At 53.0% G+C, this 57671-nt stretch carries 41 protein-coding genes, 1 tRNA gene and 1 pseudogene (2 of these 43 running past the window's edge); 12 read left to right on the top strand and 31 right to left on the bottom strand.

Annotation, left to right across the window (positions count from 1 at the left end; translation table 11 throughout):
- The 3 genes from IEY39_RS05615 to IEY39_RS05625 form a co-directional block, all read right to left on the bottom strand.
- Positions 1-394: the beginning of a M1 family metallopeptidase gene (locus IEY39_RS05615; RefSeq protein WP_188929336.1), read on the bottom strand. Its footprint begins 2192 nt before the window's first position; 394 of the gene's 2586 nt are visible here — the first part of the coding sequence; it begins with the start codon at positions 392-394; its stop codon lies beyond the left edge, outside the window.
- Positions 395-460: 66 nt separating this feature from the next.
- Positions 461-889 carry a DUF4907 domain-containing protein gene (locus IEY39_RS05620; protein WP_188929338.1) on the bottom strand — a complete coding sequence of 143 codons (429 nt, stop codon included), beginning with the start codon at positions 887-889 and terminating at the stop codon, positions 461-463.
- Complete coding sequence (locus IEY39_RS05625; protein ID WP_188929340.1) at positions 889-2034, bottom strand: Kelch repeat-containing protein; 1146 nt, start codon at positions 2032-2034, stop codon at positions 889-891. The genes IEY39_RS05620 and IEY39_RS05625 overlap by 1 nt, the downstream gene beginning before the upstream one ends.
- A gap of 324 nt (positions 2035-2358) precedes the next feature.
- Between IEY39_RS05625 and IEY39_RS05630 the strand changes: the two genes are divergently transcribed.
- From IEY39_RS05630 to IEY39_RS05650, 5 genes are read left to right on the top strand one after another with little or no spacing between them, the layout of a single operon-like run.
- The gene (locus IEY39_RS05630; RefSeq protein ID WP_188929341.1) at positions 2359-3816 is read left to right on the top strand and encodes a DUF4270 family protein; all 1458 of its coding nucleotides are present in this window, start codon (positions 2359-2361) and stop codon (positions 3814-3816) included.
- Positions 3817-3835: 19 nt separating this feature from the next.
- Positions 3836-5101 carry a BamG family beta-barrel-assembly machinery protein gene (gene bamG / locus IEY39_RS05635; RefSeq protein ID WP_188929343.1) on the top strand — a complete coding sequence of 422 codons (1266 nt, stop codon included), beginning with the start codon at positions 3836-3838 and terminating at the stop codon, positions 5099-5101.
- Position 5102: 1 nt separating this feature from the next.
- Positions 5103-5849 (top strand): LytR/AlgR family response regulator transcription factor, encoded by a 747-nt coding sequence (locus IEY39_RS05640; RefSeq protein WP_188929345.1) that lies wholly within the window; start codon positions 5103-5105, stop codon positions 5847-5849.
- A gap of 10 nt (positions 5850-5859) precedes the next feature.
- Positions 5860-6702 carry a type 1 glutamine amidotransferase gene (locus IEY39_RS05645; RefSeq protein WP_188929347.1) on the top strand — a complete coding sequence of 281 codons (843 nt, stop codon included), beginning with the start codon at positions 5860-5862 and terminating at the stop codon, positions 6700-6702.
- Between the two features lie 20 nt (positions 6703-6722).
- Positions 6723-7922 (top strand): hypothetical protein, encoded by a 1200-nt coding sequence (locus IEY39_RS05650; protein ID WP_188929349.1) that lies wholly within the window; start codon positions 6723-6725, stop codon positions 7920-7922.
- On the opposite strand, the gene IEY39_RS05655 is transcribed toward IEY39_RS05650, so the two are convergent.
- On the bottom strand, positions 7923-8330 hold the full coding sequence (locus IEY39_RS05655; RefSeq protein WP_188929350.1) for a hypothetical protein: 408 nt from the start codon (positions 8328-8330) through the stop codon (positions 7923-7925).
- Positions 8331-8360: 30 nt separating this feature from the next.
- On the opposite strand from IEY39_RS05655, the gene IEY39_RS05660 reads away from it, so the two are divergent.
- Positions 8361-9149, top strand: a complete 789-nt coding sequence (locus IEY39_RS05660; protein WP_188929351.1) for an SDR family oxidoreductase — start codon at positions 8361-8363, stop codon at positions 9147-9149.
- On the opposite strand, the gene IEY39_RS05665 is transcribed toward IEY39_RS05660, so the two are convergent.
- Entirely contained in the window at positions 9146-9814 is a 669-nt protein-coding gene (locus tag IEY39_RS05665) for a hypothetical protein (protein ID WP_188929352.1), read from the bottom strand. The genes IEY39_RS05660 and IEY39_RS05665 overlap by 4 nt on opposite strands.
- 124 nt (positions 9815-9938) lie before the next feature.
- On the opposite strand from IEY39_RS05665, the gene IEY39_RS05670 reads away from it, so the two are divergent.
- On the top strand, positions 9939-10253 hold the full coding sequence (locus IEY39_RS05670) for a cupin domain-containing protein (RefSeq protein WP_188929353.1): 315 nt from the start codon (positions 9939-9941) through the stop codon (positions 10251-10253).
- An 11-nt stretch (positions 10254-10264) separates the two neighbouring features.
- Positions 10265-11233 carry a cation diffusion facilitator family transporter gene (locus IEY39_RS05675; RefSeq protein ID WP_188929354.1) on the top strand — a complete coding sequence of 323 codons (969 nt, stop codon included), beginning with the start codon at positions 10265-10267 and terminating at the stop codon, positions 11231-11233.
- An 8-nt stretch (positions 11234-11241) separates the two neighbouring features.
- Here IEY39_RS05675 and IEY39_RS05680 read toward each other — a convergent pair whose 3' ends face one another.
- The 14 genes from IEY39_RS05680 to IEY39_RS05745 all read right to left on the bottom strand — a co-directional run bounded on the left by IEY39_RS05680 (position 11242) and on the right by IEY39_RS05745 (position 35369).
- Positions 11242-13257, bottom strand: coding sequence for a putative porin (locus tag IEY39_RS05680; RefSeq protein WP_188929355.1), 2016 nt, complete (start codon positions 13255-13257; stop codon positions 11242-11244).
- 183 nt (positions 13258-13440) lie between these two features.
- Positions 13441-14265, bottom strand: a complete 825-nt coding sequence (locus tag IEY39_RS05685) for a purine-nucleoside phosphorylase (RefSeq protein ID WP_229688782.1) — start codon at positions 14263-14265, stop codon at positions 13441-13443.
- A 1-nt stretch (position 14266) separates the two neighbouring features.
- Entirely contained in the window at positions 14267-15478 is a 1212-nt protein-coding gene (sucC, locus tag IEY39_RS05690) for an ADP-forming succinate--CoA ligase subunit beta (protein WP_188929357.1), read from the bottom strand.
- A 66-nt stretch (positions 15479-15544) separates the two neighbouring features.
- Complete coding sequence (locus IEY39_RS05695) at positions 15545-17254, bottom strand: RagB/SusD family nutrient uptake outer membrane protein (protein ID WP_188929359.1); 1710 nt, start codon at positions 17252-17254, stop codon at positions 15545-15547.
- Between the two features lie 11 nt (positions 17255-17265).
- The gene (locus IEY39_RS05700) at positions 17266-20541 is read right to left on the bottom strand and encodes a TonB-dependent receptor (RefSeq protein ID WP_188929361.1); all 3276 of its coding nucleotides are present in this window, start codon (positions 20539-20541) and stop codon (positions 17266-17268) included.
- Positions 20542-20588: 47 nt separating this feature from the next.
- Entirely contained in the window at positions 20589-21707 is a 1119-nt protein-coding gene (locus IEY39_RS05705; protein ID WP_188929364.1) for a FecR family protein, read from the bottom strand.
- A 2-nt stretch (positions 21708-21709) separates the two neighbouring features.
- Positions 21710-22213: a sigma-70 family RNA polymerase sigma factor gene (locus tag IEY39_RS05710; protein ID WP_188929366.1), complete on the bottom strand. Its 504-nt coding sequence runs from the start codon at positions 22211-22213 to the stop codon at positions 21710-21712.
- Between the two features lie 51 nt (positions 22214-22264).
- Positions 22265-23617, bottom strand: a complete 1353-nt coding sequence (locus tag IEY39_RS05715) for a vanadium-dependent haloperoxidase (RefSeq protein ID WP_188929368.1) — start codon at positions 23615-23617, stop codon at positions 22265-22267.
- Positions 23618-23686: 69 nt separating this feature from the next.
- Positions 23687-27025, bottom strand: coding sequence for a VCBS repeat-containing protein (locus tag IEY39_RS05720; RefSeq protein ID WP_229688783.1), 3339 nt, complete (start codon positions 27023-27025; stop codon positions 23687-23689).
- Positions 27026-27113: 88 nt separating this feature from the next.
- The gene (locus tag IEY39_RS05725) at positions 27114-28730 is read right to left on the bottom strand and encodes a SusD/RagB family nutrient-binding outer membrane lipoprotein (RefSeq protein WP_188929372.1); all 1617 of its coding nucleotides are present in this window, start codon (positions 28728-28730) and stop codon (positions 27114-27116) included.
- A 4-nt stretch (positions 28731-28734) separates the two neighbouring features.
- Positions 28735-32133 carry a SusC/RagA family TonB-linked outer membrane protein gene (locus tag IEY39_RS05730; RefSeq protein ID WP_229688784.1) on the bottom strand — a complete coding sequence of 1133 codons (3399 nt, stop codon included), beginning with the start codon at positions 32131-32133 and terminating at the stop codon, positions 28735-28737.
- Between the two features lie 122 nt (positions 32134-32255).
- Positions 32256-33548 (bottom strand): FecR family protein, encoded by a 1293-nt coding sequence (locus tag IEY39_RS05735; protein WP_188929374.1) that lies wholly within the window; start codon positions 33546-33548, stop codon positions 32256-32258.
- Positions 33549-33661: 113 nt separating this feature from the next.
- A complete protein-coding gene (locus IEY39_RS05740) occupies positions 33662-34261 on the bottom strand; it encodes an RNA polymerase sigma-70 factor (RefSeq protein ID WP_188929376.1) in 600 nt (199 codons plus the stop codon).
- Between the two features lie 79 nt (positions 34262-34340).
- On the bottom strand, positions 34341-35369 hold the full coding sequence (locus tag IEY39_RS05745) for a LacI family DNA-binding transcriptional regulator (protein WP_188929378.1): 1029 nt from the start codon (positions 35367-35369) through the stop codon (positions 34341-34343).
- Positions 35370-35474: 105 nt separating this feature from the next.
- Between IEY39_RS05745 and IEY39_RS05750 the strand changes: the two genes are divergently transcribed.
- Both IEY39_RS05750 and IEY39_RS05755 read left to right on the top strand, forming a co-directional pair.
- A complete protein-coding gene (locus tag IEY39_RS05750; protein WP_188929380.1) occupies positions 35475-36638 on the top strand; it encodes a beta-galactosidase domain 4-containing protein in 1164 nt (387 codons plus the stop codon).
- A gap of 311 nt (positions 36639-36949) precedes the next feature.
- Entirely contained in the window at positions 36950-37165 is a 216-nt protein-coding gene (locus IEY39_RS05755; RefSeq protein ID WP_188929382.1) for a hypothetical protein, read from the top strand.
- Between the two features lie 87 nt (positions 37166-37252).
- Here IEY39_RS05755 and IEY39_RS05760 read toward each other — a convergent pair whose 3' ends face one another.
- From IEY39_RS05760 to IEY39_RS05795, 8 genes are all read right to left on the bottom strand, one after another.
- Positions 37253-39082, bottom strand: coding sequence for a hybrid sensor histidine kinase/response regulator (locus tag IEY39_RS05760; RefSeq protein ID WP_188929384.1), 1830 nt, complete (start codon positions 39080-39082; stop codon positions 37253-37255).
- A 466-nt stretch (positions 39083-39548) separates the two neighbouring features.
- Positions 39549-41246 carry a HAMP domain-containing sensor histidine kinase gene (locus tag IEY39_RS05765; protein WP_188929386.1) on the bottom strand — a complete coding sequence of 566 codons (1698 nt, stop codon included), beginning with the start codon at positions 41244-41246 and terminating at the stop codon, positions 39549-39551.
- Between the two features lie 9 nt (positions 41247-41255).
- Positions 41256-42404: a sensor protein KdpD gene (locus IEY39_RS05770; RefSeq protein WP_229688785.1), complete on the bottom strand. Its 1149-nt coding sequence runs from the start codon at positions 42402-42404 to the stop codon at positions 41256-41258.
- Between the two features lie 10 nt (positions 42405-42414).
- On the bottom strand, positions 42415-42999 hold the full coding sequence (locus IEY39_RS05775; protein WP_188929388.1) for a K(+)-transporting ATPase subunit C: 585 nt from the start codon (positions 42997-42999) through the stop codon (positions 42415-42417).
- 19 nt (positions 43000-43018) lie between these two features.
- A complete protein-coding gene (gene kdpB, locus IEY39_RS05780; protein WP_188929390.1) occupies positions 43019-45058 on the bottom strand; it encodes a potassium-transporting ATPase subunit KdpB in 2040 nt (679 codons plus the stop codon).
- Between the two features lie 31 nt (positions 45059-45089).
- Entirely contained in the window at positions 45090-46805 is a 1716-nt protein-coding gene (kdpA, locus tag IEY39_RS05785) for a potassium-transporting ATPase subunit KdpA (RefSeq protein ID WP_188929392.1), read from the bottom strand.
- A 17-nt stretch (positions 46806-46822) separates the two neighbouring features.
- Positions 46823-46903, bottom strand: a complete 81-nt coding sequence (gene kdpF, locus IEY39_RS05790; RefSeq protein ID WP_188930382.1) for a K(+)-transporting ATPase subunit F — start codon at positions 46901-46903, stop codon at positions 46823-46825.
- 415 nt (positions 46904-47318) lie between these two features.
- Complete coding sequence (locus IEY39_RS05795; RefSeq protein ID WP_188929394.1) at positions 47319-48683, bottom strand: sigma-54-dependent transcriptional regulator; 1365 nt, start codon at positions 48681-48683, stop codon at positions 47319-47321.
- 155 nt (positions 48684-48838) lie between these two features.
- Here IEY39_RS05795 and IEY39_RS05800 point away from each other — a divergent pair.
- Together IEY39_RS05800 and IEY39_RS05805 are read left to right on the top strand one after the other, a co-directional pair.
- Positions 48839-48925, top strand: a tRNA-Ser gene (locus tag IEY39_RS05800).
- A 160-nt stretch (positions 48926-49085) separates the two neighbouring features.
- Positions 49086-49604: a hypothetical protein gene (locus IEY39_RS05805; protein ID WP_188929396.1), complete on the top strand. Its 519-nt coding sequence runs from the start codon at positions 49086-49088 to the stop codon at positions 49602-49604.
- Positions 49605-49721: 117 nt separating this feature from the next.
- Here IEY39_RS05805 and IEY39_RS30195 read toward each other — a convergent pair.
- The 4 genes and pseudogenes from IEY39_RS30195 to IEY39_RS05830 form a co-directional block, all read right to left on the bottom strand.
- Positions 49722-50501: pseudogene (locus IEY39_RS30195) on the bottom strand (recombinase family protein); the annotation flags it as partial.
- Entirely contained in the window at positions 50498-50731 is a 234-nt protein-coding gene (locus IEY39_RS05820) for a hypothetical protein (protein ID WP_188929398.1), read from the bottom strand. The gene IEY39_RS05820 and the pseudogene IEY39_RS30195, both read right to left, overlap by 4 nt.
- A 12-nt stretch (positions 50732-50743) precedes the next feature.
- Positions 50744-52228 (bottom strand): P-loop NTPase family protein, encoded by a 1485-nt coding sequence (locus IEY39_RS05825; RefSeq protein ID WP_188929400.1) that lies wholly within the window; start codon positions 52226-52228, stop codon positions 50744-50746.
- A 15-nt stretch (positions 52229-52243) separates the two neighbouring features.
- On the bottom strand, positions 52244-57671 hold the 3' portion of the coding sequence (locus IEY39_RS05830) for a JAB domain-containing protein (RefSeq protein WP_188929402.1). The gene runs 74 nt beyond the window's last position; 5428 of the gene's 5502 nt are visible here — the last part of the coding sequence; its start codon lies beyond the right edge, outside the window — the gene reads right to left on this strand; its stop codon occupies positions 52244-52246.

Raw genomic sequence — 57671 nt, forward strand, 5'->3', positions numbered from 1 at the left:
CCACCTTGCGGATGACATCCCCTTCCGTGAATTTCCGGTTCGACCACCGGCCACCCGTCACCGGATTGACACTCTCCCCCCGGGAATCCTGCCGGTAGATATTCTGGTCCACCTGCAGCCAGAGATAGGACAATGCATCAGGACTGTTGTTCGTATAGGTAATGGTAACATCCCCCTTCAACGAATGACTGCCGGTATCCAGCACCGTATGGATCGAGTAATCCGCACGGTTGCTCCAGTACTTTTCACCCGGCGCACCACCGGCGCTTCTGTAGACCGTCCCATCGTTAGGATAGAAGAGCGGGTCGAATGCTTTGTGCTGATCGAACTTCGACTGCGCGAATAGCGCCGTTGCGGAAACGGCAAGCAATATGGTAAGTAGTGTGATTCTCATATACTAAAGATAAAAAAAACCCCGCGCGAATGCGCGGGGTTCGTATAAAATCATATCAAAAAAAATCTATTTCGCCCCGGTGCTGTCTTTGACCCTGACCGACCAGTCGGCCGGCGGTTTTATCGTCGAATCATACGGTGGGATATAGATGCCCTTATTCCGCATCTCCGCCTCCGTTATATCCGGCAGCTGCCCCGCAACCGCCTTGTCATACACGATCTTACCCGCTGCCAGCGCATCTTCCTTTGTGCGAAAGACCCGGAAACCACTCACCGCCGGAACATAATCCTGGTGGCACCAGGGATGTCCATCCTGCAGTATATCGTATCCCCAGCCGCTTCCCACTGGTATGGCCTTCAGCTCCAGGTAGACATGATCCTTGCGGAATTGACTGCGCTTGTAGAAGCCGTAGGTGAAGGTTCCAATGATCACCAACACCATCAGGATGGAAAGACCCCATTTACCCAGAAAAGTCTTTTGCGACGACAAAGCCATTAGTCGTACTGATTATAAACCTGGAGGGGGAAGAACTCACGCATATCCTGGAAGGCGCCCTGGTTGCCCTGGCTTACACCCGTGCCGACAAAACCCCGGCCATCGATGGTAAAACCAACAGCTCCGATGCGGGGTGCACCTTCATAAGGCGTTTTCTCCGTCCAGAGGTCGGTGGGAAAATCATACTCCCAGGTGTAGCCAATAGCCGTACCGTTCTGTCCGAGAGTAACATAGGCTTTGTCGGTTTGGTTATTGCCGCTGCTGGCAAGAACAGTGAACCCTACGCCATACTTGCGGACGATGTTGGTATAGCCGTCGTCATAGGTGGCAGGGCTGGTATTGAAAATATCCCGCAACTGGCTCCAGCAATGCAAAGTATCAGTTTCTGCTTTATGCGGGTCGAATACCCAGAAATCATAGGCGTAGTTATTGGAAGCGTGGGTGCTGCCGGGAGTATAACCGGCACAGATATAACCCTTGTTCTGGTAAACCCAGGTGGTCGCGCCGCTGCGGGGGTTACCTTGAAGGAAAGGTTTCTGACTCCAGTGGCCCGTGTTAGGACTGTATTTCCAAACATCGAGGAAGTAGTTGTAGTTGTCCGTCCCGGTAAGTACATAGCCCACCGAGTCGAAACCCCAGGCCGCAGCATCCAGGCGGGGATAGCTGCCGTAATGGTCATGGATGGAATCTATCTGGAGCCAGGCGTTGGTTGTCGGGTTGTACGAATAGAAGTCCGCCAGCGGGGTAAAGCCATCATTACCCACGCCCGTACCGACAAAAGCAATTCCGCTTATTACAAAAGCAACAGCGTTGCTGCGGGCAGGCCCGGTAAAATCCGCCGATTTAGACCATGTTCCATTCGTACTATCATAATAGGTAGGAGAAGGAAGCGGATTCGGCAGCGGCGTAGGATTATATTTAAAAAAGGTGGTAAGCCGTTGATTGGGGTATTGCGGATTGATCCCCGTTCCGACCCAGGCGGAATGGTTGATGACAAAAGAAACCCCAAACCCCATAACGCTTCCGGGGAAAGTGGCCCGGCCCACCCAGTTGCCATTTTGTGTATAGTTGATGCTAGCTTTGGTGCAGGAAAACAGGATACCTAGTAACATTAACGTGAACAAAGTAATGTTGATCCGCTTCATATTAATTTTGATATTTTGCGCTAAAGTATTGGAAGTCGACATAGCAAATTCGTTAAAATGTATTTTTGACTGAATTTAATAGACAAAACGGTCGATTTCATATACAAAGAAAGATGCCGGGATTGTTTTCCAAACTTTTATGGGCTATGGAGCGTTTTACATTGGTAGATAAAAAAGGCCGGTTGGTCGTTTTTTTAATATCTTTGATACATACTAACAAAATAGTAACAACTACCGCCCCTAATATTGCACAAATTCGCTAAAAAGACGCAACTTGCGCCCCTGTAACTCGTTTTGGCCTTTGGATCGATCAAGAAAACCAGCATGACTATACATAAATACCTGCGAAAAGAACTGCTTTTTCTTTTGTCCTCTTCCCTATTGGCCTTATTCCTCCTTTCCGGTTGCCAAAAACAACCCGATCTGCTGTTCGGCAACCAATATACCAATCTCAACAGCGGCGCCAACATCGTTCTCGTCGATACTTCCAGCGTCATAGTGTCAACGGTGCTGGTGGATTCCGCCGCCACTGCCTCCACCGGCTATCTCATGGTCGGCAATTATAATGACGCCTACCTGGGTAAGGTGATGACGCGTTCGTACCTGCAGGTGGCTCCGCCGTCCTCAACCGGCCTTCCGAGCCTCGATCCAAGGATCGACACCTACGACTCCATCGGTTTGGTCCTGTTCGCCAAAACGGGCAATCCTTATTATGGTGACACCACCCTTTTTCAGAAATATGCGGTCAGCCAGGTAGATACGCTCTGGCAGCTCGCCCCAAACCAAAACGGCTGGTACAGCAACGATAGCCTGCCCCTGGGACCCCAGCTCGGCTCCACAGTTGTTCGCATCTTCCCCAACCTGACCACCAGCAATGGCTATAGCTCCAATACCAGCCAATTCACAGGCGACACCGTCCGCATCCGCATGAATCAAAACCTGGGCCAGCAGATCTATAATATGGTCTATAATAAGTCGGATACAATAATCAATAATGCGAAATGGCTCCGATGGTTCCACGGCCTCTGCCTCTTCCCGGATTCAAATGTCAACTTCATTTATGGTTTTAAAGACAGCGCCGTCATGCGCGTCTACTACCGGGAAAATGGCGTTACCAGCACCGAAAAATCCATCGATTTTAACATCACCGATAAAAGTTTCCAGTTCAACAATATCCAAACCGCTTATAATTCCAAACAAACCACCCTCACCGGCAAGCCTATCGACAATCTGATCAAGCCGACCCAAAATCCGCAGGTTCCACCGGCCACCGTGTCAACCAAGGTCGGCAATGCCGGCTATGTACAAACCATCGGCGGGCTGAATGTCAAGCTCACCTTCCCCTACCTGAATGCGATAGCCTTACGCCCGGATTATCTCAGCACGCTAAGGGCTATCCTCACCGTAAGACCCATACCCGGCAGCTTTTCCACCATCTGGCGGTTGCCGCCACAGGTAGGTATCTACTATACCGATCAGACCAACCTGTTGGGTATCCCCCTGTCCGCCTCCGGTGTAGCGGGCTCCCAGACCGGCAACCTGGTGCTGGATTACTTCCACCCGCTGAACACGGTTTACACCTATGACGTCACCAATTTTGTCAAAGCGTATCTTCTCAATCCAAACCCCACCACCGCGTCTCAGATAGGGTTGATGCTCAGTGTACCGGCCCCGAACAATGTCTCCGCCTTCAACCGGCTGATCATTGCCGACCAAAGCTACCCCGTCGACCAGCGGATCACGCTGAACGTGTACTATATTTCGCTCTACAACCATCAATAAATACATGATACCTAATCGGATGAAAGTATTAGCTCTATTCTCGCTGCTCACAGTAACATCCCTTGGGGTGATGGCCCAGAATAACTTCTCGCCTTATTCCCAGATGGGTATCGGTGATGTAGAGGATGGTTTTTATAATCGCACCACCGGCCTCGGCAACACGGGTATTGCCTACCGGAACAACCGCTTCCTCATCAATAACAACCCCGCCTCCTTCTCGGGCCTGGCCAACCAGTATTTTACCATGGAGACCGGCATCCGCGGCACATTTGTCGATTATGCCGGCAGCCCCGTCGCCCCTTCCAGCACCCAGTCCGCCGATATCACCTTCCGCCGGCTGGCCATGGGGATCAAACTAACCAAGAACTGGGGTACCAGCATCGGCCTTGTGCCTTTCAGCACCCAAAACTTTGAATTCAACGTTCCTTATTATATCCAGGGTAGTAATTCAGAAGTGGCCAACCATTATTACCAGGGCCATGGCAGCGTCAACAAGGCCTACTGGGCCAACGCCTACGAGTTCTTCCACCACCTGTCCATCGGGGTCGAAGCCGGCTATATCTTCGGCCAGCTGAACCAGAAGGACATCCTCCAGAACACCCTCACCGGCGCCACGGAGACGTCTACGGAAAATGACATCAATCTGCAGAATCTTTACATGACCTATGGGATGCAGTTCTATGGAAAAGTGGGCAAACATTGGGGATACAGCATTGGCGGAACATATTCTCAGCGCGCCGACCTGCTCGCTTCCAATATCCAGGTTGTGCGGGCCAGCGATTCCAGCATTGTGAATTATGAAACGCTTCCCGATACATACCTGACCCTCCCCAACGCTTTTGGCGCCGGCATCTCCATCACCCACAACGATAAATATACCTGGCTCGCAGACTACCGCTACCAGGACTGGAACAGTGTAGCACGCAAGAACAGCTACCCCGGCCAGGGCTACAACATCGTCAGCAGCGAACGCGGTTCCCTCGGCTTCGAGATCTCGCAAAAAAAGAACTTCTATAATAATAAGGTAGAGCTTAATTACTTCCAGACCGGGCTTTATTATGGTAATTCTTACCTCCAGATCAATGGTAAACAGATCACGGACATGGGTGTCACCATGGGCGTCGGGATCAACTCCCTGAAATCGCCCCTCGCCTACTCCGTCGTGTTCCAATATGGGATAAAGGGGACCACCGACAACAACCTCATCCGTGAGAACTACGTCAATCTTACCTTTGTCATCAATTACGGCTCCATCTGGTATACAAAAGGAAAGAAATTTGACTAATATGCTTGATCTCCACCAGCAGATGAAAGGCTTCCCCCTGATGGGAGTACTCAACTGCGTCGTGGTGGAAGATAACAACAAGCAAAGCGCCCTGTTAAAGGATTACATCGCCAAGACACCCAAACTGTCCTTCTCCGGGAAATGCGGGTCGGCTGCCGATCTCTATCCCCTCGTCATCCAGCACCGCGCCGACATCATCTTCTGGGATATCCGGCTACTGGACAACCGCGTAATGCTCCGGCTAAAAGAATCGGGCTACTATCCTATCGTCATCTGCATCGCCGACAAACAGGAGCAGGAAGAAAAAGAGACGGAAATGGACGTCTTTAGCTATCTCATCAGACCACTCTCCTTCGAACGCTTCCTCTCCACCATCAACAAGATCAGGGACTACCTCTCCACCACCATCTATATCCATCACCGCAACAACCGCTTCGTCTTCATCAAATCGGAATACAAGATCATTAAGGTGAAATTCGAAGACATCCTTTTCTGCGAGGGGATGAAAGATTATACACAAATTTATGTCCGCGGCAGGGCCGAACCGATCCTCACCCTCAGCAACCTCAAGTCCTTTTCCTATAAGCTGCCACAGGAAGAGTTCATCCGTGTCCACCGGAGCTTCATCGTCTCGCTCACCCATATCGACTCCATCGCCCGAAACGAGATATACATCGGTAAAAAGATCATCCCCATCGGGGACAGCTTCAAGGACGACTTCTATCAGATAATCGAGTGGAATTCGTAACTTTGCACCCATGAAAAGGGTTAAGATCGCCATCCTCGATCTTTATGAAGGACAGGCTAATCAGGGCATGCGTTGTATCCGCGAATTGCTGACGGACTACGGCCGTACGCACGGCCTCGAACTTCAATTCGATGAATTTGAGGTCCGCATCAAGCAAGAAACACCCGATCTCTCCTACGATATCTATATCTCCAGTGGCGGCCCCGGCAGCCCCCTGGACAGCGAAGGCAGTGAATGGGAAGTCGCTTACTGGAGCTGGCTCCAAAAGATCGAAGACTTCAACGCCAATCCCGCCAACCTCCAGCCCAAACAGGTTCTCTTCATCTGCCACTCCTTTCAGCTGGTTTGCCGGCACTATGCCGTCGCCCATGTCACCGCCCGCAAATCCACCGCTTTTGGCGTTTTCCCGGTACATATGCTCGAAGGCGCAACCGAAGAACCGGTTTTCACCGGGCTTCGCGATCCCTTCTATGCCGTCGACAGCCGCAGCTACCAGGTGATCCAACCCGATCACCGGCGCATCAGCGCTTTGGGCGGACAACTGCTCGCCATCGAAAAAGAACGGCCCCATGTCCCCCTTGAACGGGCGATCATGGCCATTCGATTCAACGAATATATGATCGGCACCCAATTCCATCCCGAAGCCGATGCCGCCGGAATGAGCATGTATCTCCAGCGTGATGACCGCAAAGCCACCGTCATCGCCGAACACGGCGAAGAAAAATGGCGGAGCATGATCGACCAGTTGAACGACCCCGATAAGATCCGCTACACCTACTCCCATATCATCCCCAATTTCCTCGACTACGCCCTGCGGCCTGCCGGCAATCGCCAACTGAGGAAAACAGCGTAACTTTCAGGAAAACACGTTCCATGGTACCTGCACTGCGGAAAGCCTTCAACGAAGCCTTCACCCGGCAACGCTACGATGCATTCCTCACCGATCTGCGTAGCCGCTATCCCGGCGCCATCGAATTCCGCATTGCCGAAACACCCGTCTTCGTACCGGCGGATTTCTCCCAACTACTGCAGGAAGCCTGCGAACACATCATCGATGTCATCCTCGAACCCCGGTTCAAGGAGTGGACACAACGCGCGATACCCCCACAGGACGAAGTAGCCCGCGAAAATGATCACCCGCACTTCCTGGTCTTTGACTTCGGCGTATGCGAGGATGGCCAGGGCGGCTGGCAACCCCAGCTCATCGAAATGCAGGGCTTCGCCAGTCTCTATGGCTTCCAGGTCTATTATCCCGAGACCCTACGCCGGCACTTTTCCATCCCCGCCAACTACAGCCAGTTTCTCAACGGTCTCGACCACGACAGCTATCTCACCCTGCTTCGTGACACCATTCTGGGCGACTGCTCCCCCGAGAACGTTATCCTGCTCGAAATAAAACCACACGAACAAAAGACCCGCGTCGATTTCTATTGCACCCGCGATTACCTGGGCATCCAGCCCATATGCCTCACCGAATTGATACAAGAAGGGAAACAGCTTTTCTATAAACATCCGGCCACCGGCAAAAAGACCCTGATCCGCCGCATCTACAACCGGCTTATCTTCGACGAGCTGCACACCGCTGCAGCCACCCTTCCTCCGGGCTTCGCCGACATCCGCCAGGACCTCGACGTCGAATGGGTGGCCCATCCTAATTGGTTCTACCGCGTCAGCAAGTTCACCCTCCCCTTTCTCCGCCATCCCTTCGTCCCGTCCACCTGGTTCCTCAACGAGTTGAAACAGCCGCCGGCCGATCTCGAAAACTACGTCCTGAAACCCCTTTTCTCCTTTGCCGGCCAGGGGGTGATCATCGACGTCAGCCCTCAAGACCTGGATGTCTCCGACCCGGAGAACTGGATCCTGCAACGCAAAGTCAAATACGCCGGCCTCATCCCTACCCCCGACGTTCCCGCCAAGGCAGAGATCCGCATGATGTACCTGTGGCCGGACGGCGCCCCCCGCCCCACCCTGGCAATCAACCTGGCCCGGCTTAGTAAAGGGAAAATGATCGGTGTCAACTACAATAAGGACAGGGAATGGGTAGGCGGCAGCGTTGGCTTCTTCCAGCGCTGATCACATCCCATACACAAAAAGATATCCTCCCGCTTCGAGATACAATCTCCCATCCTCCGTATCCAGCGCCATGCCGGTACAGTCCAGCGGCGCGGCCAGGGCCTGCATCTCCCGGTATCCACCCTCCTCCTTCCGCCTGTAAATAGTAAGACTGCCCACGGCGCTATAACAAAAAAGCAATTGCCTCGCTTCATCGAGGAGATACGCGTCCACCTGACCCGCCACACCCGCTATCCCCACTCCGAACACCGCGGTGACGAGCCGCTGCCCCACTTCGGCAAGGAGGGGCGGCTTCAGCCGCGTAAGATAGTTATACGGCCGGTAGCGAGGCTCACGCCCCTTGATAAACCGGTTGATGATCAGCATCATCAAAGCAAAAACGGCGACTATCTGTAATACCTTCTCCATCGATGGCAATATACCCCGTATCTTTAGAATATGGACCTGCAACTCACCGGAAAAACCGCCCTTGTACTCGCCGCCAGCAAAGGCCTTGGCAAAGCCTGTGCCGCCACACTGGCAACAGAAGGCGCGGATGTGATCATCGGCGCGCGCGACCGCGCCACACTCGAAGCCACTGCAACAGAACTGCGTACCCTGGGCAAGGGCCGGATCATGCCGATACCCGTCGATGTTACAAAGACCCAACAGGTAACGGAAATGATCACCACCGCAGCCGAAACCTTTGGGAAGATCGATATCCTCGTCAATAACGCCGGTGGCCCACCCTTCGGCAAGTTCGAATCTTTTGACGACACCGCCTGGCAGTCGGCCTTCGAGCTCACCCTCCTCAGCGCCGTCCGTCTTAACCGCCTGGTCATCCCCCACATGCGCCCGACAGGCAGCGGCCGCATCATCAATATCGTCAGCCTATCCATAAAGACCTATCTGCCCGACTCCGTACTCTCGACAAGCCTTCGCCTCGGCGTGATAGGAATGGCAAAAATGCTGGCCAACGAGCTGGGCCCCGACAACATCACCGTTAACAATGTCGCACCCGGTATGATCCTCACCGACAGGCTCAAGCACACAATGGCCCCTGCCGGACCAGACGCCCCCTCTTTCGAAGAGCAGCTGGCCCAACGCACAAAGGATATCCCCCTCGGTCGAATCGGACGTCCCGAAGAGCTGGCAGCCCTCGTAGCCTTTCTCGCCAGCCCCCTGGCGGGTTACATCACCGGTGCCACTATCCCCGTGGACGGCGGCGCCATAAAGGGAACGATCTAGCGCTCCGCTTCATCGGTGCCCCCCACCTCGTCGTCCCGCTTCTTACTGACGATGTTGATATGCACCGCCCAGTCAGTCACAAGAAAGACGAGCTCCACTTCTACCTTTACTTCCTTATACCGTTCGTCGCCCGTCCGCAACCGCAGGGTCGATGTTGTGAAAGGGGCCTCCTCCTTTGCCGGCTCCCAGTCGCCTGCAAGATAGAACTTGCTGCCATCCACCAGTTTCAGATAACATCCCTGCAACTGGCGAAAAAGCGCATGGTACCGGCCGGACGCCTCGCTGAAATGCTCGCTTCTGAACATCTGCGCCTGCCAACTGGCGGTCGTGTCATCAAAGGAATGCCACCGGGTGATAATACAGCTCTCCGCCCCCGGCAGCTCAACTACCGATGCGTAATTCTCGAACTCCCCCTGTGCCAGCACCAGCTGCCCGGTGATGTTGCGGAGATTGTTGGGAAAATCTTTCAAAACGGAATCGATGACGGCTGGAAACGGTAACACCTGCGGAACCCGCGGCGTCTTTTGCCCGGTGTCGGCCGGTATCAACCCTCCCCTGGCCTCAGCCAGCACCAGGGAATCTTCATGCGAGAGATCACTCTTGTCTTGGGAATAAACGGGCACAGCAGCCAATACGGCCATTGCAAGGGGTACAATTGCTTTCATCAGATTGGATTTGCAACAAGGATACAGCAAATTCCGCGCGCCTCCCAGAACCCTTTATCCACTTATCCACACAAGAGCCGTCTCCGTTAGCCGCCGATTGCGTACCTTCGGGAAAACACAGGCAATGCAGAATCTTAGCGATATCCCTGTAAAACAGACACTTCCGGGTTTTTTCGGAAAAATGGTCCATGGCGACAAGGGTACCCTCGCCATCTGGGATATAAAGAAAGACTCCGTCCTCCCGGGACACCAGCATCCTCAGGAACAGATCACCTACATGGTGGAAGGCGAAATGGAAATGACCATCGGCGGCGAAAAATACCTGCTGACGGCCGGCTGCGTCCATGTCATTCCTTCGAATGTCCCGCATTCCGCCCATGCCCTCACCGACTGTACTGTCATTGACTCCTTTTCTCCCGCCCGCGACGATTATCGATAAAACCATACCCAATGGCTCACACCCACGATCACGCACACGCTCACGCTCACAGCCACGACCACGACCACGGACATGCCCACGGCCTTGGCCACCACCATCATCCCGTCAATCTGAAAGACGTAAACCAGGCCTTTGTCGTCGGCATCATCCTCAACTTCGCCTTTGTCGTCATCGAGGTCATCGTCGGGCTCGCCATCCATTCCCTCTCCCTGCTCTCTGACGCCGGTCATAATCTCGCCGACGTGGCCTCACTGGCTATGTCCCTCATCGCCATCCGGCTGCTAAAAGTAAAGCCGACGGAAAAGTATACCTACGGCTATAAAAAGACTACGATCCTGGTGGCCCTGCTCAACGCCGCCATCCTGCTCTTATCCATCGGCGCCATCGGGTACGAAGCCATACACCGGCTCATGGCGCCCGAACCGCTGCCGGGAAAGACTATCTCCATCGTCGCAGCCATCGGCATCGGCATCAACGCCCTTACGGCGCTGCTCTTCTTCCGCAGCAAGGATAGCGATCTGAATGTCCGAAGCGCCTTCCTCCACCTGCTTTCAGACGCCATCGTATCGGCAGCCCTGGTCGTCGGCGGCCTTATCATCTTCTACACCCACCTGTACTGGATCGATGCCGCGCTGAGCCTGCTGGTCGCCATCATCATCCTCTTCAGCACCTGGCAGCTGCTCCGCGACAGCCTGCGCCTTTCCCTCGATGGAGTACCGCAAGGCATCGAGATCAAAAAAGTAAAAGCCGCCATCGCAAAGATCAGCGGCGTAAAAGACGTTCATCACATCCATATCTGGGCCATCAGCACCACGGAGAATGCCCTGACGGCCCACCTGGTCGTCGACCGCAACACCAGCATGGAATCCGTAGATCAGCTGAAACATCACATAAAACACCAACTGCTGCATCAGAATATCCAGCACGCCACCCTCGAAGTAGAAATGGAAGACGCCCCCTGCGACGAGCCTGATTGCTAGCCCACAACCTAATTGATGAACCCCCAGTATAATCCAAAACGGATGATCAGCCCCGGCGAAGGATAATAGGGCGCTACGAAATTATTGTTGTAAAAGCCAAACCCATGCGGGCTAAAAGTCAGCGCATTGACATTCTCAGCCCGTAGATAGCCGGTAAAACTGCGTATCCGCAGATGCAGGTACAGGTTTACATCAGGCGCATGCTGGCTGACAGTGGAATTCTGGCTGAAGAACTGGCCAACCGCCGGCGAATACCCATCGGCTTTATAAGAACTGATATACCTGATCTCCGTCCCAAAGCTGAGATTGAGATTCCTGAACCCAAAATTCCCGTCATACCCCACCTGGTTGGCCGAAACGAGCAACGGAAGATGTACGGGAGAAGCCCCCGCCACCTGCTGCACCGTCGTCAGCATCCGCCACTTCCAATGGCGATATATCGTGAACTGTTTCCGCAGCGTCACCTGCAAAACGTTAAAAACACCCGACTGCGACTCCTGGTAATAATCATGAAAATAGGAATAGTTCGTCATCAGGTAATACGACGCAGTCAACAGCAGCTGATGCTGCGGCTGCTCCAGGGAAGCGAAAATGTGGGTCGTATTCTCCTTGCCAAACGCCTTATGCTGCGAAGCGGTATCCAGGTTGAAGCTGCTCGCCCCATCAAAGACAAACCCCGGCGTCCGGTTGGCATTCTCAAACCCGGCCTGGAAATAACCCACCTGTTGAGTGATAAGCCGCTTCAGGGAAATATAAGCATTATAATCCCCCGCATCCAGCCCGTTGAGATAAAGCCGGCCCGCCGCCTCGATGTCCCATTTCTGGTTCCTTGTCTTATTGCGATACTCCGCATGCGCATAAACATTCTGGTTATTCAGCTTATGAGCCGTATGGAGGACAGCCGATGTCGTCGTATCGAAATTGCCGGTCAGCAGTTCCAGCGTAGCCCCCAGCTTGAAAAACTGCTGTGGGTTCTTCGAATCCGGGAATTGGTAGAGGCTGAAATCATTGGAAAAATTCGTCCAGTTATCCTGCCGCCAGAAACTGTCCGTCGGATGGATATTGTACAAATGGAGATAGGTGGCATAATAGGCAGAATCCAGCGAATACGCGGGCGAAAAATATTGGTCGAAAAACCGGTAGTGATACACACTGTAATTCAGCGTATGCTCCAGCCGCACCCGCGGATAGAACAGGGGGATCACCGAGGAATCCGTCACGATGGAGTCCTTTTGCCCAAGATCGTACTGCTGTCGCATCAGGAAGGTGGTCGTCGTATATTTTGTTCCCGTTGTGATCGACGAGGAAAAAGGGTTACCCGTCGATTGCAGCAGATTGTTCCCAAGTTTCACCGGCAAGGTCGACTGGTTGCTATACGTGGAGGAATCTAGCTGCAGCGGGTTCACTATCCCGCCATTCTCCGAAGCCCCCAGTTTACTCGACACCAGGACAAAAAAATTCTGGTAGCGCTTGTTCCTCGACTGGTACCAGGACGTAACCCGGTAGGTGTTGTGATTGGTGTTCTGATTCTGGAAGGTTCCGGGCGCGTTGATCAGCCGGTATTGAAAAGAATAATTCCAATTAGGCTTGATATTCCGCGTATGAAAGATGTCGATATATTGCTCTGCCTTGCTCGCCAGGAAATACCCTAATTCGGTGTAGGGTTTCGTCGTATGAAAGAAGCGCGTTTCGTCGACGGTGAAGACATACTGATCGTAGGAATGCCAGCCCGGGTCCCAACCCGACTGCATCCGCGGCGTAAAGATCAGGCTGCGGGCCGCAGTACCTATATTGCCCAGGTTGATCCAGGTCGATCTCAACGGCAGCCTGCGACCCAGGTCGAGGATGGAAGAATCCAACCGGTATAGCTTGCTGGAATCGAGATAACGGAAATTAATGGTAATGGTGTCTTCGTGCCGATGCTGCAGGCTGTCATGCCCTCCCGCGCCCCCTCCACCGATATTGCCAAACCGGCCCAGCGGATTCTGTGCCAGGAGCCCTGATCCCGATAACAACACTACCATTCCCAAAAGGAAAATTCGGCGTAACGTCACTTGTGAAATAATTCCGGCCAATTTACTCATTAAGTGGCATAAGAAAAGTTAATTGTCGCCTCCGAAGGGCTCCTGCGGAATATAGCCCTTCTCCGGCGACAAGCTAATGATTGGCCTTCGGCCGATGGCCCTCCGGTCCATCCTGGCACCGGCTTACAGCTCGGCAATCAGGGCTTTAAACAGGGCTGTCAGCTTGGGTTCAGCCGCCGCGGCCGCCTGCAACACCTCCTCATGGGTGATGATATTGTCTTCGTCCCGGATACCCAGATCGGTGATCACGCTCATCGCAAATACGGCCATTCCAAGATGGCGCGCCGCTATCACCTCCTGCACCGTGCTCATCCCCACCGCATCGCCACCTGCTATATGCAATAACTTATATTCAGCACGGGTCTCAAAAGTGGGCCCCGTCACACCCGCATAAACACCTTCGTGAACAGGTATCCCCAATCCAACCGCTATGGACTTCGCCTTCCCGATCAGTGCCCGGTCATAAGGCTCGCTCATATCCGGGAATCGCGGACCAAGGGAAGATTCATTCTTTCCCAATAAAGGGTTCACAACAAAAAAGCTGATATGATCTTTAATGATCATCAGGTCGCCCACATGGAAGGCCTTGTTCATCCCACCGGCGGCATTGGACAAAAGCAGCGTCTCCACCCCCAGGAATTTCAACACCCGGATGGGATAGACCACCTGCTGCGGGGAATAACCTTCATAGTAATGGAAACGGCCGGAAAGCGTCACGACAGGCCGCCCGTTAAGCGTCCCAAAGATCAACTTCCCCTGATGACCTTCTACTGTAGAGACGGGAAAATGCGGGATGTCGGCATAAGAGATCTCCTGCTCGATACTGATCTCCGCCGAAAGATTACCAAGCCCGCTGCCCAGGACGATGCCCACCTTCGGCTTCGCATCAGTCCTCAGCCTGATGGCCCTCACGGTTTCTTCTATCTGCTGTAAAATGGTCCCGCCCATATCAGGAAACGGCTTTATTAACCAGTGCCGCTGCTTCACTCAGCAGGATGGCAGACTGAACTTTGAGGCCGCTTTGAGCGATGAGTTGCTGGGCTTCTTCGGCATTCGTGCCTTGCAGGCGTACGATGATAGGTACGCGGATATCGCCGATAGACTTGTAAGCATCGATAACCCCCTGGGCTACCCGGTCGCAACGGACGATACCGCCAAAGATGTTGATCAATATCGCCTTTACCTTCGGGTCCTTCAGGATGATGCGGAAACCGGCTTCCACCGTCGTGGCATTTGCCGTACCACCGACGTCCAGGAAGTTGGCAGGCTCTCCGCCGCTTAATTTGATCATATCCATGGTCGCCATGGCCAGTCCGGCGCCATTCACCATACAGCCTACATTACCGTCGAGCTTGACAAAGTTGAGGTTATATTTCCCGGCTTCGACTTCCGTAGGATCTTCCTCGCTGATATCACGCAGCGCCTCCAGCTCCGGATGCCGCATCAGGGCATTGTCATCCAGGTTCATCTTACAGTCGACGGCGATGATCTTCTCGTCGCTGGTCTTGAACAGGGGATTGATCTCAAGCATCGAACAATCGAGCCCGACATAGGCATTATAGAGATTCGTAACGAATTTGACACAATTCTTAAACGCCTCGCCGCTAAGCCCCAGATTAAAAGCGATCTTCCGGGCCTGGAAAGGCTGCAGACCACCACCGGGATGAACGTGCTCTTTGAATATCCGATCCGGCGTATTGTGCGCTACTTCTTCGATATCCATCCCACCCTCGGTGCTGTACATGATCACATTCTGACCCTTGGCCCGGTCGAGCAACACCGACAGGTAGAATTCCTTGACGGGATTGGCGCCCGAATAGTAGACATCCTGCGCGATCAGCACCTTGTTCACCTTCTTACCTGCGGGGCCCGTCTGGATCGTCACCAGAGTACCACCCAGGATATTGGACGCAATCTGCTTGATGTCCTCGGCGTTCTTGCCTACAGCCACCCCACGTTGTTCCGTCCCCTGTATCTTTCCTTTTCCCCGGCCACCCGCATGTATCTGGGCCTTCACTACTGCGAAATTGTTCCCAAACTGTACTTTAAGCTGTTTGTATGCTTCTTCGGCAGCCCCCGCATTGTCTACCGGGATGCCTTCCTGTACTGGTACACTATATTTTTTCAGTAGTTCTTTGGCTTGATATTCATGCAAGTTCATGGACTAAAAAATTTGCTGCAAGATACCCAAAAAAAAGACCCAAGCATCGCCTGGGTCTTTTTTTTATCAATTGTACCCTGGGTTCTGCCGCAGCGCCGGATCCAGTAATATCGCCGTACTCGGTATCGGGAAAATACGGTGATTCGGGTCAGCATCCGTCTTAAATCCCCACGCGCCCTCGAATTTGCCATATCTGATCATATCATTCCGATGCCAGGTCTCATAGCTCAGCTCCCGGCAACGCTCATTATATACGGAATCGAGCGTAATATTCGTCCATGCCGGAGAGGTAGTCCTTACCGACCTCAGCTTATTGACAAGCGACAACGGGGTCTGCCCCTGTGTAACTGCCGCCCCCCGCAAGATCGCCTCGGCTTTCTCCAACAGAATATCCGCGAGTCTAAAGACCGGCATATCATTATTCTGGTTGCGGGAAGAGGTATTCGTCGAATCAGGATAATATTTAATATTCCGGTAGCCCATATTCCAGGCAATCTCATCATTACCAAGATCAAAAAGCGAAGGATTGGCCCCGCTGGCGGCGTTGGTGCGGAAATACACCTGCGGAGTAAGATTCAGCTGGTAGACATAGGTAGCACCCTTATCCGAGCCCTGGTACGTAGCGTCGTACCCACCCTTCGTCGTCTTGACCATCAGCGGGGTACCGTCCGCATTGTATTGCAGGCCCGTCAGCCATTGCCCGTTGCGGATATCCCCCGCGTCGTTAAAATAGGCAGAATAATAGGAAAATAACGTGCTTTCCGGACCGCTGGGCTTGCTGTTCACCAAACCGCCACCCGTCGTCTGGTTGATCACCGGATCGATATTGCTGCCCGCCGTAGACCCCGCATAATGATACCGGATACCTAAATTCCGGTCCAGATCATAACGTGCCCGGTAATTATACCCATTCGTGCCGGGATAAGAGGTAGCATTGGGGTCATAGGGAATGGCAAAAATGAATTCCTTCATCGCCGGCCCATTGGTAGGATAGAACATCTGCAGATAGCTGCTCCTGGGCTGCAACGCATATTGCGCGCCGCCCCCGGCATTGATAATGCTGTCGCAGGCGGCCACACAGTCATCATAACGGGCCGTGCCGGTATAATACTCGGCATTGAGATACATTTTCGCCAGCAGCGCATATGCAGTATAGCGGTTGGCCCGGCCATACATCGTGGCGCTGCCATCCGTAGTCAGATAAGGCAGGGCCGCCTTCAAGTCACTCTCCAAAAAGCTGAACACCTGCGCCCGCGGCACATTGGTATGCTGGCTGAAATCCCCGTATAAGGTGTCCAACGGAACATTCCCATAGAGGTCCATCAACATAAAATAGGCCAGGTCACGCACCACCTTCAGCTCCGCCACACTGCTCTGCTTGAAAGCAGCCGGCTGGCTCGAGGCATTTATCGTGGCCGTAACGGAATTGCACACCCCCACCACCGTCGAAAGCCAGGTCCAGGTAGAGTTGGTCCAGCCGTTATCCCGCGTCCAGTTATGATAATGCAGGTTGTTATAGCCATTGGCCGGGTCATACCAGTTGCCGCCACGCGCGGGCAGGATGGCCTCATCCGTGGTCAGCGATTGCATAAAATAATAATCCAGTGCATAATTGCCCCTCAGCGCCGCATAGGAAGATCCAAGCACCGAAACAAGTTGGGACTGTGATTGTGGAAAGACAGCAGGCGACAATTCGGTCTTGATATTGACACCCACCTTCTGGCAGCCACAAAGCGAAGCAGCCGCCAAAACAATACAAACAATATATCTTTTCATCGTTCGGTTTTTTAGAATGATACATTTATTCCCACTAACGCCGTTCGTGTCTTCGGGTAAAAATTATTGTAATCCACACCCGGCGCTACCCCACCCTGGTTGATCTCCGGATCGATACCCTTATATCCCGTAATCGTAAACAGGTTGTTCACCGTAGCATAGACCCGGATATTCCGGATGTACGACCCGATAGCCTTGAAAGTATACGCCAGGGAAGCATGGTCCAGCCGCAAAAAGCTGCCGCTTTCGATAAACCGGCTGGAATACCGGAAGACATTGGCATCGCCGGGCAGTTCGTTCGCAGCATCCTTCAGAATATTGTTCACCGATGCCGTCGCCGGCCGGAAGAGGTCTGCCCGGGTGGCATTGAAGAGTTTGTCACCAAGAACACCCCGTACAAAAACGGTAAGGTCCCAACGCTTATACCGGAAAGTATTGTTCCAGCCATAGATCAGCTTTGGCTGTGCATCACCCAGATAATGGTAGTCCGTACCGATAACATAAGTGGTATCCGGCTTACCGGTATGATCAATGAATTGCGTAGTTCCATTCGCATTCTTCCCCGCGTATTGCAGTGTGAAATATTGCCCCAGCGGCCTGCCGGCCTTCAACACCTGTAGATGAACACCCGATTCGCCACCACCTTCCGGATCGGCCTCCGGAATGGAATCCACCCCGGCAAACAACGGATTGTTAAGGCTGGTGATCTTGTTGATATTATGCGCCATGTTCAGCGAGGTGGTCCAGGAGAAGTCACCCCTGCTCACCGGGGTAGCCGATACCTGCAGCTCGATGCCCTTATTGTTCATCCCGCCTCCATTAGCAACGATCGTCCCGGTGGAGACCAGGAAGTGGTCCACCGTATAGGGAAAGATCATCCCCGTCGTATTCTTGTTATAAACATCCACCGAAGCATTGAGCCTTCCCTTCAACAACCCGACGTCAAGCCCGATGTCGGTGGTCGCCGTTTGCTCCCATTCGAGATTGGGGTTGGCCGCCTGCGTAGGCCCATAGGCATTCACCTGGCTGCCGGCCGAATAGAATGTTCCAAGCGAACCCGAAAAGGTCTGCGCCGTATAGGCATTGAAACCAAACGCATTTCCCACGATGCCATAGCCGCCCCTCAGCTTCAGATCGGAAAAAATATTCTGCCCCTCCATAAACTTCTCCTGGCTGATCCGCCATGCAGCGCTCACCGCCGGGAAATAGCCGAACTGGTGGTTGGCGCCAAACACCGAACTGCCATCCCTTCTCACCGACCCCTGCAACAAGTACCTGTCCTTATAGCTATAATTCACCCGCAGGAAATCACTGATCAGCTTTGTCTCCTGGTAAAGCCCGTCCGGACCGAAACTGATCTTTGGCAGGTTGGGATTGGCATAAGGCGCACTCAATGCAAAGTTGTTATAAGAGATATTGTCGACAGGGAAGTTGAAAGTCGTCACCTGGAATCCGTCATTGTTGATATTATCCTGCCAGGAATAACCCAGGACGGCTTTTACGCTATGGTCGCCCAGCGTTTTGTCGAACGTGAGGAAGGTCTCCAGCAGCTTACTGTTGCTGGTATAGCTGCTGCGATAGGCCTGCCCGTTGGGCCCAAAGCTTTGCTGCGTCCTCCCGGTCGGACCCGGATCAGGGTTATTATATAGATTGTTGTAATTGGTTGTGAAATAAGAATCGTAATATTCCCCGTGCAAGTTGGAATAGTTTTGGTACGAGAGATTGACATCATACGTAAATCCAAACGGCAGCCGCAACTGGGAATTCAAAGTCCCGATGAGATTGTTGTTCTTGTCATTCATCGTGCTGTGGTTCATCATGGCCACCGGGTTATAATAACCGCCGTTGGCACTATTCTCGAAGTAGGTTCCATCGGCTCTCTTCACCGGGGACACCGGAAGATAATGCGCCGCCTGCAACAGTATTACTCCGAGATAAGGCAGTTCATCGCCATTACTATATGAGTTGACGACATTGAGACTGAATTTCAACCGGTCGTTCAGCGCATATTGATCGATGGCCAGCCGGGCGATCACCCGCGACAGGTCGGTGTTTCGGATTATCCCTTCTTTGTTGACATAGTTGACAGTGGCGCTGTAGGTGTTATGCTCCCCACCGCCGGAAAAAGAGATATTGTGGTTGGTAGACACCGCCGTGTTCCGCTCTATCGCCTTCTGCCAGTCCGTATTGGCGCCAAGATCATCCGTTGCGGCAAAGCTCAGATTGTTCTTGGCCAGGAATGCCCTTAACTCCGGCGCATTCATCACCTCTACTCTGCTGCTCACCTGTTCCGTCCCTACATAACCGTTGTACGTCACTTGCGTTTGTCCTTTCTTCCCTCTCTTTGTCGTGATCATGATCAAGCCGTTGGCAGCGCGGTTACCATAAATAGCCGTTGCTGCCGCGTCCTTCAAAATGTCGACAGTCGCGATATCGTCGGGCGCCACCGTGGAAATATCCGCACCCGGTACACCATCGATAACATAAAAGGGACCACCGGGGCTATTGATCGTGGAAGCGCCCCGCAGGATAACGGCCGCAGGCTTGTTGGGGTCGCCGCTGGCGGTGATATTGAGTCCGGGCGCCTTACCCTGGAGCAATTGCCCAACATCGGTGATGGCGCCCTTATTCAGGTCTTCGGCCTTCACCGTAGTGATCGCGCTGGAAAGACTCCTGCGGGTAGCACGGCCATAACCGATGACGACCATATCACCCAGACTCTGCGATTCGCTATGCATCACTATCGAAACCGATATCGAAAGTGAGCCGCGGCCTCCTACCCTTAGTTCCTGGGGCTGATAGCCGACAGAACTAAACACCAGGATGGCGCTCTCCGGTACACCAGCCATCCTGAACTCTCCTTCACCATCCGTGGTTACCCCACCCGGCTGGCCCTTCACCTGGATCGTAACACCCGGCACCGGCAACCCTTTTTCATCGACAACCTTACCCGAAATAGTAACCGGCGGCGGGACAGCATCCAAAGTGGCTCCATCCTTGAGCCGCACCGCAATGGTCTTGTCGATGATCTCATAGGTAAGGGGCTCGTTACTGAAAATAGCATTCAGCGCCGTAACTAGATCCTGATCATGAAGCTGTACAGTAACCTTCCTGGCATGCCGGAGGATATCTACATTATACCAGAATACATAACCCGTCTGGGCCTTTATCTCCTTGAACACAATGTCAAGCGGCTGATCCTTTGCCGAGAGATTTATTTTCTGGGAATAGCCCGCAGCACTAACCTGCAGGCAAGCGGCTGTCAGCATGAGAATGGTCATTCTCATGAACCTACGATAAAAACGCATAGATTTGTTTTGGGTTTAACTTTGTTTTACTGCACCAGCAGCTTCTTCCCTTCCACGGTGAAACGGACTCCGCTGGCTTCCAATATTTTTAATATTTTAGAGAGATTCACGTCCCGGTACATCTCGCCCTGAAAGCGATCTTTCGGTACTCCGTTGGTGTACACAACCTCAAGATCATACCATCTTGACAATTGCCGCATCACCTGTTGCATATCCGCTTCTTCGAATTTGAACAATCCATTCTTCCAGGCCACCGCCTCCTCCACATCTGTCTTCACCACCACCAGGCTGCCGTCGCCGTTCAGGCGGGCCTGCTCACCGGGCCTGATCTGCACCCGCTTCCCACCTTTCCGCACCCGCACCGATCCTTCCAGCAGCGTCGTTTTTACCACCGGCTCATCGGCATAGCTCATGATGTTGAAATGTGTACCAAGCACATCCACCTGCATCTGCCCCTTGTCGGTCGCAACTTCCACCCGAAAAGGCTTTGCCGCATCCGCCGCCACTTCAAAATACGCTTCCCCATTCAACTCCACCACCCGTTCCGCGCCGGCAAAAGCCGTCGGATAACGGATAGTAGTAGCCGCATCCAGCCATACCTTCGTCCCATCCGGCAATACTAATTTATATTGACCACCCCGGGGCGTCGCCAGGACATTATATTGGACGGCCCCGCTATCGCCTGCCACTTCATATTGCAGCTGCGCATCCTTGCTCTTGATAACCTGTGTATTCCCCTGTCGCCCCACCACCCCGGCCTTTACTTCATCCAGTCGCACCGTACTCCCATCTCCAAGCGTAAGCAGGGCCTTATTCCCACCCGGGGCGGCATCATGCGCTACCGCCACCACAGGTGCTTTCACCTTATTACCACTCTCTCCTATCCAAAGTCCGCCAGCCACGAGAATAAGGACTGCCGCAGCGGCCCACCACCCTATCCGTCGCAAAGGAATAACACGCCTGCGCGGCCGCATCTCCAAAGGCCGCGTCTCCACGGCTTCTGTAAGCAACCCCTCCATTGCCTGTTGCAGGTCTTCCCCGGCGGCTTCATCCTGCAACAGCAGGCTCAGCTCGGCAAGCTCTTCTTCCGAGATAGTCTTATCCAGGTATTGTTGTAGTAAATAGGTTGTTCGTGGCGTGGGCATGCCTATAAGACGAAGAACCCGATGTGAAGGACTACGCGCCGCAGATTTTTTAATGCTTTTACCAATTGGTTCTTCACCGTACTGTCGGAAAGGTTGAGGGCCTGGGCTATTTCCGGGATACGCATATACTGTTCCCGGCTCATCCGGTAGACTTTCCGGCAGGCAAGGGGCAGCCGCTCGACGGCTTCATTTAGTTGCAGTTCCATCTCCCGGTAAAAAAGCGATTGTTCCGGGGAAGGCGCTTCCCCGGCAGCCAATGGCCGCATCTCCGCCAGCAGCTTGCCGTTCCTGGCTTGCGCCCGCAGGTAATTCACCGATTCGTTGCTGACGATGCGAATGATATAAGCTTTGGGATTTTCCGCTGCTGCCAGTTTCTCCCGGTTGAGTAATATCTTCAAAAACACCTCCTGTAAGACTTCATCCGCGGCGTGGGGTGACCTCGTCAACCGGAGGACAAAAGGCTTCATTTCCGTCACCAACCGGAAGAGCGTTTTGTCGTCAATCATAAGGCGCAAGGTAAAAACAAAAAATAGCCGCCCCCTGCCGCCTGCCCACTGTTAATACAAAGATAACGGCCGGATACCTGCATGCTTTATCCTGTCCACAATATATTCCCCTATGGCCTTGCCTTCCACCTGCCCGTTAATGACGGCATCATGATAATGGATACCGCCGTACATCCGGGAAATGGTCGCCTCCTCCGCAGCATCGCGAAAAGAATGAAAGCTGCGGGGCTTGACATCGAAAAGCTGCTCCGCATCATCGGTGTAATCGAGCCGCGGCCCGAACAGATAAGTGAGCACTTCCGCCGCGGCGGTGGAGACGACGCTATGGCCGCTCGTATATTCCGGGAAAGGCGGGGTCTGAAGAAAAGGATGCCACCTGGGGTCGATATACCGGTTGATATACGTCTCGGGCCGGAGGCGATTGCTGCGATATTTCTCATCCCAGCAGCTGATAAACGCATCCATCATCGTCACCGCCACAAGCGTCTGCACTTCTACCGTCTGATCAAAATCCAACCCCGCCACGCCGGCAGCATTGCCAGCAATATCCATCCAATGACCACCCGGGCTTATCTTCTTCAACCCGATATTCATATGCCCCGAGGTAGTGATGGCAAATGGATTGTCATCCCAAAACCAGGCAACCGTCTGTTCCGCTGTGGCCTTGGCCCCGGTATCCTTACCGATGCGGTACACCTCCTGCACAAGATGATAGAAAGTGCTGGTCGTATCCCTGCTGAATCCCACCAACGCCGGCGGGACGAACTGGCTGGCACTGTCGATCAGCATCGGCCGGATGGTCCGCCAATGGGGCTCCACCGCTTCGATATAAGCAGGCGGCGTAGGGAACCACGAAGAATCCGCCTTCAATGGGGAGTAACGCAATTTCGCACTCAACCGGCTGTAGCCATCGCCCTTCGACCACGCGACAACTTTCTCCGTTGCCTTACGCCCCGCCGCTATCGACCGGTCGATGAGCCGCTGCGGCCATTTTTCTTTTTTTAGCAATTGCAGGAATTTCTGCTCTTCCGCTTCCAGCAGATAACCCGACGGCAACATCACCCGCCCCGTTTCCAGGATGGAGAAAGCCGCGGCAATTCGGTAATCATATCCCGTGTCGGCCACATCCGCACCACTCACCGGGTAATTCCGGATAAAGGCGTCCGGAGCAACAAGCGCTTTATCGTGCCGGGAAACAATAGCATAAGCGCCAAGCATGACATAAGCATAATACCGGGAAGCCGCGGGCGGGTCCACGACATCATGTACCATCACCATCGACAGCGAAAACACCGCCGGGCGAAGATAATCCGCCAACACCCGGTCACGCCCCTTCTGCGCAAAACAAAAACGCGCGGTCGTCAGAAAAACCAAAAGCCACCCAATTCGAATCGTTGATCTCATTGTTAGTTATTGCTCCTTTCGTTTGGGCCCTTACGCTTTGCGATAATGTAGCTTCAGGGCCCAAACCGTTTAATTATTGGCCTTCGGCCAGAGAGCGTCCCGCTCTCTATAAAATTGTAATGCCCCTTCGGCGACTCCGATCACGAGATACCGCGCCGCGCCCAGGCCTATTTCCGTAGCCGACTTTACATCCCCTTTTACAGATAACCCTGAAGCAGGCTGTATGACATACTGGAAATTGCCCTTGCCATCACCTTTTAACAGACAACCATAGTTGGCATCGATGCTGCCCAGCTTGAGGCGGTTGTCCGAATGATTGCCCAGCAACAACAGGTCGGTCTTCCCATCCCGGTCAAAGTCGCCCGCCACGATCCGCGTCACAGGCGCAAACTGCGCTTGCAACGGCAACTCCATAGCTATAAAGTGATCGCCCTTGTTGAGCCAGCACATCGTACGGTTCTCCGTCACCGTCAGCTTCGAGGCCTTGTCCAGGTCCTCCTTGCTAAAGATGTCCTTCATGGTCGCATTGGAATAGTCCTTGTACGACGTAAATTTCTTACGCATGGAGAACATTTGTTCATTCAGCTCGTCCCGGCTGACAAAAGGATAGCTTACACCCTGGATATAAAAATTAAAGAAGGGGTCTATCGATCCATTCTGGTCAAAATCGGCATAATACAACTCGGCCGGCTCCTTTGGCGACACCTTTATACAACTGTTAAGCCCCAGGTTGCCGGCAATAAGATCAGGCCTGCCGTCCCCATCGACATCGGCCAGGTTCAGCGTATTCCAGAACCCCGGCTGCGGCTTGCCAAAATAGTCGGATGTGCGGTCGACAAACCCGGCCGGCGTATTGATAAAAACCATCACTGGCATAAACTCCCCGCAAAGGATGAGGTCTTTGCGCCCATCACCATTAAGATCTATCCATTGCGCATCGCTAACCATCCCAATATGATCGAATGGCGTCGCCGTCACCGTAAAATGTCCCTTCCCGTCATTGGTAAGCAGGTAGCTGGTGGGTGTTACGGGGTATTGACCGGGAATGACGCGGCCGCCTACAAAAAGATCGATGTCCCCGTCCCCATCGTAGTCACAGGGCCGGACACAGGACTTGCTCGAAGCGCTGAGATCGGGTAGAACACCATCCGCAAGATAAAGGTTCCCCTTGCCGTCGTTAAGATATAGCTGATCTTGCAAAGCAGCGGTATGCGGCTCCCAAAGCGAATAACCGCCTTTGGCGATATATAGATCGGGCCATCCATCTCCATTCGCATCAAAAAAAGCCGCTGCGGCCACTGTAGAACTATCCTCATGTACGATATCAGGCCCCGAAGGCTCGAAGGCCCCACCCGCCTGTTGCAGATAGATCCTCCCCGGCCGGTTCTTGTCCCCGCTGATAAACAGGTCTTCCCGCCCGTCCTTGTTGACATCTCCCTTGACGATAACAGGCCCCGTTCGGGAGTACATAAAGAGCATCAGCAACTGCCTTTTGAAATCATTGTCTCCAAATCCTTCCTGTTTATAATCGATCAGCGCCGGCACGGGCGTAAACACCGCCGCCGGAGTCCCGCCGGTCACAACAGCCGGAGCCGCTGCCATCTGAGCTGCAGCGCCCGCCGAAGCCGCCCCCGCCAAAGTCGCCCCCACCGGAGCCGCCCCCTCTTCTTTTATCACCAGCTTCCGGTTCAACCCCACACCCGCCAATCGCTGCCGCGCCCCATCCGGCCAGACAACGACCACCGAGTCCGCGGTTGTTGCCGCCCCAAAGCCAAAATGCGCCTCCGCCGGTACACAACCCAAATATCCCCGCGCGGGATTCACCTCGGCATATTGCATCATTCCGCCTGCATACGCATATACCTTGGCGCCGATAGCGGCGGTATTGCCCCCCGTTCCGGTAAGCTTCACACCCAGCCAGCTGCCATGTCCCTGTTCACTGCTCATATTCTTATACACAAAGGCCTCGCTGTTGATATTATTGACGACAAGATCGAGGTCGCCGTCATTGTCCAGATCGGCATAGACGGCGCCGGAAGAGACCGCCGCCTGGTTGATCCCCCACTCCGTCTGCATATTGGTAAAGGTCAGGTTGCCGTTGTTGCGGAAAATATATTTCTTCAAAGTAGAAGAGGGCATCGCCTGCACCAGGTCCATCAGCTTCACCGGCTCCCGGTCCATGGCCTTACGGATCTTGTAATCCCCCCAATACCGTAAAAAGTCCTTATTGGTATAATCCCGCAGATACCCGTTGGTAATAAACAGGTCTTTATAACCATCGTTATCGAAATCGGCGATCAGCGGACACCAGCTCCAATCCGTAGCCGCAATCCCCGCCAGTTGCCCGATCTCGCTGAAGGTCCCATCCCCATTGTTCAGCTGCAGCATGTTTCGCATATACTGCTCCTGCAATCCCTGGCTGGTCATCAGTTGAAAGGATTCATAATTCTCCTGCAACTGTAATAATTTTTGGCGCCGGTTGTCTTCCGGCAGCATATCGAGATTGAGTACATCCGGCAGCCCGTCATTGTTGATATCGGCAATATCGACACCCATGGAGAATTGCGGGAGATGCCGGAAAGAGCGCGCGGTGGCATCGGTGAAGGTGCCGTCATGGTTGTTCAGATAAAGATAATCCGGCTCATTGTAATCATTGGTCACATACACATCCGGCCAGCCGTCTTTATTGATATCGGCGATCGCAATGCCAAGTCCATACGTAAGCGGACTTTGCCGTAACCCTGCCTTTTGCGAAACGTCGACGAAATGTCCGCCCCTGTTCTCATACAATTTATCACCCGCCAACGGGTCCAGCTCATCCCGGTGCTGGGATAATTCCAAATTATCTATCTTCTTTACACTGTGTCGCAAAAGGAACATATCGAGGTCGCCGTCATGGTCATAGTCGAAGAAGGCTGCCTGCGTGCAATAACCCGAATCGTTGAGGCCATAAGCCGCGGCCTCTTCCTTAAAATGCAGGTTCCCCTGGTTGATGAACAGTTGATTGCCCCGCTGCTCTGCCTTCTTCCCCGAATAACAGATATAGATGTCGAGCAGCCCGTCGCCATTCACATCCGCCATCGTAACCCCCGTCTTCCAGCTGTTGGGCCGGCCTTCCAGCCCAGCCTCCCGGGTAATATCCTTGAACTTCATTCCCCCAAGGTTGAGAAATAGTTTACAAGGTTTACTGTTTGCCGTAAAGAACAGATCTGGCAGCCCATCATTATTAATGTCCCCGACAGCTACCCCACCCCCATTGTAAAAGTACTCGTAGGACAATACATTCAGTTCCTCGGTCTCTGCGATATCATTACTGAAATGGATACCCGTTTCTTTTGCGGGCAACAGCTGAAAGAGGGGAGACTGCGCGGCCGCCTGTAAAGACAGGAACAGCAACAAAGGGATCATTGATTTACACATGGCTAAAAGACGACAAGACTACTCACCGTAGTCTTGTCGTTCAAATTTAGATCATAATTAAATATACAGCGCGATATTATTTATCCCACCACACCCGGCTGGAATACTGGTCGCCGCCGGTAAGCCGGTTGACGGCCGCCTGATAGTTCGACCCATTGGTAGCCGCCTCTCCGCTCGGATACTCCTGTCTCCTGGGAATGGTGCCAGTGGTAAAATTCCCCGCATAATTGACGGGCGTCAGCACGGGAAAACCACTCCTGCGCCAGTTGGTCCAGGCTTCGTTGAAGTCGAAGAGGGTACCGGTGGTCAGCCAATACTGGGCATTGATCTGCGCCAGTTCGATGGTCAGCGACGTAGTGACCAGCGGGTGAGCAGCCACATAAGCGGTGATCGTAGCCGCAGGGATTGTCCCATAAGAAGAACTGAGTGTGGCATAGCTCTGCAACGCCGCCGTCAGGCCATTGGCATAATGTACGGAAGCCGATGCCCCCACATTCCAGCCGCGGGCTGCCGCCTCTGCGAGCAGCAGTTCGGTCTCGGCATAGTTTATCGCAAAGGCCGGCGTGTTCAGCGCGATATACTCCCCGATAGCAGGGCGCGAATATTTGCCGACTTTATAAAAGTCCGATCCACTGCCCGAGCCACCGGGATAGCTGGGAGCGTTCGAGATGTCTGTTGCACCGCCATTCTGGTCATAGCCATTGGGCATGCCCACCTGGTTGGCAGCAGTGTTGTCCCCTGCAAGGCTCTCGTTGGCCGCATTCTTAGCCCCGGCCTGCGGCACCTCGGCGATCACACTCAACCGGGGGTCGCTGGTCAGCTTCAGCGCGGTGATCACATTCGCCCCCCATTTGATCTCGGAGAAATCCTCGGCCACCTGGTAGGCGCTGGTGTTATTGTTGTTGTAACCATCGTTATGATCGAACTTGACCCAGGCATCATCCGCCGTGCCGGCGAAGGTGCCGCCGGCATACGCCTTCTCGGCATATTTCTGTGCGGTAGCGGCATCCGCCTTAGTGAGGCGCATCGCCATCCGCAGCATCAGCGAATAGCCGAACTTCTTCCATTGGGCGATATTGCCCTTATAAGGAAAAAGATCGTTCGTGGGAATCGCCTTGTTGGCGTCCAGGGTCGGGATCACCGAATCCAGCTTAGCCAGCAGAGAAGTATATATCGCCTGCTGGGCATCATATACAGGTAAGTTAACCCCGCTCTTCGCCTGCAGCGCCTGGGAGAACGGACAATCGCCATAGGCATCCGTGACATTCTGGATGTCCAGCAGCTCCATGATCAGGGAGATCCCGCTCAGGTTGCTGAGCGAAGAATTGCCTTTCACCAGGGTCTGGCATTCATAAGCATAACCGGCGGAATTGTAACAATGGTTCCAAAGGCTGGCGTCATAGCTCGTCAGGTTGCCTGATGCCACATATTTGTCACCATTGCTGTAATAGCTGGGGTAAGAGGCCGAAGCCAATATCTGTGCCCACATGCTCTGCAGCAGCAGGGCGCCGCTATACCCCGTTGTCCCATTGAAATACTCGATCTGCTGGGAAGAGAGCAGCAGGTTTGGGTCGAATTGTGACGCGTTGGCCTTCGTGGGGTCAGTATTGATCGAATCGAATTTCTTTGTACAACTGCCCATCGTCACCAGGGCTGCCGCACCTATATATAGAAAGATCTTTTTATGCTTCATACGACTATTTTTTGAATTTGAAGTTAACATTGATGCCGAAGGTCCGGGTGGAAGGCAGGCTCGTGCCCTCGATGCCGGCATATTTCACACTGCTGGCGAAGTTGGACTCCGGATCGATGTTTGGTGATTTCTTCGAGATATAGAGCAGGTTGCGGCCCACCAGGCTGACGTTGATGGCTTCGAACACCCGGATATTAGCCAGCTGCTTACCGGAGAACGTATACCCAAGGGTCACCTGGCGCAGCTTGATATAGTCGCCGCTCAGCACGTTGTTGCGCGAGATGGTAGCGATGCGCTGGTAGTAGTCCTGCGCTGTCGCCGATACGGCGTTCTGGGCGCCTGTAGCCGTTACCCCCGTAGTGATACCGGTCTCGCGGCCCGCCAGCGTCAGCTTGTTCAACCCGCGGTAGAGGGTATAATAGTTGGTCGCCGAAAGGATCTTGTTCCCATAGTTGTAATCGATGAGGAAGCCGAAATTGATATTCTTGAAGGTAAAGTCGTTCCGCATGCCGCCATAGTCCGTCGGAAGTACACTGCCGAAAGGTGTCAGGGTGGAAGCACGCACCGGAAGCCCGCTGCCGTCTACGATGATATTGCCCTTGGTGTCATAAGTATAATCGTAAGCGATTATCTGGGGACCCGCCATGCCCTTGATAAAGGCCGTGTTGGCGTTCAGCGGACGGTAAGTACCCAGGGTAAGCCGCTTGCCGGCATCATCCGTCTGAAGGATCTTGTTCGTGACATGGGTATAGTTGAAAGAGATATTCCAGGTGAAGTCACGCAGCTTCACCGGCGTACCGGTGATCTGCACTTCGACCCCGTTGTTTTGGGTAGAACCCGTTCCGACATACGTGCTGGTGTACCCGGTTGCCGGGCTCAACGACGCCTGCTGGATCTCGTTCTTGGTCTTCCGCGTGAAGTAATCGGCATCGATGCCCAGGCGGTTGTTGTAGAACTTCAGCTCGGTGCCAACCTCGATCTCCGTCAGCGTAAACGGTTTCAGGAACAGGTTGGGCAGATTGGGCTGGTCGTTCTCTACATTACCCACACCATTTAGCGTACCGACGGGGGTTCCATTAAAGGCATTGCCTACACCATAATATACGTTGGTCTGGTAGGCCCCGCTATTGGTATTGTTGGGCCCGCCGATGGGCTCGCCGCTGGTCTGGGCGTAGGCCGCGCGGATCTTACCGAAGTTGAGGCTGGTATTCTCCAGGAAATGCGAGAAGATAAACCCCCCGGACACCGAAGGAGTGAAAATGCCCCGGTTATTGCTCGGCAGGGTGCTGAAGGCGTCATAGCGGCCCGTGGTGCTCAGCAGCAGGTAATCCTTATAGTTAAGGTCGATGGAATAGAACCCGGAGTGGATCTCCTTATTGTACACGTAGTAGCTTCTTCCAAAGCTGAGCACGTTGCTCGGCGTATACAGGAAGGGAATGATAAACTGGCTGCCGTTGATCTGCACATATTCATAATTGTTGGTCCGAATGTTACCGCCGACAGTAGCATCCAGGTGCAGATCGTCGGTGAGCTTGTGGGAAACCCCGGCCAATATGTCCCAGTTTGTCTCCTGGGTGGTCAGGGTCGTCAACCCATTGAACTGGCCCGACTCGCCGGCACTGTTAAAGGAATAGTTGGTCCCGGTCGGTGTCACATTGAAGATACGGTCATCTTCCTTATCGACGCCCCCCCGGCCCATGAGATACAACCAGTCCGTGAAATTGTATTTCGCCGATATGGCCCCGATGAGGCGCTTGCGACCGGTGGTATTGATCCAGTTGTTGACAACGAACCAGGGATTGGTCACATAGTTGTCATCACTGAACACGATCTCGTAACCCCTGGAATCCTGACCCGGCTGGAAGATACGCTCGTCGACATTCGGCGCCAGGAATTGGAAATTGTTGGGATTGCCCGGACCATCGCTCAATTGTGGCCTGTTGTGGTCCTGCTCATCGATGTAGTTCCCAAAGAGGGTGACATTGAGCCGGTCGGTGATCTTCTGTGTAGCGTTCAGGTTGATGGTCGTTCTGTCGATGCCGCTGTTACGGACGATGGAAGTGTTGTTCAGCCTGGAAGCAGAAAGGCGGAAGCTTCCCCGGTCGTTGCCCGACCCTACTGACACGGTGTTGGTCAGGGTAGGACCTGTCTGGTAGAAATTCTTGATATTGTCCTTAAACGGCGAATAAGCATAGTTCTGACCATTGTATTGAATGGTGGACGAGCCATCCAACTTGGAGCCCCAGGCAAAACGATTGCTGGAAAGGGCGCCTGCTGCCGTCGAAGGCTTGACGCCTTCAATTCCCTGACCGTACTGGTACTGGAAGTCCGTGTAGTTAGCCGCCTTGTCCCACTGGGCATTCCCGTTGTATTCGACCAACGCCTGGCCTTTCTTGGCGCTCTTGGTTGTGATGATGATGACGCCGTTGCTGGCGCGGGCGCCATACAGGGCGGATGCCGCCTGACCTTTCAGCACGGTCATCGTCTCGATATCATCCGGGTTGATATTGCTGATCCCGTCCCCGTTGTCAGAACCACCCCATTCACCGGACGACCCGCGCTGGGTATTGTCCATCGGGACGCCGTTGATAATAAATAATGGAGATCCGCCGGAGTTCATGCTCGGCATCCCGCGCAGGAGGATACGCGCGCTGCTGCCGGGCCCGCCATTAGCGCCGTGAACCGTCAGACCGGCCACCTGGCCGCCAAGGGATAAGGCGACGTTGGTCTCCCGGGCCTTGCTCAACTGTTCACCACCAACTGTCGTCACCGCATAACCCAGCTTGCGCTCTTCTTTGGAGATACCCAACGCCGTTACGACGATCTCATTGATCGCCGCCGCACCTACCTTTAATTGGATAGAAAGCGAGGTCTGACCGGCGACGCTGATCTCCGTCCGCTCATACCCGATGCTGGTGATCACCAGCACCGCATGGTCATCCACACCATTCAGCGAAAATTCTCCATTGTCATTGGTGGCGACGACCTTGCTGGTACCCTTCACCGCCACGGTTGCGGCGGGCACCGGCTCGCCCTTGTCGTTGGTGATCCGGCCATGCACATCGATGGGCGGCGGCGCAGGCGCCGGCTCTGCAACAGCCTTCTTGTGCTCGATGATGATCGTCTTATCCACGATCTCATACGTAAGCGGCTGATCCTTCAAACATTCATCCATCACCGCCTGCACGGAAGCATCCCGGACATGGATATTTACCTTCTTCGCATCCTTGATCAGGCTGTAATCGCAAAAGACAAGGTAACCGGACTGTTTGTAAATAGCATTAAAAACTTTTTCCAGGGATACGTTCTTCCCCGAAAAAGTGATGGTTTGTGAAGATACACCGGCACTCACCTGCAAGCAGGTGCAAAGCACCAGGAGAGCAATTAATTTTGTAGCTCTCACAGCTTTTAGTGATAGTTTCTGCCGGCGAGGAGTTGGGCTAAGAATGGCAGTAAAAAGCATTTTTAGAAGATTTGGTTAGAAAATGAAGCATTCCATCGGGTTTATATATATGTAATAAGGCCTTAGAGGTCGACGACAACTTTCTTTCCGTCGATAGAGAACTGCACCCCGCTTTTCTCGAGGATATTGAAGATGGAGGTCAGGGGCAGATTCCGTTGTATCCCGCCAAAGAATAGTTTGTCCCTGCTGCCGTTGCCCCGGAAGCTCACCTCCACATCATACCACCGCGACAGTTGCCGCATGATGGTCTGTATATCTGCTTTATTAAAATCGAAATAGCCGTTCTTCCAGGCTACAGCGGCATCGACATCCGCGTCGGCGATCACCTGAAGGGCTGACCCACGGTCGTGGGACAATTGCGCCTGTTCACCGGGCTTCAGCACAGTCCCATCGATCTTCACCGCGCCTTCGAGCAGCGTTGTCTTCACAAGCGCCTCATCGGCATACGCCATAATATTGAACTGCGTGCCCAGCACCTTCACCTTCTGCAGTTCTTCTCCTTTGCCGGGCTCCCGGGTAAAGACCGCTACCGTAAAAGGCCGGCGCGCATCCCCACTCACTTCGAAATAAGCTTCGCCGCTGAGTTGCACTTCCCGCACCTCACCCGTGAATGCCGTGGGAAACCGCAGGGAAGAACCCGCATTCAGCCATACCTTGCTGCCATCCTGTAATACTATCTGATATTGTCCGCCCCTTGGAGTTGAAATAATGTTGTACAGTGGGCCCGCATCGGCGGCGCCATGCGCTGGCTGATAAGCCAGCCGGCCGCTGGAAAGTTTGATAACCTTTGTACTCCCCTGCTGGGAAAGCGTTCCGTCGCTGGCGCTATCCAGCACGATGGAAGAACCATCCGCCAAAGTCAGCACCGCTTTATTGCCACCCGGTTGAACATCATTCTTGATCCGCCTGGCCATCGGTAAAGCCCGGGAAGGCGCCGTCGGGGAAACAGACAGCAGCCGGAAAACGATAGCCGCTCCACCCAACAGGAACAAAAAACAAAAGGAAGCAACAGCCCAACGCCGCCGCATCCTTCTTCGCCGCCCCATCACCGACGCACCCGCACTCACCACTTCCAGCTCCCGCTCCGGGGACACCGCCTCTCCTTCGTCAGCAGCATCCAGCTCCCGGCTCTGACTGATCATCAGCTGAAAAAGGAGATCCCAGTTCGGCGCATCGGTCGGCACCCCTGCCTTGGCTTCATCCCATTGCCGTTGCAGACTCTGCAGCAGTTCGCTTCCATCTCCCTGCCGCATCAGCCGGAACAGCTCTTCCATCTCGGCTCGCGTACAGGCATTATTGCGAAACAGCTCCATCAAATGATTGAGTCGTGCCGGGTTCTTTTCCTGATTTCCCATGTGTTATGCAATCGCGTTAAAGGTTATTCACTACAAGACGTTCTTTTTGAGGTGAACAACTAGTCGGTGTTAACTTTTATTTATCAATTTTGGAAGAAGCTGTGCGCGCACAGTTAGAAGCCGCCAAAGAGGAAGGAAAAACAAAGGACGGCAATGTCCAGGTGGCGGATCAGGTAAGCTCGTATAAAACGTTGCGATTCAACGATATGATTACTAACGGTGTGTTTGGAGAGTTGCAATTGCCGGGCAATGGCGTTATGCGAAAAACCCTTCTCCCGGCTCATCTGGTAAACAAGCCGGCGCTGTGGGGATAACAGCCCGATCGCTTCGCGTAATTTGTTTTCATACTCCCGGGTGATCACCTGCTCGTCGGCATTCAACCCACCGGCCACCTGCATTTCATGCCAGACAAGATCCCGGAGTTTAGGATCACGCGCCGCACTGCGCAAAAAATCGATCGACTTATTATAGGCCACCCGAAAAAGAAAGGCGTCAAAATTCTCTATCTGGTTGACGATCTCTTTTCCCAGCCAGATCTTCAGGAAAACATCCATCACAATCTCTTCCGAGACTTCTTTCGATTTGATGATCCCATTTATATAAAGGAAAAGCCGGTCCTTGTAAAGATCGAACAGCGCCTTGAACGCATTTTCGTCGCGTTGGGCAATTTGTTGAAGAAGCAAGTGCTCGTTATAGTTCTTTTCGGCAGACATTAAAAGCAGCCTTTAGTCACTTAAGTCAGTTATCAGCCTTGGTAAAGCGAAGTTACGCCGCCTATTCAGCTAAACTCTGCTAAATAGATTCTCGCGCTACAAGGTCAGCCGTCAATCGTACAGGTATATTCACAGGATAGGTTTCTTCACCCGAATGCCTCAGCCGTTCGATGAGCGCAAACATCGCTTTCTTCCCGATCTCCTCTACCGGCTGACGGATAACGGAGATGGTTGGGGTGTACAGCCGGAAGATATCATTGTCGTCAAAACAGATCACCGCCAGTTGTTCGGGAACCTTTATCCGCAGCTTCTTTATCACTTCGATGCCTAACACCCCGAGATAGTTCGTCAGGAAGAAGACGGCATCGATATCGGTACCCGCACCGGACAACAGCCTTTCTACTTCTTCCAACGCCTTCTCATGATCGCTGTTATACGGGATGATCTTCACCCGGCTATGCTCCTCCGCGATACCATGACGCTTCAGGACATCACAGTATGCCCGAAGCCGGTCCTTCATATGCGCCATCTCGGTTTCGATAGTGACAAGCGCTATCTTCCGGTAGCCCTTGGCAATAAGCGCTTCCATGCCACGGGATACGCCTTCATAATTATCGACAAGCACCGAAGGGATTTCCTCATGTTGTGGGAAGTAGCGGTCGATGAGGATCACCGGTTTATTTTCTGCCTGGAGCTTATGGATATCGTCGGCCAGGTTCAAGGTGGGAGTGATGATATATCCATCCACCTGGCGTTGTGACAACATATTGATCAGATCGCGCGCTTTGTCTTCGTCATTATCCGTGCTGCAATAGACAACTTTATAATCGTATCGTTTGGCTTCATCTTCAATGGACTTGGCCAAAGTAGCGAAAAAGGCATTGGAGATATTTTCTACGATTAGCCCGATGGTCTTGGTCTTTCCTGTCCGTAGCCCACGTGCCAGCTGATTGGGCCTGTACCCCATCTCCCTCGCGACATGCTCCACCTTCTCAATGACCTCACGGCTTATGCGCATTTTCACCGCTTTATCGTTCATGACAAACGACACCGTCGAGACCGATACGCCTGCTTTGCGGGCTATATCGCTGATAGAGACTTTCTTCATGTTGGGCTATTGGACTATAAAGATACAGACTAAATCGTTTTAGCCAGGAAAATTCTCATCTTTTTCTTATAATTACATCGACCAAGATTTAACCATCTCCCGCTTATGAAGAATCTATTGCCCTACGCCCTCGCTTTGGGGCTTCCTTTCTTCGCCCTTGGACAACCTATCCGCACGACCCTCCTTCAGCCTGCGGGAAGCATCCGCATCACAAATGACTCCCTTCTTCAAAACTATACAAATATAACACTTGACTGGCAGCTTCTTGTCGATGGCATAACAAAGCAAAAAGGTTCCCTCCCCGCCCTGCTGCTTACCCCCGGCCATTCCCGGACGGTGAGGCTGCCCCTGCACCTGCCCACCGGCTACGAAGAAGCTTACCTGAGCGTCCAATACCGCAGGTTAAAAAAATCGCTTGCAGCCCAACAACTGCTGATCAAAACCTGGGGCGGCGACACCTTTATCCCCGCCGCCGGCGAACTCAGCTTCACCGACAGCAATGATGTCTTTACGGTCACCTCACCGGTGCTTCACCTGCACTTCGACAAACAAACCGGCTGGATGCAACAATATGAAGCGAACCATCTCCTGCTGGTGGCAGACACCAATGGCCTGCGCCCGGCGCTCGCCAACCCACCTCATCTTCAACTATTCTCTACCAGCACGGGGAGTCAAATGGTCATCGTCAGGGCGGAATATACCCTCCCGGATATCTCCTGCCTTTTACACCTCAGCTATACTATCAACGCGGCCGGCGCCATGCTCGTCGAGCAGACGATGGAAACCGACACCACCCGCCAGGATTCCACCGCCCATCAAATCGACCGCTTTGGTATGGACTGGATACTGCCACCCGGCCCCGACTCCATCGCGTGGTATGGACTCACAGCGGACAATCAGGATACCATCCCTTCCATCCATTACGAGCATCCCTTCCCGGCTTCAGGTCAAGGCCCCCATACCATCCCACCCACGGTGATGACCCGCTGGTGGGCTATCGTGGGCTCCGACGGCAAAGGATTCCAACTGACAGCTGACAGTAATTTCCTCAGACTTTATTCCACCGGCGCCCAATTACACATCGATGCCTCCCCCTTCCCCCGCCCATCGCCCGGCCTCCATTATCACCAGGCCTTCAAAGTGACACCGATTACACCAGCGCCACCACCCGCAACTCCCACGATCCACCCCACTCCCACGATCCGCCCGGCGGCAACTCACCCCACGGCGGCTCACCCCGCGGCGCCAAAAAAGAATGCGCACCCATGATTTGTACAACCTTCCGCCCGTAAATACAAATCTGCTAAACCGTTTTTTCCATGGCCCCGAAACCGGCGCCCCATCAGGATTTCCTTTGCGTCATAATTACGCACCCGTATACCTGAAATTTTATTTTCCATTAGAAAAAAATTGCGCGTTTCATTATAATTCCACCGCTTTTCTCCGTACCTTTGAAGTGTTGATTTCTTGCCTCTATCACAACCGACTTTACCCCCCTTTCTGTTTCCCTGTCGAAGATTAGCTTGCATAGGAAGATGTGTTATACACTCAATTTTTTATCAACTTTAACACCTCACCAGATGAAGCCCAATGTCGTCTCTGTTACAACTCCACCCGCCAGCTCGCCGCTGACTGCATTGCCGACCGCTAAGATTGTCAGACATCCCCGCGCCAAAAAGGAAATGGAGGGCCCCATTATGCCCCCACCCGACGAAGAAACGCTTATGCGCTTGAATGTCCTGGCAAAAAAGCTTTTCCGCAGCTTGCACAAAGGCAGCAACAGCCCGTTGTTGTAACGTACCGGTCTTTTGGCCACCCCTGCTCACCTGATCGCCTGCCATCCGGCAAGGTCATGGCCTTTTCTCCCTTACTCTGCCGCTTTTCTACGCTTGTTCCGGTAATGCTTTGGAGTTGAGAATGACTTCAAGGCGGCATCCTTTTCCCGGTGAAGAATCAATCTCCACGCGGCCATTGTATAATTCCGCCCGGCTGATAATATTGGAAATGCCCACCCCGTCCCGCCGCTCCCGCGGGTCAAACCCCTTCCCGTCATCGGCGACGAGAAGACGTATCTGTTCGTCCTCCTTGATCAGCTCGATAATAACACTGGAAGCCTGCGCATGCTTGAGGATATTATTAAGCTGCTCCTGGATGATCCGGTAGACATTGATCTTCTGTTCCGGCTGGAGGGCATTCTCATCCACCCCGGCGATCACCAGCCTGATCTTCATCTTTTTCACCATCTGGATACTCCGGATCAATTCCTGTATCGACTGCACCAGGCCCAGGTCGTTAAGACTGGGGATGATCAGCTCTTTGGACAACCGGCGAATCTCCTCGATCACCATCGAAATATTGTTCCGGCTCTTAACCAGGAGCTCGATCCTCGGGTTCCGCTCCTCTATCGCCACATCCAGGTAGAGCTTGGACGTGGCAAGAATCTGGTTGATATTGTCGTGCAGCTCCTGGCCCAGCTCAAAGCGCTCCCGCTCCTGCGCGCCAAGCACCACCTCCGTAATCTGTTGCTGCTTCAGCCGTTGTTGCAGCGCCAGCTCCTTTTCCAGTCGCACCCTTTCCGTCACATCGTTGATGATCACCTGCATACAGAGCTTCCCAAAATAATCGATAAGATGGGAAGTGATCTCCACGATCATATTCGCGCCTTCCTTTGTCCGGTGATGCCACAACCGCCGCTCCCCTACCATCGAACCCGGCGCCTTGATACTCTCCACAAACACCTCGGCCTCTCCCGGCGGATGCAGGTCGCGCATGTTCATCCGGTAAAACTCCGCCTTCTCAAACCCATACTTCTCCAACGCGGCATCATTCACTTCCAGGATACGCAACGTATCCAGGTCGAAGATCCACGTGGGATAAGGGTTCTTATAAAATATCTGCCTGTATTTCTCCTCCGAGGCAAGAATGATCTCTTCCGCCCTTTTCCTGGAAGTGATGTCCTGCAGCGCCCCGATCATCCGTATCGGCCGCTGTTCCGCCGAATAGATGATATGCCCCCTGTCGTGCACATACGCATATTCCCCGTTGCTTTTTCGCATCCGGTATTCATCTTCCCAATTGCTCAGGACACCTTCGCGGATCGTCGACTGCAACTTCGACACTACCCTGTCCTTGTCCTCCGGATGAAGGACACCCTCCCAAAAATCTTCAGGAAGACACGCATTCACAAAATCAAACCCGAACAGCTGCTTGTAAGTATCTCCCACCATGAACACCTTATCCGTTACGATATCCCAATCCCAGATGGCGTCATTGGTTGCCTTCACCACCATATTGAACCGCTCGTTGCTTACCCGTAAATGCTCCAGCGTCCGCTTGCGCTCCATACCATACTGAATAGCCTTGGCCAGCAAGCCTTCCGTGAGTTCTCCCTTCACCAGGTAATCCTGAGCGCCTTCCTTTATCGCCTCCAACGCCACATTGGTATCCGACATCCCCGTTAGAATGATCACCGGGATCTTCTGCACCACCGGCTTGAGATAAATAAAGGAATGTATCCCGAAACTATCCGGCAACGTGAGGTCAAGCAGGACAACGTCTATCTCCTGCCCGGAGAGAAGGGCATAGGCCTCCCGGATACGATCAGTTGAGAATAATCGCTGGATGCTAAGACCGGACGATCTTAACAAATGTTCCAGGAGAAAAAGGTCGCTGGGGTTGTCCTCAACAGTCAGAATGGAAAGACCGTTATTCATTATTTGCAAGGTTTAATGTTTCGGCAAAAAATTGTGAAAAAAATAATTTTTTGCCTCAATCCCTATTATGTCGGCGCATTCTGCGCGAACCGGATTCCACCCGGTTCACCACGGTAGTTAACAAAAAATCCCCGCGGTTAGCGGGGATGCACTAATCAAATACCATAACCATTAAACCTTATCCTATTAGAATATGAATGTACTTCTTTTTCCCAATCCATACAAAAATCTTCTTTGGTCATTTTTAAATAACTACAAATGGGTATAAATGTAAACACCTATTCCTTTTGTAGTAATTAACATGAATATACGTCAAAAATTAACTAATTGGTAATTTCCTCATTTTCAGGCGATTTTACCCACTCACCCCGGCTTCACCGCAGCATTTGGACTGCAGTCTGCGGCCTGATTCTGCCAAATATGTGCCGGGAATGCGCGCATGAGCCGGGGGCGTTTCCAGCATATATCAGGTAGCACTAAAAGTAAACCCAAACTGGCTGCCCTCGCCAAGCCGGGAATGCACCCAGATGCGGCCTCCCTGGGCCTCGATAAACTCCTTGGAGATGGACAGTCCTAAACCCGTCCCATTGCGTTCGTGGGTGCCCGGTACCTTGAAATACCGGTCGAATATGCGCGGAAGATATTTTTCGTCGATTCCTCTGCCCTGGTCTTTGACCATAAACTCCACGGTATTCTTTGTACAACAGGCAGATACTTCGACTCCTGAGTCCTCAGGGGAGTATTTGATGGCATTGGTCAAAAAGTTGATCAGCACCCAGGACGTCTTTTCCACGTCCGCCTGTATCGTGGGTAGATTGTCGGCAAGCTTTGATTGGATATTGATATGCTTCTGCTGCGCCTGCAAGCTGACGGCCTGGATGGCCTGCTCGACGATATCCGCGGGGCTGGCCGGCTGCAACTTCAACTGTATCTTCCCCGTCTCCACCTGCGACAGGTTGAGCAGTTCGCCCGTTATCTTCAACAACCGGTCGCTATCATCTGTGATGCTTCTGATCAACTCCTGCTGCTCGTTATTGAGGGCCCCTACACGGAGGTCACCCAGCAGCCGCGCACTCATCTTGATGGAAGAGATCGGTGTCTTCAGCTCATGCGATACCGTGGCGATGAAATTCGTCTTTGCCTCATTCAGCTCATGGAAAGGAGTGATGTTCCGCAGTACGATCACCTGCCCGATCACTTCCGCATTATTGGTCACCTTCAGCACATCTTTGCTGAAATAGCTCTCTTTATTGTCCGCATAGATCTTCAGGTCCTTCTTCTCCGCATCGTCCTGTAATAAGGTGCGCATAAGGTCGTTGGTCAGGGCCACATCCGGCGCATATAGCCCGGCGATATCGGCTTCTTTCAGTCCGATGAGCTTCTCCGCGACGGCATTGAGAAAAAGGATATTTCTTTTGTCATCCAGGCCGATGATGCCATCCCGCATCTGGTTGATGATCGTCTCGATGCGGCTCTTTTCAAATTTTATCTGCGCCAGGTTGCTGCTCTCGTATTCATCCAGCTTCTGGGCCATCGTATTGAAGGACTCGGCCAGTTCGCCGAACTCATCGCCCTGTCGCAGATAGATCCGCTTCTTATAGTCTTTGGCCGCGATCGCGCGGATACCCTCGGCAAGGCTTCGGATGGGGTCTGAGATGATCCCCGGCAGATTGAAGATAAAGGTAAACGCCACCAGGGTCAGTATCGTAAACAGGATAGTCAGGATATCTTTCGCGCTGTCGGCCGTCTTTTGCGCAACAGAGCTCTTGCGGAAGATGGCCATTTCGTTAAGCTCCTGTATCTTGTTGATGCTGCGGCGGATGTCCGCATAATTGCTGGAGTCCTTGGGATCGGCCAGCATCTCGTTAAAATTCTTCGTCAGATCGTCCGTCGCCTCCCTTTCGCCGACCTCCGTGATATTGCCCTGCTGTTTGGCAAGGTTCTCGCGGAAAGTGCCCAGCGCATTCTTGTCCGTATGCAGGACTTCCAGCGCCTGCATCATCCGGTTACAGTAAACCAGCGACTCGTAATTGTTCTGCAGCACCTGCCTGCCTTCATCGCTGAGCCGGTTGATATAATACAGCCCCATGACGCCAAAAAGGACGATCACGATAAAGAGAAAGACCAGGCCCAGAGACAATTTCGTTTTTAATCTGACACTCATATAGCGAAATTAGGAAAGGATAACTACATCGATATCCGAAGCAGCCAATTTGGTCAGCAATTGATTGAATACCGCCGTGCTCATGATCACATTGTACAGACTCAGATGAGGCTTCCCGATACAGATCGTGGTGATGCCGCGGCTCTCGGCCGTCTCCATGATCCCCTTGGCGATATTGCTTTGTTTTACCCTGATCACTTCCGCCCCCAGTTCGGTTGCCAATTTAAAATTATTGATCAGGTGGCGCTGCGCGGCCAGGCCGATCTTATCCCCATCCTCCTTTGGCGTCTGGACATACAACAGCCACCACCGGCTGCAATAATAGCTCGCCAGTCTGGCCGTCTTACGGATCACCTTTTTGGCTGTTTCATGGTTGCTGCTGATACAGGCCAGAAACCGCTCGGCGCGCGGATGCGAACCCCGGGGCAGCTCCGTCTCGATCTTTCGCTCCACCTGGCTGGCCACTTCTTTCAACGCCAGCTCGCGCAGCTGCAATATCTTCTCCGGCTGGAAGAAGTTCTGCAACGCAATATTGATCTTATCGGCCGTATAGATCCTGCCCTCCTTCAGCCGGGTTACCAGTTCGTCGGCGGTAAGATCGATGTTCACCACCTCATCCGCCTCTTCCAGCACGCTGTCCGGTATCCGCTCGGCCACCTCGACCCCCGTGATATTCTTGATCTCTTCATTGAGGCTTTCGATATGCTGGATGTTGACGGCGCTGATCACGTTGATCCCCGCATCCAGGATATCCATCACATCCTGCCAGCGTTTCTCATTCTTGCTGCCTTCAATATTGGTATGGGCTAACTCGTCGATGACCACCACTTCAGGATGCAGGTTGATCACCCCCTGCACATCCAGCTCGTCCAGCTCTTTGCCTTTATAGAACAGCTTCCGCCGTGGCAGCACCGGCAGGCCCTGTAGCAAGGCTTCGGTTTCCGTCCTTCCATGGGTCTCGATATAGCCGATTATCACCTCCACGCCGCTGCGCAGGAGGGTATGCGCCTCCTGCAGCATCCGGAAGGTCTTGCCCACCCCGGCGCTCATGCCGATGTATATCTTGAACTTGCCTCGCCGCGACTGGCGGATCAGCTCCAGGAAATGCTGTACATTCTGGTCTTTGTCTAATATCGTTCCATTTTGTTCCTGGTCCATAATATCTTTTTCATTGTCCGGCCGTCTTGCCTCCGGCCATCCCGTCAAGCGCCACGTTCAGCCGCAGCACATTCACCTTGGAAGGCCCGAACAGCCCCAACAAAGGCCCTTCTGTATAACGGTCAACCAATGCTTTTAGTTTGTCCGGTGAGATATGCCGGGCAGCCGCCACCCGTGCTACCTGTATCTGCGCCGCGGCAGGCGACAGGTTGGGGTCCAGCCCGCTGCCGGAATAGGTCACCAGTTCGGCCGGGATGTCTTTTTTGTCGACGCCAGGATTATGCGCCAGGAAGGTGTCGATATGCGCCTGTACGTCTTTAAGATAATCCGGATTCGAAGGCCCCTTGTTGCTGCCCGCACTGTTGGCGGCATTATATCCGGCAGCCGAAGGCCGGCTCCAGAAATACTTGTCATCTGTAAACTTCTGGCCAATATTGGCATAACCCACCACTTTGCCATTCACCACCACCTTTTCTCCCCCGCCCTGGCCCGGCGCCAGCCTGCCAACAGCAGCGATGAACAAGGGATAGATCCCCGCGCAAAGCACCACCAGCACAAGGGTCAGCTTAAGGGCGGGTAATATATATTTTTTCATTTTCGTTTGAATTTAAAAGTCACATAAACAAAGCCAGTATCATATCGATCAGTTTGATCCCGATAAAGGGCACGATAACCCCCCCAAGGCCATAGATGGTCAGGTTTCTTCTCAGTAGGGCGCTCGCTCCTATCGGCCGGTACGCCACACCCCGCAAGGCAAGGGGAATAAGAGCGGGAATGATCAGCGCATTGAAAATAATGGCTGAGAGAATGGCGCTCTCGGGGCTCTTCAGACCCATGATGTTCAACGCCCGCAAAGCAGGGATAGAGGCGATGAAAAGAGCCGGAACGATAGCGAAATACTTGGCCACGTCGTTGGCTATCGAGAAGGTAGTCAGCGTCCCTCTCGTCATCAGTAGCTGCTTGCCGATCTCCACTATTTCTATCAGTTTGGTGGGATCATTGTCGAGGTCCACCATATTACCTGCTTCCTTGGCCGCCTGCGTACCACTGTTCATGGCTACGCCGACATCCGCCTGGGCAAGCGCCGGCGCGTCGTTGGTACCGTCCCCCATCATGGCAACCAGCTTCCCGCCCTGCTGCTCTTTCTTGATATAGTTCATCTTGTCCTCCGGCTTGGCCTCGGCGATAAAATCATCCACCCCGGCCTTCTCAGCAATATATTTTGCCGTAAGCGGGTTATCCCCCGTCACCATCACCGTCTTTACTCCCATCTTCCTCAACCGCTGGAACCGTTCTTGTATACCAGGCTTTATGATATCCTGCAGCTCGATGACACCCATCGCCCTGCCCCCCTCGCTCACAGCCAAGGGGGTGCCCCCGTTGGAAGCTATCTCCTTCACCTTCTGGTCCGTCGCCAGGGGAATCGTATTCCCGGCCTTGGTGACGATCGTCCGAATCGCATCGACCGCGCCTTTGCGTATCCTTACGCCGCCGACATCGACCCCGCTGGTGCGGGTCTCGGCGGTAAATCCGATGAATTTGGCGCCATTCAGCGTGTAAGAGCTGGGGGTGGCGCCCGCCAGCTCCAGAATAGACTTGCCTTCCGGTGTCTCGTCTGCCAGTGAAGACAGCACACAGGCTTCAACAAAGGCTTTCTCTTCCACCCCTTCGGCAGGCCAGAAATGGGTGGCCTTGCGGTTCCCAATGGTTATGGTTCCGGTCTTGTCCAGCAGCAGGGTATCGAGGTCACCGGCCGTTTCCACCGCCTTGCCGCTCTTGGTAATGACGTTGGCCCGCAGCGCCCGGTCCATACCCGCTATCCCGATGGCGCTGAGCAGCCCGCCGATCGTCGTTGGGATCAGGCAGACATACAGCGAGACAAAGGCCGCAATAGTTATAGGAGTATTCGCATAGTCCGCAAAAGGCTTCAGCGTGACGCACACGATGAGGAAGATCAGCGTAAAACTCGCCAGAAGGATTGTAAGCGCTATCTCATTGGGAGTCTTCTGCCGGCTGGCGCCTTCTACGAGGGCGATCATCTTATCCAAAAAACTTTCACCGGGGTCGGTGGTCACCTTTACCCTGATCTTGTCGCTCAACACTTTGGTTCCACCGGTGACGGAGGACTTGTCTCCACCCGCTTCCCTGATCACGGGTGCGGATTCCCCGGTGATGGCGCTCTCGTCGATCGTGGCCAGCCCTTCGATGATCTCTCCGTCCATGGGAATGATATCACCCGCCTCGCATACGAACACATCCCCCTTCCTCAGTTGGGAGGAAGGAACGATCTTTATTTCATCGGTATAGATCTCCCCTACCGGGAATACCTTTTTGGCCGGAGTATCCTCACGGGTCTTGCGCAGACTGTCTGCCTGGGCCTTGCCCCTCGCTTCGGCTATCGCTTCGGCAAAATTCGCAAACAGCAGGGTGACGAACAGGATGAGGAAGATCGCGACGTTATATGCCAGGCTGCCCTGCGAGGTCGCGCCGAGTTTTATCCAGATACACACGGCCAGCATGATGATCGTTCCGATATAGACGGTAAACATCACCGGGTTCCTGGCCATAACGCCGGGTTTAAGCTTTACAAAGGATTGCTTTAAGGCTGCTCCCACAAGGTGGGCCGGGAACAAAGCCGAACTTCTACGTTTCATAATATAGTAATTCGTTTCATTTTTATTCGTATCAATGCATGCTCAGGTACTCCGCGATAGGTCCAAGCGCCAGCGGCGGGAAATAGGACAGCGCGGTAATGATGATGATAACCGCCAGTGTCGTCACCCCGAAGGTGAGGGAGTCTACGCGCAAGGTCCCGGCAGATTCAGGTACATATTTCTTACCCGCCAGGATACCCGCAATGGCTACCGGACCGATTATCGGCAGAAACCTGCCGAGGATCATCGCAAACCCTGTCGTGATATTCCAGAAGGGGTTGTTATAGTTCAGGCCTGCAAAGGCGCTCCCGTTGTTGGCGTTGGAAGAAGTGTATTGATATAGCATCTCCGAAAAACCGTGATATCCGGGGTTATTCAGCCAGGCCGACGGTTTCGTCGCCCAGTCGGCATTGGGGTGGTGGACGAAGTAATAACAGGCCAGCGCCGTACCTCCCTTGATGAGAAAGGCCGACAGCAGGGTCACCAGCGCGGCGATCTTCACCTCCCGGGCCTCTACTTTATGACCGAGGAATTCGGGTGTCCGGCCCACCATCAATCCGGCAATAAAGACCGTGATGATGATATAGATATAATAATTGAGTATGCCCACGCCGCAACCGCCGTAAAAGGCGTTCACCAGCATTCCCAGAAGTTGCATCAGGCCGGAGAGCGCCATCGAGCTGTCGTGCATTGAATTCACCGAACCGGTAGAAATAATCGTCGTCACAATACTCCAGTAACCCGAGGCCGCAGCGCCAAACCGCACCTCCTTTCCTTCCGTCGCACCGTTGAACTGGGACACCCCCATTTTTGCGATCAGCGGATTACCATGTATCTCGGTGATCATCGTGGGTATTACCAGGGCCAGCATCCCGACCGTCATCACCCCGAAGATGACCCAGGCGAATTTCATCTTTCTGATGTAAAAGCCAAGCGCAAAGATCATGGCCAGAGGGATCAATACCTGCGCCACCATTTCGAGCATGTTGGTGAAGTAGTTGGGGTTTTCCAATGGATGGGCCGAGTTCTGGCCAAACCAGCCGCCGCCATTGGTACCAAGATGCTTGATGGCGATCATCCCGGCCGCAGGGCCGCGCGATACCTGCACGGTGTCACCCTGCAAGGTCGTAATAGTGTCCTTGCCGGCATAGCTCGTGGGGGCACCGTTGAAGGCCAGCAGCACGGCGATGATGATGGAGATCGGCAGCAGGAGCCGGGTGGTGGTCTTTACCAGGATGGCCCAGAAATTGCCCAGGTTGGTCGTGGTCTTTTCCTTCATGGCGTTGAAGACACCGATGAGACAGGCGATGCCGGTAGCCGCGCTGACAAACTGCAGGAAGGTGATGACAAATAGTTGCGTCAGATAGGTAACCCCGGTCTCGCCGGAATAGTCCTGCAGGTTACAGTTCACCATGAAACTTATCGCCGTATTGAAGCTCAGGTCCGGCGTCATGTTGGGGTTGCCGTCGGGGTTCAGCGGCAGATGGGCCTGGAAAAGGAACATAAAGAAGGCGTAAACGAACCAGACCAGGTTGATGGTAAGCATCGCCTTTAGGAATTCTTTCCAGGTCATTTTCTTTGTCGCATCGATGCCGCAGATGCGGAAAATGAACTTTTCCAGGGGGGCCATGAAGTCGAGCCAGGTACGGTCGCCTTTGAATACCTTGGCGATATAGCGTCCAAGCGGGTAGGCCAGCAGCAGGGTCAACAGGAAAGTCACTGCTACCCCTACTATTTCTTGACTCATTTGCTACTAATTTGAGTTTAGAATTTTTCTGGTTTCAACAGAACATAGAGGAGGTATAGGAATACCGCTATCGAAAGAATGAAGAGTGCCGTGATCATAAGTTTTAGATTTTATCGAAAAAGTCGATGGATTTAAAGAAAAGCAGGAAGCAGGCCAGTCCCGCCAGCAGTAGGAGGATTGTCATTACCATAATGTTTATTTTAGCATTTGTGTTGTCTCTACGCAACCGGACGCCGGTACATGCCAAAAGGAATGCCTAAGCCGTGCAGAGAGGCCGTTTTGCGCGTATAATCGTTCACCATCCTGATCCTGAGCGCTTTCATGGGGCCGGCGGGGAGGCTGTCACAGGGTCGGGAAGGCTATCACTATGGTAGGGACCGTTTCGAAATGGAAGGCCCTTGTCAGGGCCGGGTCTTGCCTTTTATAAACCGCCGGAGGCGGTTTGTCCGAAGGACCAACATTAGCGATTTGCCGGGAATGCCCTATTTTTTCCAAAGGGCATTCTCGGCATTTTCATGCATGGAAGCTGATCTGGTATTCTTCCAGTTTACGGTAAAGCGTCGTCAGGCCGATGTTGAGCAGTCGGGCCGCCTCGGTCTTGTTGCCACGGGTATGGTTCAGAACACGTTGGATATGTAGCTTTTCCACACTGGCCAGGTCGAAGGCCGAGAGAGGGCCGGTAGACCGGAGGGCCGATAGTTGGAATTCAGCGGGGAGATTGTCGACGGTCAGCTGGGGTCCGTCGGAGAGGATGACGGCCCGTTCGATGATATTTCTGAGTTCCCGGATATTCCCTTTCCACTCGTGTTGCTGGAGGCGGTCGAGAAAATCCTTGCTGATGCTGTCGATGCGTTTGTTCCCTTTGCCGGAGAAGAGGCGGAGATAGAATTCGGCGATAAGGGGGATGTCTTTTTTACGGTCGCGAAGGGAAGGCAGTGAGATGGTGAATACGTTGAGGCGGTAGTAAAGGTCATCGCGAAATTTGCCGGCGTTCACCTCCTGCTCGAGTTCGCGGTTGGTGGCGGCGATGATGCGGACATTTACGCGTGTAGGGCGGGTGTCGCCCACCTTTATGAATTCGCTGGTTTCCAGCACCCGCAGCAGTTTAGCCTGCAGGTCGATGTGCATTTCACCGATCTCGTCGAGGAAGAGGGTTCCCAGGTTAGCCTCTTCGATAAGTCCTCTCTTGTCTTTGGATGCGCTGGTAAAGGCGCCTGCCTTGTGGCCAAAGAGTTCGCTTTCCAGGAGTTCTTTGCTGAAGGCGCTGCAGTTCAGTGCGATAAAGGGCTTATTCGTCCGTTTGCTGGCTTGGTGGATGGCCTGTGCGAAGACTTCTTTTCCCGTACCGGTCTCGCCCAGCAGCAGCACTGTGGCCTCGGTGGGCGCCACGCGTCTGGCAAGTGCGACGGCCTCAATTATAAGTGGAGAATGGCCAAGGATGGCGTCGAAAGTATATTGTTTTCCTATCTGTTGTTCGAGCTGGACCACCCGTTTCTGTAGTTGCACTTTCTCCATGGCCCGGGAGAGAAGGGGGATGATCTTATCGTTATCGTCGCCCTTGATGATATAGTCGAAGGCGCCGTTTTTCATGGCGGTGACCGCGTCGGCAATATTCCCGTAGGCCGTCAAAAGGATGATCTCCGTCGTCGGAAAGCGCCCCTTCAGGTCGCGGACGAAGTCGACACCGTTGCTATCCGGCAGCTTTACATCGCACAGCACCACATCGATATCCTCTTTGTCGAGTAATTTATTCCCGCCTTTTACCGTTTCCGCTTCCAGGACAGTAAACCCTTCCAGGCGGATGATCCTGGCCAGCAGGGTACGCAATTTTTCTTCGTCGTCGATGATCAGGACTGTTCCTGTTGTTCCTGTTGACATTTCCATGCGGGATTGAGGGGCAAAACTATTGGATTTCCACCAATCCTTCCGTCAATCCGTGATAATTACAAAAAATTGCCCCAAAATCTCTATTTTTGCACCCCGACCGACAGTCCTCATTGTCAATCCCTTTAGAGAGCATTGTCAATCCCTTTGGAGAGGTGGCAGAGCGGTCGATTGTGGCGGTCTCGAAAACCGTTGTGCGGGCAACCGTACCGAGGGTTCGAATCCCTCCCTCTCCGCTGAAAGGGACAAACGCTCCACAAGAGCATTTGTCCTTTTTTTATTTCCTTCCGAATCGCCTGAATTTGCTTCAATTAGAGCGAAAATGAAATTCATTTCTTCTGTTCGAAATGCCCCGTTTTTGCGATCATAGGCAATTCCTTGCGGAAAGATCAGCTTTTGAAGCGCTTCCTTTTGCTTGATCCCGCTGGAAGCCCATACTGTATTGAGTTTTGTGGCGAGATCAACCGCCTCCCGGATGCAATCTTCAATGTTCGAAATGGTAACGGAGCATTCCCCGAGTTGTTCCTCCGTTTCGGCCTTCTCTTTCTGGTAACGGGCATTGAATTTCTCGAAGGTTTCCCTGTCCATCGTCTTCTCGATGAAGAAACATTCTTGCAAGGTATCCAACTTGTGGGTGATCTCCGTCAACCGCGCCTTGAGGGTCGTTTGAGTCTCAAAGCTATCCTTGCTTACATCGTAATAGAAGTTCTCCAATTCATACTGAATGGCCTGTTTCGCCTCTTCTTTCGCCGCGATACTTTCCAACTGCTGCGAAAAGAGGCCATGCAGCTGCTTTGCACTCTTATTGCACTTGCATCCGTTGGTCCGGCATTTGTAATAGTACAGCCCGCGAGCTTTCATCAAATAGCCGGTAAAGGGTTGGCCGCAATCTCCGCATTTCACGAATATCTTTAAGGGCAGTTCATCCTGCTCTTTTTTGTGCGGAACACCATAGTTCGGGGATTGTTGATGAATGTTATTTACCCGGAGAAAAATTTCTTTGCTGACCAGCGGCTCGTGTTTGCCTTCCACCACCTTTCCTTCCAGCAGCCCATGTGCCAGGATACCGCAATAGAACGGACGCTTAAAAATCTTCGTCAGTTGCTGCTTATACATGGGCATACCCAATGCCTGGAGCCTCTCGATGATCTCTTCGTTCTTCATGCCTTCCGCCTTCCATTGAAAGGCTTTTCTGATCTTCCTGCCTTCGGCATTGATGACGATCTTCCTTTCTGAGTTCTTCCAAACGATGTCGTAACCTTGCGGCGGCATCACCACCCATTCGCCTCGCTCAAATTTGGCCTTCATGCCATCGATCACTCTTTTTCTACGCAGCCGGTTATCATAATGGCTGAACAGGAATTGTAGGTTCTGATTGAAGATACCACTTTCGTCCCTGGTATCGGTTGGCTGGCATATAGCGTAGATGGTCACCCCATACTTTTCCCGCAGTTCCTCCGCCAGTTTGATGGCCCCGCCCCCGGTCCTGCTGAAGCGATCGGTCATGTATACCCAAATCTGGCTGATCTTCCGGTGGCTTTTTTTGATAAAGGTCAGCATGCGCTGAAATTCCTTTCGCCCGTCTGTCTTCGCGCTTTCGTAGGTACCGCCAAAACTCGCGACGATTGTTTTGCCGGTCCTTCGGGCATGTTCCTCAAACGCCTTGGTTTGTGTTTCGAGACTGAGGTTCTTGTCGTGTTGCTCCTTCGTGGACACGCGGGAGTAGGTTATGACGAAGTTGGTTTCCACATAGCTGGTGGTTTTCCTGGGCATTTTTGCAAAGCTGGAAAAAGGGCTAAGTTCTGTTTTCATGCGGCGTTGTTTAATGGTTCGGAATTGTCTTTCAAAGATACATCTATTTGATTATCAATACAATAGTCGTTTTTCTTGGCTGCCTCATACAAGATTTTGACAAACAGCCGAATGGAAATAAGGATATTTGCCGCCTGCTCGTCCGAAAGGTCATGCCAGCCGGTAAGCTCCCGGAGCTTTTCAATGGAGAGCGGTTTCCTTTCCGGGTTAAGGAGCTTTGCCTTTTTCATATTGTCCAGCAATTACGCCGCTTGGTTATAAGGAAATATTCGCATCTCACCGCCTTGGTTAAACCTTCCAAATTGCAGCACTTTTCCTTTCTCCGGTATTTCAATCACCACATCTACGTCATGCTGGAATGAATTAGCCCCACGGAAATTACCATCCTTGGTGGTCTGGAAGACGAAAATGAAAGACTTGTTAGGGTGCGCTGCTTTTAATCGGTTGAGATCGGCAGGAAGTAGCCCCAACCGGTTGACACTATCCAAAAAAATGAAGTCATAGCTGTCCAGCGTGTCCGGCAGTTCCGCGGATACAAACAGGTTAGGATGAGCCACCCGCTGATCGGCCAGCTTTTTTTGCAAAGTCATATCCAGCCCTTCCTCCTTTGCCACATATAAAACCCTGCCGTGGTGCCGGGCTAAATATCCGGCGAAATCGATGCAGAGATAGGATTTGCCCATTTTAGGCTTGCCGAATACCATTGCCGTGAAATTGGGAGAAGGGTCACCTATCAAGTCATACCATTTCCCTTTCAAGCCGATGGTTACAAACCTCCGGCGGGCGAAGTCCATGCTATTCATCAGTACAGGGTTTTCGCCTGGGCCGTTCAGTGCATCACAACTACAACCGTTAAGAATCGCTTGAAGGCCGTTAAGCTCTTTGTTCTCCACCACCAACACCTTGCTACTTTTATCTCCCCGAAACCGCCGAAGGTTATTAACGATCTGGTGCATCTCCTGGTAATAGGGATCATCTTTGGTGACTTTTCCTTTTTGGGTCGCCCGTTCGATCTGTTCCAGCAAGCTCGTAGCCTTTTGCTTCATTCCAGGCTTCCCACTGATCGCAATGTAGCGTTTCATAAAATTGATGGCAGGCCGGACCTTCTGTTCACCGGTTATATGTTTTAGTTCGGCCTGCGTCTGCGATGTCAGCTCGATCCTGATCGTTGCTTTCATAGTATTGTACACCCCGATCAGCTTGTCCTGGATAAACCGGATTTGCTCCGCGTAGTTGGAAGATTTGCGAATCCGTTTTTCGATGATGGCTTTCTGTAAGGAGTTGATGAAGCGAAGGATTTCCTCTTTTGTCTTGCTCTTCCCATTCATATTCACAAATCGGCGGATGAACCGTAATTCCTCCGGTATCCGTTCTACCCAGGTCGTCGGCTCTTCTTTATTGAAGGGATCTGCCTCTCGGGGCGGTTCCTGTCCTTTTGCGGGGGTGGCCCTTTTCGGGTTTCGTTTTTCGCCCCCTTTGTTCTCTTTCTTCTTTTCCCCCTTTGTAGGCGGTTTCGGAGACGTTTTATGGATACTCAGGAATGCGTTGAGCTTTTCGAGATAGCTGTCTATTACTTCTTTCACGCTTTCCTCTGCATGATAATCCTCCCAGTTTTGTCCACTCCCTGTGACTTCAAGAACAAAGGCATGACCTTCTTGCAATGGTTCCGGAAGGGTGGAAAGATCAATACGACTTATCTCATTAAAATAATTGTCAATGGTGATCATACCCGTAGGATTTAGTTAAGCGGCGAGTAGCTTCAATTTCAATTCTAACGCCTTTGCCTTCAATCGCAGGCGGCGAATGCGGGCAGATTGGTCTGGCGCTTTTTCCTCTGGCGGCGGTAGCTCAATCGGTTTTCTGTTTCGGTAAACAGTACCTTCCGCATTTAAGTACTTGATATCTGACCGGGGAATGGTAAGGGAGCTACCATGACGGGTTTGCAACAATTCCACGAATGGGGCAAGGTTGGTTTCCGGCAGGATCGCCACCATTTTGTCGGAAACCTTTTCAAAATTGTTCTTTTCCACCAGGGCCAGGATCTCTTTGTCCAGGTACACGTCCCCGCCCCGTGCCCGAGCAGCCGGAACAATGATCTTGAAGTCACCGCCCGTCCGGATGAACGCTACGCCGTTGTTGGTAACGATGTTTTTACCCACTACCAGGGACCGGATGAGCGGCAGGGCCTTCAGGATGGGAACGATAACTTTCTCCTGCACTTCCTCGCTCCCCTCCCAATGCTCAGGTAGCAAGATACCCTTCTTTACCTGACCATCCAGGGTGGTATAGCTGACGAGCTTGCCCTTTCCGTCACCGAACGCCTGCAAGAGATTTCCGGTAATGATGTACCTGATCCGCCGGTCTACGTTGTTTTCTTTGGTGTACGTTTCCCACTTGCTCAGAAGATCGGGTAGCTCCGGTTGCGGCACATCTGCACTCACCCCGATAATGGCATTGATATCTTCTGAGTAAGAAGCAGGGATGGCGAGATATTTGGAACTGTTTGCTATCGCATATCTCAAGCGAATGGCGGATGGGGCATAGGGATTCTTCTTTTTGGAATCAAGCATAAACCCGAGAAAGATTGCTGGCACCAACTCATCGCCGCTCTGGTAGGTCTCTACCGGATAATTCAGGAAACGTCCTACATAGAAGAACTGGAATATCCGTTCAAGATATTGCTGCCGGTTGCTCGTCACCTTCTCCAGATTTTGCAGTTGCGTTTGCCGGGCTTTGTTCAGTTCCCGCTCTCGGTCCGCCACCGCCTGCGCCCAGGCCCCGTCCCCCTGGCTTTCCTGGATGCGGCGTATTTTCTTTTCCAAGGCGATTTCCTTGATCAGCTCGTCGTACTTTGCGTGTACCTGCATTCTTTCTTCTTCCAGACGCTCGGTAATGGACGCCCGATACCCTGCCAATAATTCCGCCTGCAACCGGGCATGGTCACTTCCCTTGAGGGCTTCGGTCAGCAGGTTTTCCAATTCACTGGCGGTAAAAGGCTTTTTCAACACATTGGCCTGCACTGTTTCCAGGATACTGTCATTGCCGAAGGCGCTGTCCCCACCTTTGCCCATTTTGATCACCCGGGAAGCAACTGTTTCGGTTTCCAGGTTCATGGCCTCCACTTCCAAGTCATACTCCCCGATCTGGCGGAGGTAATCCACATAATCGTCATAGCGTAGGGCCACTTCGTTGTAAAAGTCTTCCTGCATTTGCGTGGAGAGGACCGCTACCCGCCCGGATACCTTCACGGCTGCTTCTTCTATGGCATTGCTGTCACCACCACTATCCGCGCCGGAATGTTCCAGGTACAGGGGATCATCCAATAACCGGTTAACAGCAGGATTTTCTACCAAATATTCCCTTACGATCTTATCGCCGTACTTATTCAGAAAGTCCGGTACATCCAAGATTTTGGACGATTGCTTTTGATTGGATGTTGTATTGGCGTCCAGGGACTTCAGCTTTTTCTGGAGCATCATCATCAGCCGCTTTTCGGCGGGTATGGCAGAGACCAGGTAGTCGTACACCGGCTGCAAGATTTGTCCTGTCCGGTTGATGCGCCCCCGCTTCTGGACCTCGGTGGAGATGTCCAGCTCCGCCTGCAGGACGATCATCACGCGCTGCCTTACCTCTCCGGCAGGCACCTTCGCCGTAGGTATGGCGTGGGCGGAGGCCCCCGTAGAACCGGATTGATTGATCATCAGCACGTCCACTTCGTTGTTGTTGAAGCGGCGAAAAGCATCATTCGTATTGATACGCTTCCGGGATAAGACTAACGCCTTACGCCCATTGCCATTCAGTTGCAGTGTATACTTTCGACCGGTCACTTCTGCCACCGAATACCCCGCCTGTTCAATCCTTTTAATGATCACATCGATCGGTGAGATCGTTATCCCGGTGGAAACGGCATCGATGTTCTCTAATATTCGCTGATACTCGGCCTGCGCTGCCGGCGAGAGATCGCTAATATCAAAATGTTTGTAGATGGGGTGGCCATCTACGTCCCGCTCTGTATAGCGGAGCACGCCTTCCAGCCCCCGGCGCAACACCTCGCTGAAGTCCGCATTGATGGTATCCCCTTCACTGACAGCTATCCCCTGCTCGTTTTCCATCGTTTCGATAAAGCTGCCCATCGTGGAAGCAAAGGCAATCACCGGCTTTTTGCCTTCTTGCAAGCGTTGCAGGGCCTTTTCAGCGACAGCTTCCGCTTTCAGGCTGAACAGCATTTGGTTGATCACCTGGAAGACTTTGGAGAAATAGGGCTGATTGTCCACACCGGCCTGGGAGGTGCCTTCCCGTACTCCCACTTCTTTTCCTTCGGCCACGGCTATCTTATCCAACTGTTCCACTTCTTTATCCACGTAGTCAGCCTGGAAGGCAATGATGTCGCGGAGGATGGCAGTGATATTGTCAGCAATGGCTTTATGCTCGGGGGCTTTTTCCTCCAGGGTAATGTAGTTGACCTCTACGCCTTCGAAGCTCCGTTCCCGGCGGATCATTTGTCCCTCGGCTACAAGCTGGGCGGATAGCACTTCCTGCAACGCGACCCCACCCCGTTTGATGGCCTCTACTAATTCATCGCGGCTCATGTTACAATCACTGATCGCCGTCTTCATGGCGTAAATCGGCATGTTATCCGGGCGCTTGGCAAAGGTAGCAGACAGAAATACTACTCCCCTCGTCCGCGCAACCACCCCTTGCAGAAACTCCCCGGTATTGGAAGATCCGCTGGCGTTGTGCGCCTCGTCCAGGATGAAGATATTGCCCTCTGCGATGGCAAGCAGGAAATGAGGTTTTACCGGTTTTTTCTCCGCCGAATTGAACTGCGAGTAGGTGCCAACCACAAAATCGTATTTGGCAGGTACTTCCCGGGCATCGAAAACGGCCTGTTGTTCGGTGATGGCCGGGGCCTGATAAACCACATTACCATCCTCGTCCTTTATATCGGTCTTCGATTCCCGGCTATTGACGATGAAAGGCCGCAAATGCCCGGAGCCGATGGCAGAGAGGTCCCGATAAATGTCGGAGAACAAGTTGGCCTTTTCCGTCAGAAAGACGGGTTTTAGCCCTTGCATGACCCCGTACCGGATCATGGCGGCGGCTACCCGGCCCTTGCCGATCCCGGTCTGGTCTCCGATGATCATCCCCTGCCCCCGAGCCTCGATGTTGTAGATCGCCATCGCTACGGCATCGATCTGCTCGGCTGATAACGCCCGGCATAAGGCTGCTTTCGTCTGATAGCCCAGCCGGTGACGGACAAAATTGTCCATATCGTCTCCTACTTCTTGCCTAATCTGCTGTACTGCGATCTGTGTTTCAAAGGCCATCGAATCAGGCACCTGGGTATGCAGAACGACACAAGCTCTGGATGCCGGTTCATAGGGTGCACCCAGCTCACCTACCTCATTTTTACCACTGGTGATAACCAGAACGACATATCCTGCTTTTTGCAAAGCTGGTTCATACCGGTAAAATTGACTGAAAGGCAGCGTTACGCCGTGAATGCGCCTGCCCTTTCGAAAGCCTGCCTTGGAAAAGTGCAGATCGGGTTTGAATAGATAAACCAATCTGTCGGCGTCTTCTCCATAGGTCTCGTACCGCTGGGAATCGTCATTTTTAACAAGTACTATAACTTTAAAGTGGTGATATTTTTCTTTGATCGAAAGATACTTCTGGTAGTCAGTCCAGTTCATATCTTCTATTGCACCCAGGTCGGTCAATTGCAGCAATTTCAATTTCAAGGTCAGCGCTTTCGCTCGAAGAATTAAACGATCTTTCATCGGTTTGTTTTTTACAAAGGCGGTCACCCGGGTAAACAAGGTATCAAAGCTATCCACTACACTATCCAGTTGAGCATTACGTACCGGTGCATTGCCGGAAGGAATCTTCTTTCTCCCGTCTATCAGGATGAGCCGGGTGTCAAAAGCCGTTCCTTGCCGGGCAAAGAGCTTCTGGCCGTCGATGTTGATCACATCCTGGACATAATACCGGCTGTAGAGATAGTTGAAGAAAATCCGGTTCCTTCCCGCCTGGATACGCCCCCGGTCGTCCCAACGGGTATGTCCGCCGATGATAATCGCCGCCCTCCCGTCCAAAACCATTGTGTCCAGCGCCCGCAGCGCCATGAGCTGTTCCAGGGTACGGATGGGAAAGGTGTCGTACAGTACCGCCTTGTCCAGCTTGCCGAAGGGCGGGTTGGTGAGCACTGCCCGGAAACGATGGGCGTAGTCTTTAAATGGGATCGTCGCATCCTGTTGCAGTATTTCCCGGAATCCCTGGATTTGCAGGTTGCGGTTGCGTGTAGCATCGATCTCATTGACGATGAAGTCGGCAGGGTTACCGGCCACGGTGAGCAGTCCATTCCCGGCTGACGGCTCGAAATAGACCGCCCCACTGCCGGGACGGTCTATGCCACAGAAAACGCCTGCCAAATACGAAATGGGGGCCGGGGTTGAGTATTGCTGTAACAACATGCTTTGGGAGGTCCGGTGTGAAAGGCTGACCTGCGTCCCGTAGAGCTCGACGATGGTGTCAAAGCGTTCCCGGACGGTTCCGGGGGCATGGGCCAGTTCCCTGGCTCTTCTAACGATCGCCAGCTCGGTCAGCTCCTTGACCAGCGTTTTATCTGTTATCCCGAAGCCCGCGGCCATCTTCTCGATAGATAGCTTGTTGTGAGAATGCTGTTGCCGTAGCTCCTGGTACACCTTTTCGACAAAGGGCTGTGACGAATCGGTCAGCGTCTTTACTCCCTCCAGCCCAAATAGGCCATGATCCGCCATCGAGTAGTAACTATCCCGGGTGATAATGTAATGGTCGATGAGAAGGATATCACACATCCTGGCGGCCCTTTTGAGGCTTTTGGTCAGCTTGCCATCCGCCTCGCTTGGCCTGGCTGTCCCGGAGGGGTGATTGTGGGCAATGATCATCGCCAAGCAGCCACATTTTAGGGCCGTTCCCAGGATGATGCGGGTATCCACCATTACCTTGTGAATGCTACCCCGCGAATGGCGGTAATATCCCAGGATATGGTTCGTGGCATTGAGGTAGAGCACGATCACCTGTTCCTGGAGATCGATATCGCCTTTATCGAAGGTGCTGCGGATAAAGTTCGCCACGTCTACGGGTTCGACCAACTTGCCCAGAAAAGGCTTCCCCGAAGCGCGGCTATAG

The organism is Puia dinghuensis (genome assembly GCF_014642875.1).
Taxonomy (GTDB): Bacteria; Bacteroidota; Bacteroidia; order Chitinophagales; family Chitinophagaceae; genus Puia; species Puia dinghuensis.

Bases quoted from the DNA above. Each gene is read 5' to 3' on its own strand.
- IEY39_RS05665 (WP_188929352.1), bottom strand. From the start codon at position 9,814: ATGAAAGCAATTGTACCCCTTGCAATGGCCGTATTGGCTGCTGTGCCC.
- IEY39_RS05630 (WP_188929341.1), top strand. From the start codon at position 2,359: ATGACTATACATAAATACCTGCGAAAAGAACTGCTTTTTCTTTTGTCC.
- kdpA (WP_188929392.1), bottom strand. From the start codon at position 46,805: ATGAGTCAAGAAATAGTAGGGGTAGCAGTGACTTTCCTGTTGACCCTG.
- IEY39_RS05670 (WP_188929353.1), top strand. From the start codon at position 9,939: ATGCAGAATCTTAGCGATATCCCTGTAAAACAGACACTTCCGGGTTTT.
- IEY39_RS05750 (WP_188929380.1), top strand. From the start codon at position 35,475: ATGAAGAATCTATTGCCCTACGCCCTCGCTTTGGGGCTTCCTTTCTTC.
- kdpB (WP_188929390.1), bottom strand. From the start codon at position 45,058: ATGAAACGTAGAAGTTCGGCTTTGTTCCCGGCCCACCTTGTGGGAGCA.
- kdpF (WP_188930382.1), bottom strand. From the start codon at position 46,903: ATGATCACGGCACTCTTCATTCTTTCGATAGCGGTATTCCTATACCTC.
- IEY39_RS05695 (WP_188929359.1), bottom strand. From the start codon at position 17,254: ATGAAAAGATATATTGTTTGTATTGTTTTGGCGGCTGCTTCGCTTTGT.
- IEY39_RS05735 (WP_188929374.1), bottom strand. From the start codon at position 33,548: ATGGGAAATCAGGAAAAGAACCCGGCACGACTCAATCATTTGATGGAG.
- IEY39_RS05770 (WP_229688785.1), bottom strand. From the start codon at position 42,404: ATGGACCAGGAACAAAATGGAACGATATTAGACAAAGACCAGAATGTA.
- IEY39_RS05710 (WP_188929366.1), bottom strand. From the start codon at position 22,213: ATGATTGACGACAAAACGCTCTTCCGGTTGGTGACGGAAATGAAGCCT.
- bamG (WP_188929343.1), top strand. From the start codon at position 3,836: ATGAAAGTATTAGCTCTATTCTCGCTGCTCACAGTAACATCCCTTGGG.
- IEY39_RS05720 (WP_229688783.1), bottom strand. From the start codon at position 27,025: ATGATCCCTTTGTTGCTGTTCCTGTCTTTACAGGCGGCCGCGCAGTCT.
- IEY39_RS05740 (WP_188929376.1), bottom strand. From the start codon at position 34,261: ATGTCTGCCGAAAAGAACTATAACGAGCACTTGCTTCTTCAACAAATT.
- IEY39_RS05775 (WP_188929388.1), bottom strand. From the start codon at position 42,999: ATGAAAAAATATATATTACCCGCCCTTAAGCTGACCCTTGTGCTGGTG.
- IEY39_RS05645 (WP_188929347.1), top strand. From the start codon at position 5,860: ATGAAAAGGGTTAAGATCGCCATCCTCGATCTTTATGAAGGACAGGCT.
- IEY39_RS05685 (WP_229688782.1), bottom strand. From the start codon at position 14,265: ATGGGCGGGACCATTTTACAGCAGATAGAAGAAACCGTGAGGGCCATC.
- IEY39_RS05745 (WP_188929378.1), bottom strand. From the start codon at position 35,369: ATGAAGAAAGTCTCTATCAGCGATATAGCCCGCAAAGCAGGCGTATCG.
- IEY39_RS05725 (WP_188929372.1), bottom strand. From the start codon at position 28,730: ATGAAGCATAAAAAGATCTTTCTATATATAGGTGCGGCAGCCCTGGTG.
- IEY39_RS05760 (WP_188929384.1), bottom strand. From the start codon at position 39,082: ATGAATAACGGTCTTTCCATTCTGACTGTTGAGGACAACCCCAGCGAC.
- IEY39_RS05655 (WP_188929350.1), bottom strand. From the start codon at position 8,330: ATGGAGAAGGTATTACAGATAGTCGCCGTTTTTGCTTTGATGATGCTG.
- IEY39_RS05715 (WP_188929368.1), bottom strand. From the start codon at position 23,617: ATGAGATCAACGATTCGAATTGGGTGGCTTTTGGTTTTTCTGACGACC.
- IEY39_RS05705 (WP_188929364.1), bottom strand. From the start codon at position 21,707: ATGCCCACGCCACGAACAACCTATTTACTACAACAATACCTGGATAAG.
- IEY39_RS05680 (WP_188929355.1), bottom strand. From the start codon at position 13,257: ATGGTAGTGTTGTTATCGGGATCAGGGCTCCTGGCACAGAATCCGCTG.
- IEY39_RS05765 (WP_188929386.1), bottom strand. From the start codon at position 41,246: ATGAGTGTCAGATTAAAAACGAAATTGTCTCTGGGCCTGGTCTTTCTC.
- IEY39_RS05675 (WP_188929354.1), top strand. From the start codon at position 10,265: ATGGCTCACACCCACGATCACGCACACGCTCACGCTCACAGCCACGAC.
- IEY39_RS05700 (WP_188929361.1), bottom strand. From the start codon at position 20,541: ATGAGAATGACCATTCTCATGCTGACAGCCGCTTGCCTGCAGGTTAGT.
- IEY39_RS05625 (WP_188929340.1), bottom strand. From the start codon at position 2,034: ATGAAGCGGATCAACATTACTTTGTTCACGTTAATGTTACTAGGTATC.
- IEY39_RS05795 (WP_188929394.1), bottom strand. From the start codon at position 48,683: ATGTCAACAGGAACAACAGGAACAGTCCTGATCATCGACGACGAAGAA.
- IEY39_RS05620 (WP_188929338.1), bottom strand. From the start codon at position 889: ATGGCTTTGTCGTCGCAAAAGACTTTTCTGGGTAAATGGGGTCTTTCC.
- IEY39_RS05650 (WP_188929349.1), top strand. From the start codon at position 6,723: ATGGTACCTGCACTGCGGAAAGCCTTCAACGAAGCCTTCACCCGGCAA.
- IEY39_RS05640 (WP_188929345.1), top strand. From the start codon at position 5,103: ATGCTTGATCTCCACCAGCAGATGAAAGGCTTCCCCCTGATGGGAGTA.
- IEY39_RS05825 (WP_188929400.1), bottom strand. From the start codon at position 52,228: ATGATCACCATTGACAATTATTTTAATGAGATAAGTCGTATTGATCTT.
- sucC (WP_188929357.1), bottom strand. From the start codon at position 15,478: ATGAACTTGCATGAATATCAAGCCAAAGAACTACTGAAAAAATATAGT.
- IEY39_RS05755 (WP_188929382.1), top strand. From the start codon at position 36,950: ATGAAGCCCAATGTCGTCTCTGTTACAACTCCACCCGCCAGCTCGCCG.
- IEY39_RS05820 (WP_188929398.1), bottom strand. From the start codon at position 50,731: ATGAAAAAGGCAAAGCTCCTTAACCCGGAAAGGAAACCGCTCTCCATT.
- IEY39_RS05660 (WP_188929351.1), top strand. From the start codon at position 8,361: ATGGACCTGCAACTCACCGGAAAAACCGCCCTTGTACTCGCCGCCAGC.